This window comes from Sphingobacterium bovisgrunnientis (assembly GCF_009829085.1).
GTDB classification, from domain to species: domain Bacteria; phylum Bacteroidota; class Bacteroidia; order Sphingobacteriales; family Sphingobacteriaceae; genus Sphingobacterium; species Sphingobacterium bovisgrunnientis.
Genome location: NZ_WUQY01000001.1, coordinates 288357 through 344492 on the forward strand (window position 1 = coordinate 288357; position 56136 = coordinate 344492).

Sequence of the window (56136 nt, forward strand, 5' to 3'; positions counted from 1 at the left end):
TAGTACATTTGTAGTTCCAAAATCAGTATTGGATAAGTCGGAAGAGATGTCCATTATCAATGATTATTTGAAGAAATATATAGAAAATTAGTGTTCTACGTGATAACATGAAGAGAGAATCGAAGAATAGTAAACTGACAGCAGAGGATATAAAACGTTATACCCGCAGGTTCTGGGTAATATTGTTAGGGCTAATTGGATTTGGTGCGTTGTTTTTATTTCTAGTACGTATCGGCCTGTTTGGAAAGTTACCAAGCTTTGATGAATTAGAGAATCCTCAAAGTAATCTGGCTTCCGAAATTTTGACTGATGATAATCGTGTATTAGGGACATATTATAGACAAAATCGTTCCAATGTTGAGTTTAGTGATCTATCTCCATATTTAGTTCAAGCCTTGATTTCCACAGAAGATAAGCGTTTTTATGGACATTCTGGTATTGACTATTCGCGTACAATAACGACTGTTTTCCACACTTTAATGGGAAACAAACAAGGGGGAAGTACGATTACACAACAGTTAGCATTAAATCTTTTTGCGGAGAAAAGAGAACGTAATACGATTAAGCGTATTATGCAAAAATTGCAAGAATGGATTACGGCGGTGCGTTTGGAGCGAAATTATACCAAAGAAGAGATCATAATGATGTACTTCAATACCGTAGATTTTGGCTATAAAAATACATATGGTATAAAGTCCGCATCACGTACTTTTTTCAATAAGACTCCGGATAAACTGTCCATTGAAGAGGCTGCGGTATTGGTCGGAATGTTAAAAGGACCTTCGATGTATTCTCCCGTTCGTAATGTCGAACGTTCCCAAGAACGTCGCAATTTGGTGATGGCAAATATGCGCAACGAGGGTTTTATTACTTCAGAAGAATTAGAAGCGGCTAAAGTAAAACCATTGAAACTAGATTTGAATGTTTCAAGTTATGGTGAAGGTCTTGCTCCTTACTTCAGAGCGGTTCTAAAAGATGAAATTAAGAAAGAATTTCAACACCTTGGCATTACAAAGGAAGATGGAACGCCATATGATTTGGATAAAGATGGATTGAAAATTTATACGCCAATAAATTATGAAATGCAAGAATATGCAGAAGCTGCACAGAAGGAGTGGATGCAAAAATTGCAAAACGAATTTAATAAGCAATGGCGAAATCGAAGTGCGTTCACAGGAGAAAGAGCAAAGCTTCTAGAAACTGGTATGCGTCGTTCGGATCGTTATATCCAAATGAAGAATGATGGGGCTACGGATGCAGAAATCAAAAAAGCATTCAATACCAAAGCGCAGATGACCATTTTCACTTGGCGTGGAAACGTGGATACGCTGATGACGCCTATGGATTCTATCAAATACAATAAGCTGATACTACGTAATTCTATGATGTCGATGGAGCCAAAAACAGGGCATATCAAAGCTTGGGTTGGTGGTATTAACTTTGAACATTACAAATACGATCAGGTAAAAATGGGTATCCGTCAAGTAGGTTCTACAGCCAAACCTTTTACATATGCTGTAGCCATTGACAATGATTATTCGCCTTGTCAACCTATCCCGAATTACCAACAAACGTATGGTGATTGGACTCCGAGAGGTACAGTGCAGGGAGGTAATCCCATTACGTTAAAAAATGCGTTGAAGTATTCGCAAAACTATGCTTCTGCTTATTTAATAAACCTTGTAGGTGCTTCTAATGTGGCTGATTTGACGCGCAAAATGGGAATTACGTCTAATGTTCCTAACTATCCATCTATTGCATTAGGAGCGTACGAAGCTTCCGTGTACGATATGGTGGGTGCATATTCTGCTTTTGTGAATCATGGAACTTGGATTAAACCGATGATGATCTTGCGTGTGGAGACTAAAGATGGAACTGTTTTATATGAGAATAGACCTGACATCAAAAAAGTGTTGAATAGCGAATCTGCTTACATTATGGTAGACATGCTAAAAGGTGTTGTTGATGGTGGTACTGGTAGTCGTCTTCGTCGTGCTGAATATGGAGGTTTGACGTACCCGATGGGTGGTAAAACAGGTACAACCAATGACAATTCGGATGCTTGGTTTATTGGTGTGACACCAGAATTGGTTACGGGCGTATGGACAGGAGCCGAAGACCGCAGTATTAGTTTTAGTAATATGCAGTACGGACAAGGTGCTGCTGCTGCACTTCCTGTATTTGGATTATATATGAAACGCGTTTACGCCAATTCAAAATTAAATTATTCAAAAGGTGATTTTCCTGAGCCTCCAGGAGGAATGACGCGTACAATTGATTGTTCTAAATATGGTGGTGTATATCATGGCGGAGAGCCACAAGAGCCCGAATTGCAGGATGACCGTTTAGGTTTTTAAAATATTTACAATTAATAATACGCCAGATAATGAATTTTCGTAATTTGTTGTCTGGCATTTTTGTTTCGCATTGATGAGTTCGTTTGATTACAAAGAAGAGTTAAAAAAGATTCCGCATAAGCCTGGGGTTTATCAATATTTTGATAAAGAGGATGTCTTGATTTATGTGGGGAAGGCGAAGGATTTAAGAAATCGTGTAAGCTCTTACTTTGTAAATGATAGACAATTCAATTCGAAAACCCGTGTGTTGGTCCGAAAAATCCAACGTATCGCCTTCACGATAGTTGATACCGAAATCGATGCTTGGTTGTTGGAAAATAACCTTATCAAAAAGCATAAACCTCGCTATAATGTGATGCTCAAGGATGATAAAACTTATCCTTGGATTGTTATCAAAAATGAATATTTCCCGCGCGTCTTTTGGACGCGTAAATATATCAAAGACGGCTCTATTTACTTCGGGCCTTATGCATCGGTTGGGATGATGCATATCGTCTTGGACACGATTCGAGAATTATTTCCTCTACGTACTTGCAACCTAAATCTTGCTCCGCAACAGATTACCAAAGGTAAATACAAAGTCTGTCTGGAGTATCAAATAGGGAATTGCAAAGGTCCATGTGAAGGTTTACAAACTTTGGAGGATTACGATCAAAATCTTTCGGATATCAAAGATATTTTGAATGGTAAAATTGCTGTCGTAAAAAATCGGATTAAGGAGAATTTGAATGATGCTGCTTCTGCGTTGAATTTCGAATTGGCACATCACCTCAAAAACAAATTGGATAAACTCGATAATTACCAATCAAAATCTACAGTTGTAAGTTCGTCAATTACGAATGTGGATGTGTTCAGTATTGCTTCAGATGACAGTTTGGCTTTCGTGAATTTCTTGAAAGTGGTGAATGGCGTTGTCATTCAGACACAGACTTTGGAAATGAAAAAGCGATTGGATGAAACAGATGCCGAATTGTTGCAAATTGCAATTCCAGAAATTCGAAATCGTTATAAATCGGTTTCTCGTGAAATTATAGTGCCTTTTGATTTGGAAATCGAAGGGATTCCAGATTTCGTGAAATTCACCGTCCCTAAACTTGGCGACAAGCGCAAATTGCTGGATTTATCGTTGAAAAATGTAGCATACTTCAAGAAAGAAAGAATGTTGCAATACGAAAAACTGAATCCAGAAGTACGAACAGATCGTTTGTTGTTACAGATGCAAAAGGATTTACGTTTGAATGTATTGCCTCGCCATATTGAATGTTTTGATAACTCCAATATTCAAGGTAATTATCCTGTATCGGCAATCGTTGTTTTCAAGGATGCCAAGCCATCAAAGAAGGATTACCGACATTTCAATGTGAAAACAGTAGAAGGGCCAAATGACTTTGCAACGATGGAAGAAGCTGTGCATCGTCGCTACAGAAGGATGTTGGATGAAGGTCATGAGTTGCCACAATTAATCGTAATTGATGGAGGTAAAGGTCAATTGGGCGCAGCCTTAAAGAGTTTGCGTCTATTGGGTATAGATAAAAAAGTAACCGTCATAGGTATCGCTAAACGTTTGGAAGAATTGTTCTATCCTGGTGATCAATATCCATTGTATTTAGACAAAAAATCCGAAACGTTGAAAATCATTCAACATCTGCGGGATGAAGCACATCGTTTTGGTATTACATTTCACCGCAATCAACGCAGTCGCAAAACTTTTGTATCCGAATTAGAAAATATTCCAGGAATCGGAAAAACTACTGTAGAGAAACTTTTAAAAGAGTTTAAATCCGTAAAACGTATCAAAGAGCAATCGGAAGAAGAATTAAAAAAAGTGCTTAATCTAAAACAGATTAAAGCACTTCGAGAGTATTTTCAATAATAATTCAGCTATAAGACGCTCAATTATTTTATAATTATTAATCTTCGTATCCGAATCTTTTCAGAATATTTTTCTTTGCTCTCCAATCTGGAACTACTTTAACAAAAAGCTCTAAAAATACCTTTCCGCCGATGAATTCTTCAATATCTTGGCGCGCATATGTGCCCACTTTTTTGATCATTGAGCCCCCAGTACCTACGATAATGTTTTTTTGTGAATCGCGCTCCACATATATTTCGGCAGATATTCTGGTAATATTATTTTCTTCTTTGTACGAAGTGACAGCCACTTCCGTACTGTAAGGGATTTCTTTTGAATACAATTTAAAGATCTTCTCGCGAATCATTTCAGAAGCAAAGAAACGCATAGATTTGTCCGTCAATTCATCTTTTTCGTAATATGGCGGATGTACTGGAAGCCTATCTTTGATATAGGTAAGGATAGGAGGTACATTATAGCCTAATAAAGCCGACATCGCAAAAATAGCTTCGGGATTAAGTTTCTCCTTCCAATATTCAATTTTTGCACGAACTTCTTCTTCTGTTGATTTATCTATTTTATTAATTAATACTGCGATCGAAGACGAAGTGTTTTTCAATTTTGTGATAACATCTTCCTCGTCGTGCTTCTCATTGATATCAGTCACAAATAAAATAATGTCTGCATCTATTAGCGATCCTTCTACAAAACTCATCATAGATTCTTGCAAAGAATACTTAGGTACGATGATACCAGGCGTGTCGGAAAAGATGATTTGATGATCTTCATCGTTGACAATTCCCATAATACGGTGGCGAGTTGTTTGAGCTTTAGGAGTAATGATAGACATTTTTTCACCTACTAAAGCATTCATTAGCGTAGACTTACCTGCATTTGGCTTACCTATGATACTTACGAATCCAGCTTTGTGCGACATTATTTAAATATTTATTTGTTTTACAAAGAAACAAATAATATCTTTGTACTCCAATTAAGGGAGTAAATAATCTTTGATTTTGACATTAAGAACAAAGATTTTGACATATAAAAATATAATGCGGGATGGAGCAGTGGTAGCTCGTCGGGCTCATAACCCGAAGGTCATCAGTTCGAGTCTGGTTCCCGCTACTAATATTAAAAGTCTAACGCGAGGTTAGGTTTACAAAACATAATGCGGGATGGAGCAGTGGTAGCTCGTCGGGCTCATAACCCGAAGGTCATCAGTTCGAGTCTGGTTCCCGCTACTAAAATTAAAGCCTAACGCGAGGTTAGGTTTACAAAACATAATGCGGGGTGGAGCAGTGGTAGCTCGTCGGGCTCATAACCCGAAGGTCATCAGTTCGAGTCTGGTCCCCGCTACTAATATTAAAAGTCTAACGAGAGGTTAGATTTTCACAACATAATGCGGGATGGAGCAGTGGTAGCTCGTCGGGCTCATAACCCGAAGGTCATCAGTTCGAGTCTGGTTCCCGCTACTAAAAATTAAAGCCTTACACTTCGGTGTGAGGCTTTTTTTTGGTGCGCCCGGCATGGGCGATAACTCTAGGGTGCAAGTCCCGAACACGCCATTACAGTTGGAAGTGTTAGCCGAAGGCAAGGGTGTCCACCGTGAGGTGGAATCTGAAGGAAGCCTCAGGCAAATTCGGATCATGTACAAAACCTGTGGAGTAGAAGAAAAATAATCGGATATTTGCATTATTATATTATTCAGATGCACGATTCATTTAAAGCTTTAATGCCTCTCATTATTCCAGAAGGGGTTTCCGATTATTTTGAAATGACCCATTATTCAAAAGGCGAATGTCGCTTGGATATATTTTTGGAGGAGATGAATGTTATTCCTGATGAATTCAAAACCAATAGCTTATTATCCAAAGGTTTTTTTGATCCCGTTACTTTACAAGATTTTCCTATTCGTGGTCAGCAAGTTTATTTACATGTTAAACGTCGAAGATGGCTCAATCAAGATACTGGTAAGGTAGTTTATAGGGATTGGAATTTAGTAGCAAAAGGAACGCGTGTCACATCAGATTTCGCGGCTTTTTTAAAAGGTATCAGCGGATAATCAAGCGCATAGCATCGAAACTATTAGCTCATTTTATGGTATATCCGCCAATAAATTAAGGCGATATTACCGTAATAAACTCAGTGGTTTTCAACAGTGGGCCCATCGCGAAAATGCACAGGAAGGACTAATATTTCCAAAGAATATAGGTAGTAGTCTTTCCATTGATGAAACCAGTCTTTCTCATGGTGAACTTTATACGGTGGTAACTAATAAAGAAGCTCACGGAAAGAAAGGGACTATAGTTGCAATTCTCAAAGGAACTAAATCCGATAGTATTATCCCTGTGCTTCAACAAATTCCACTCCGATTACGCAACAAAGTACGGGAAATAACACTTGACTTAGCTGGTAATATGGGGATTATAGCTAAGAAGTGTTTTGCTAATGCAGTGCAGGTTATTGATCGCTTTCATGTGCAGCAATTGGCAACTGAGGCACTTCAAGAAATCCGGATAAAACACCGTTGGGAAGCTATTGATGAAGAAAATATTGCCATTGAAGACGCTAAAAAGAGGAAAGAAACTTACTGTCCAGAAATCCTATCAAATGGCGATACTATAAAGCAAATGCTAGCTAGAAGTCGCTATTTACTCTATAAAAGTGAACATAAATGGACAGTAGAACAAAAGGAAAGAGCTAGTTTACTATTTGAACGCTATACTGAAATTCAAAAGGCTTACAAATTATGCCAAGAACTATCTTGGATATACAACACAACTGTAGATAAAATATATGCTTTTACACGACTAGCTAAATGGGCTGAGAAGGTAGAGCAAGCTGGGTTCATGTCTTTCAATACCGTGTCAAGAACTATAAATACGCATCACAAAAAGATTCTAAACTACTTTGATAACAGAAGTACCAATGCTTCAGCAGAATCTTTTAATGCAAAAATAAAAGCATTCAGAAGTCAGTTTAGAGGGGTTCGTGATATCAATTTTTTCTTATTCAGATTGACTAAGTTATTTGCTTAGTCCACAGGTTTTGTACATGATCCGTTTTAATTTAATTTTAAATTATTATTTGTAGAGAGTTGGCTATAAGTTAATGCAAGGACAAAAAAAGCCTCACTAGTTAGTGAAGCTTTTCGTGATCCCGCTGGGATTGGCTCAGCCCCACCTTGCCCGCACGCATACTTTGAGCCTTCTTTGAATCGAACCCCTCTTTTCGCCCTTTCAGGGTACAAAAAAAAGCCCAATCTTTCGATTGAGCTTGTTTTGTGATCCCGCTGGGATTCGAACCCAGGACCCATACATTAAAAGTGTATTGCTCTACCAGCTGAGCTACGGAATCTTACTCTTTTTCTTGAAGTTTCCTTCGTTGTTTGGAGTGATGCAAAGGTAGGTTTTTTAGTTGTAATTGCAAATTATAGCCAAATAAAAATTTGACTTTTGTTGTAAATGGCTCTTTTTGTGTTGATTATTTTTGAAAATAGTATTTCTAATTCTCAACCGTAAGCAAAAACACATGACCAACTTTCAATTTTAAGCTAATTACTGTAATATTTATAACCTAAAAGAGCAGATTTGATTCCAAATCTGCTCTTTTAGGAACTTTAAAACAAGCTAAACTAGGGTAATTCAGCGAAATTAACTGACGGTGCTACTTGTTGATTTTCGAATTTGAAAATCGTAGCAGGTTGCTCAACCTCGTCAAAAAAACCACCCATTTTTAGGAAGTAGCCATTCGATGTTTTACCTCCAGTTGCATCAACACGATTACCCTGTTTGTAGGTGGCATCTACTGTTAATCTTGCTTGTTCCATTTTGTGCCACTCGCCATTATAGACCCATTGATTTTTGAATTCAACTTGACGCGTCAAATATCCTTGGTTAGGGTTGAAGTTTTCTAAGAAGCTATGAAAACCTTTTAAATAGGTATTTGTTTTAGGACGTTTGAAACTTGCAATTAAATCCCATTTGTTTATTTCTGGTACAAAAAACCAAGCTGTATAATCTGTATTTCCTTTTCCGTCAGGTTCTCCTTTTAATAAGAATTTGTAGGTCACACCAGATTTCCAATTATAACGTCTAAAACTTTGACCACCTGAGCCTTCGTTTCCAAATTCGCCGGTGTTGACATTTTGACCTTTTTTCAAGAGTTTGATCTTTTGATTTTCAGGAATGGCATTAGGATCATCTGTGTGAAAAGGACTCCAAACTGAAAATAAAATTCGACGTTCCGTTTCAGAGTTCACTTGAATACCGAAATAGCCTTCACTAAATCCATTTGCCATAAAATAAGTCCCAATTACGTCTTGACCTTCTGGAACCAAAATTTCATTGTAGTAATAGGTTGTGTTTTCAACCTGTGGACCGTACCCCAAGTGGCACGATGGACCTCTGCGTGTCCAATAGAAGTTATCAGCATCACGGCAGTAAATAACACCATTTGTGGTAGCAGCTCCTTCTAAAAGCACAGCTTCAATATCAACATTGCCTGTCGAGGAAATAAAATCAACACTTTTGTAACCGCTTTGCGCAATATTAAACGATCCTAAATCAATAGTTTGATAATCTTTTGATACAATTTTTATTTTTCTTTTCTCCTTTCCAACTGCAATTTCTATAGTGGAAGGGGCTTCATCAAGCGATTTTGCGGTTAATTTCACCACTAAATTTCCAGTATTTGCTAATTTGAAATATGTACTTACTTTCTTTGAGTTTGGAGAAAGTTGTACACTATTTTTCTGCACAGCTGATTTACCATTATTGTAGCCAATTTCAAATGAGTTGCCTGCAACAGGAATTAAAAATGTTGTTTTTTCGGGTTGTTGAGCTTTGCTACTTGCTAGGAATAATACAATTAAGCAAACCGTATTGAATAATCTAATCATAAAAGTTATAGTTATGAAGTGAATTTATTCATTTTTTATAAGAAAATACCGGCTGTACAGATACGAAAGGTGAGAAGTGGCTAAGAATCGTATAATCAAACGGTTGTCTTAAATTGTAAAATTTTAGTGCATGTCAAATAAAGAATTTTAATTTTTTAATTTCCTCAAGTCATTAACTTTTCCTTGTGAATTTTTGATTGCTAATTGCTCAATTTTCGCTTGTAATGAATTTGTACTAGACCTGTATCGTACGACTTGGAACTAATGAATTCTAAATTTTGTTCAGGTCTATTATTTTGAAATAATCGTATGCCATCTCCAAGTAAAACTGGCACGATTGAAATCGTCATTTCATCAATCAAATCTTCCTTTAGCAAGGAATTGATTATTTCAGCACCGCCATCACAATACATATTTTTGCCGGGTTGAGATTTTAATCTGACTATGAGATTTTTTAAATCTTCACTATAGAAAAATGTTCGGCCAACATTGGTCAGCGGAGTCCTGCTAATCACATATACATCACGATCACCATTATCATAATGCGTTGTGCCTATATTATTCTTTACCCAATCGTAGGTTTTACGTCCAATAATTAACGTGTCTATGGTGGCGATGAAGTCATTGTAACCATAATCTTCGCCATTTTTTTCTACTAATTTTAGAAAACTTAGGTCATCGTTAGGTTTTGCAATATAGCCGTCTAGGCTACAGGCAATAAATAAGCAAAGTTTACGCATGGATTGATATTTTTGATAAATTTTGGTGTTAGAAATATGTTTTTCTTAATAGTGTTAAACAAGAATTGTTTCTATCAATACCGCATTTTTTGATTGGTCATAATAGGTACAAGTCATTTCGAACAGATCTACAATCCATTTCTCAATACCTGTTTCGGCGCAATGCGTGCAAAAGGTATAATAATCTGTTTGCCCTTTTTGATGAATTTTTAGGTAATTTTTAAATTGCTCCAAGTCTACCTGAGTAGAGATTTCTAGGTTTTCGTATTTTGATGTGGACTGAGTCTGAAAGCCATTGTTCCCAATATACACCGTATGACTATCACGAACCCAAGTTTCAAAAGCTAATACGCCTAATTCCTTAATTGCTTGAATATATTTGGGAAAGTCAGCACCTGATTTTACTTTTTCGTGCGCATCTTCAATTTGTTGGACGGAAAACATAAAGCTAATTGATTAATGTTTTCAAATATACTAACTGAACATGACAACTGATTGTCAGCAGTATTCAAATTTTTTTTAATATCATAAGGTATATTGATTCGTACTTTCATATTATTCGTGTGGATGAGTCTGTCAATGAATCTGAACTTATTCCAAGTAGCTCTTTTCTCTGGAAACAACAATTATTTATTGATTAAAGTAAAGAGCTCAATAATTGATTGAGCTCTTGCTTGAAACCGGTGGCTTTCATGGAAAGCCTATGTATGTGTGATTATTTTAAGTGGTAATAGAATTGATGGTAAGTTCAACCTTTTTTTCCAATTCATCCAAATCAAATGGCTTGGATAAATAAGTCTCTGCTCCAGCGCGATTTGCCAGTGTTTCTACATCGTTATTTGCTGAACAATAAATTACTGGAATGTCTTTATAATCTGGATGATTTTTTAGAAGCTTAGTGGCTTCTACGCCACCTATTTCAGGTATCCAATTGTCCATGATGACTAAATTTGGTTTCACTTTAGCCACTTTCTCAATAATATCATGCGACGTAGAAGATATTTCTACGTGATATCCTGCGCTTTCGAGCACTATTGAAAATATTTCTAAAATAGCTTTATCGTCATCAAATACGAGTATCGTCTTATTTTTCATAGGTATGCTGATCCTTTATTTTTTCAAATGATTAATATATGTTGCCATATGCTCGGGTAGGAGTTGGCTAATTTCTGGTATCTTCTCTAGAGCTTGCTGCGGCATATAACTTACTTCTGCTGTTTTCGGATCTTGAATGGCTACCTTTCCGTGGTGATAAAGTATAGTTTTTAACCCTTCTACGCCGTCTTGGCTGCCTCCCGAAAGTAAAATAGCAGCAGCAGTATCGTGGAATATACGTGCGGCAGATTCGAATGTGACGTCTATGGATGGTCGCGAATAATTTACTTTTTCGGAAGCATCCAAAGCAATATACTGCTCGTTCTCAAATAGTAAATGATAATCTGCTGGCACCAGGTAAATAGTGCCATTTTCTAGCTTAGTTTTGTCTTCCACTTCCTGCACCTTCATCGCAGTGGAGGTTTCAAAAAGCTGATGCAAAGTACTTTTTGGATATGCTTTGCGGTGCAAAATAATAATAATAGGAAAGCCAATCTCGACATGAATGTCGGGCAATAATTGCAATAGTACGGGTATACTACCTGCTGATCCACCTATTAATAATACTTTTGTTTGCATGCAATTGTTAACTTATTTTTTGCCAAATCTTTTGACCTTTAAATTGTTTGTACCGTTTTTCTAGTAAGGAAAAACGTATAGTCTCTTTATCACCTAAAGCTAAATAACCCAATGGTTGCAAGCTATTGTCAAACAATTCAAACACTTTGTTTTGAAGATCTTTGTCAAAATATATCAATACATTTCGACACATAATCAGTTGAAATTCGTTGAAAGAACTGTCTGATACAAGATTGTGTGTCGAAAATAATATTCTACTTTTCAAATCTTCTTGTAATTTTACCACGTCATACATTGCCGTGTAATAGCTGGAAAAATCTACTGTTCCGCCAGAATGAATGTAATTTTCAGAATATTGTTTCATCACACTCAACTGAAATATTCCTTTCGAAGCCTTCTCAATCACCGTTGGATTAATATCAGTTGCGTAAATTAATGCTTTGTGATAAAGGTTGATTTCCTTTAGTAGAATAGCGATAGAATATGCTTCTTCACCAGTGGAACAGCCTGCCACCCAAATGCGAATAAACGGATACGTTCCCAATTTTGGAAGAATATCGTTGCGAAGTTTTTTGTAAAACAAAGGATCACGAAACATTTCTGTCACATTAACAGTAATCTCTTCTACGAAGCGCTGCAAATAGGACTTATCACTGATTACTTTGTATCGTAATTCTGCAAAACTTGCAAACTTGTCTACCAAACAAATTCTATTCAAGCGTCTTTTTAGTGATGCTTTACTGTATTGCGAAAAATCATAACCGTATAATACCGATACATCGTCCAAAAGCAATTCCATTTCATCATCTCGGATAATATCTAGCTCCATTTTTACATATATTTTCTAAGGATATTCATCAAAATATCCACGTCAATGGGTTTTGCAATATAATCTGTAGCACCCGCTTCAATACAGCGTTCGCGATCACCACTCATAGCCTGTGCAGTAACTGCAATGATGGGTACCTTTGGATATTTCTCTGACGAGTGAATGATTTTTAATGCTTGGTAACCATCCATCTCAGGCATCATCATATCCATCAATACAATACCAATATTTGGTTTAGTAGTCAAAAATTCCAAACCTTCTTTGGCATCCGATGAAGATATAAATTTGTAGCCTTTAGCCTTCAATGTTAACTGCAAGGCGAAAGTATTGCGGTTGTCATCATCAATGATAAGGACCACATCTCTGTTCTCGGTTTTCATCTTCTTTTAGATTTATATCTCATATAACCAAACACGCAACAAGGATAATAGTTGATCTTTATCCACTGGTTTTGAAATGTAATCTGAAGCACCAGCCTGTATACATTTCTCCCGATCACCTGTCATCGCTTTAGCCGTTACAGAAATAATCGGTAAGTTTTTATAAGCGTTCATTTCTCTAATTTTTTGAATGGTCTCGTAGCCATCCATTTCAGGCATCATCATATCCATGAGTACAATAGATACATCGGGATTGCTTTTGAGCTTTTCAAGAGCTTCCTTACCATCCATAGCCGAGACAACATTGACATTGTATTTTTCTAATATTTTGGTCAAAGAGAAAATATTACGCACGTCATCATCGGCAATCAAAATTGTCTTGTTGTGCAAAACTTCATTTAATGCGCCTAACTTGTTGGTTTTATTCTTCGAATCTCCGTTTTGTTCTTCGACTAAGTGCAAAAACAGTCCGACTTCATCTAAAATTCGTTGGAACGAATGCGCTGTCTTGATAACCACAGAATCGGCATAATTTTTTATTTTTAATTCCTCAGCATGCGATAGATTCTTACCCGTAAAAATAATTATTGGTAAATTTTCTAAACCTTGATTTCTTTTGATGGCTTCCAATGTAGCATAACCTGTTTTGTCTGGTAGGCCCATATCCAAAATAACACAGTTGACTTTTGAATTTAATAAAGTCTGCACGCTGTCTTCGACATTGGTTTTTATCTCAGATGTGATATCAAAATTGTTTAAGAAATAGGAGAGTGCTTCAGCGTGTTTTGGATTTTCTTCGACAATCAACACTTTTTGCGAATGACGATTTAAAGCTTCCTCTATTTTTTGGAAAATTTGTCCCATTTGTTCTAGTGCCACAGGTTTATTGATAAAATCAATAGCACCTTTCATCAAGCTTTCTTTTTTCATTTGTAAAGAAGACATGATGTGCACTGGGATATGACGTGTTTTGCTGTTGTTTTTCAACTCATCCATTACTTCCCAACCATTCTTAACTGGTAGCTGGATATCCAGTAAAATGGCTAATGGTTGATACTTTTCGGCTACTTCCAATACTTGGTCGCCACGCACAAGGACAATACCTTTATATTTTTGCTGATGCGTATATTTTAATAGCGCTTTCGCGAAATTCGTATCATCTTCCACAATCAAAATGATTTTGTCACCGACCTTTAAATTATTGCGGTCATCATCTATTTCCTCTGGAATATCTATTAATGTATAAGGGATTTTTTCTTCTTTTAAATCTACTGTAAGTTCTGATTCTTGCTGATAAGAAGTATTATTTATTGGCTCAGAAATTAATTTCTGATCAATTATGGAATCCTTATTCATAGGAATCTGAATAGTAAACGTACTTCCTTCATCCAATCGACTTTGTAATCCAATATTACCACCAAGTAATTTTACAATTTCTCTGCTGATTGATAAACCTAAACCAGTTCCGCCAAATTTACGACGTGTAGAACCGTCGGCCTGCTGGAAAGCTTCGAAAATAACTTTTTGTTTGTCTGCGTCAATTCCAATTCCAGTGTCTGAAACGGAAAAATGGATAAAATTATGGCGCAAAGGGTCTGGTGTAATACGTAAGCGAACTTCACCCTGTTGTGTAAATTTAATGGCATTAGCAATCAAATTGCGTAATACTTGTTCCAAGCGAAGTTTGTCCGTCTCCATGTAATCTGACAACAAGGAATCGATCTCCGTGTAGAATTCCAATCCTCTATCCAAAGCAACAGGACGGAACATATTTTGTAAATCTTGACACAACGAAGAAAGTGAAACAGATTCGTATTCTAACTTCATTTTCCCTGCTTCAATTTTAGATAAATCTAAAATTTCGTCAATCAAACTCAATAAACTTGTACCAGAACTTTGAATTACTTTTGCTGATTCTATTTGATCTTCATTGAGATTTTCATCCGCATTTTCAACCATTAAACGCGACAAAAGTAAAATTGAATTTAACGGCGTACGCAACTCATGAGACATGTTTGCTAGGAATTCGGATTTATACTTTGTACTCAATGCAAGTTCTTCGGCTTTTTTCTGAATTTCTGTATTGCGAATAGCAATAAGCTGATTTTTTTCTTCCAAAAGTTTGGCGCGTTCTTCCAGTTCTTGGTTGGATTGCATCAATTCTTCCTGCTGCACCTTCAGCTCTTCTTCAGAAGCTTGTAGCCTTTGTGTGTATTCTTCTAAGTCATTATTAAGACCCTCTAGTTCACTGTGTTGCATTTGTAGTTCTTCGGATTGCGCTTGTGTCTCTTCGAGCAACATTTGAATCCGCTGTCTACTTTTGGCAGCTAATATTTCTAATGTGATTAGTTTGCAGGCATCTTGGAAAAATTCAAGATCAACTTCCTCAAATTCAGTATCGGATGCCAATTCAACTACACCAAAACATTCGCCTTTCGCAGTGAGAGGTAGCCACAGAATATTTGCTAACTTAATTTGACCATTAGCAAAACTTACTACATAATCTTCCTTAGCAATATTCTCTAGTAATTTTATTTTTTTATCCAAAAATACTTGTCCTACCATTCCTTCACCAGGTTGGTAATCTTTAAGCATAGTCGATTCTAAACCATATGCGCTCTTTAAAGCCAGTTTTTTATTTTCTAAGATATAAAACGCACCATTCATACATTCACCGTAGTGTATTAGGTGTGCTAATGCGTCGGTTGCTATTTCGATTTCAGGTTTATTGCCTGTTAGAATTTCATTTATTTTAACTAATCCAGTTTGTTTCCATTCATTTTGACTGATTTCATCAAAAGATTTTTGAAGTGCTTCAGTCATTTCATTTAATGCAGCCGCTATGCCACCCAAATGATCTTTTTCGTCCTCATTAGCACGAACTGAATAATCACCTTCGGCTATTTTGCGAGCAATACGCTGAACTGTAGCCAACCTTTTGGCTAGTTGAATATCTTTATCCTGAAGTTCTTTTTGTAGTTTTTCTCTTGCTGTAAATTCATTGCGAATTTGTTTGTAGAAGAAGAAGGTAATAATAAGTGAAACAAAGCAAGCAAGTAAGATAAACATTGACGTATAATTAGACGTAACGTTCATTGCTCTACTTCTTACTTCTAACAATTGACTTTCTGTTTCAATCAGATCTTCAACCAGGATACGACAGCTGTCCATGTAGACTTTTCCCTGCTCCAATAGACTTAAGTCAATTTCTTTACCTGCTTTCTTGGCATCCACAATCTCACCTAATATACTTAATCGAGCATGTACAAGACTTGAAATACTATCGATACGTGTTGATTGTGATGAGGTAACTTCGAGTTGATTTCGAATTTGTTCAATTGATTTGGGAAGCGACTCCATGCCTTTGTAGAATGGAGCAAGGAATGCTTCGTTATTCGTCAAAATATAGCCACGCTGTCCAGTTTCAGCATTCAATAAATCAACTAAAATACGATCAGCACTCAATAAAGTATTTTGGGTATGTAATACTTTTTCGCGTTGATTTATCTGATTGCGTACACTCAAAAATGACGCAATCGAAGTGATAAGTAGTATAATAAATGAAAACCCAAAGCCTATTTGAAGCTTTTTAATGAGTTGTTTAGGCATAATTTAGTTGGTTATAAGGTAAAGAGAAATAGATTGTTGTTCCTTCGCCGATTTTACTTTCCACGCCATAACTTCCTTGATGTTGGTTGATTATTTCGGCACAGATATAAAGACCAATACCTAATCCTTGAAATTTCAAGGAAGATTCTTCTACGCGGTAGAATTTAGAGAAAATGTATTTCTGCTTTTCTACAGGTATGCCTATTCCAAAATCTTGTACAGCAATGCAAGCTTTGTTGTCTTCAACCCAAGTTTTTACCAATACTTTTTCTGTATCAGGGGAATATTTTAGAGCATTCGTTAAGAAATTTACCAATACTTGTTCGATGCGTAGTGCATCCGCTGCAATAGGTTTATCGAAAATTTCACCAGTTCTTTCAACAACAATAGATGAGGAATGTGTCTCGCGGATGGTATCCATGGCATCGTTGATAGTTTTTTCCAGATCAATCTCCTTTTTGTCAATTTTCATCTGTCCATTTTCTATTTTAGAGATATCCAATAAATCAGCGATAAGGCACTCTAATTTTGAGACTTCGTCTTTGGCGCGTCCAATATAAGTTTTCACTACATCCGAATCTTGTTTATTTAGTACGCGTTCGAGAAGCTGGACGTATGCTTTTATTCCAGTGAGAGGCGTTTTTAATTCATGGCTCGCAATACTAAGAAATTCATCCTTCTTACTTTCAATTAGTTTTTGATCATTGATATCCGTTAAAGTTCCAATCCAGTTGCAAACTTTGCCATTCTCTTTGATAGGAATGATACGTAATAAATGATACCTAAATAATCCGGTTCGCAATTCTTTGATACGAACTTCCTTTTCAATAGAAGTCTCCAATTCTTTGCAATTAGCAAGAAAATAAGCTAGTTGATCTGTCTCATTGGGATGGGTTTCGGGCAGGGTAAAGGCAGAATCAGAATAATTGAACCAGCTGTGGTTTACATAACTAATGTCTCCATTATGGTCTACAGTAAAAGCTATTTGCGGCAAACTTTCCATAATGGAATGTAAATGCTCTACTTGCTTTCTTAGTTCTTCTTGAGCTTTTTTACGCGTTTCTATTTCAGATTGCAGTTTGGATTGTGCTTCATTAAGCGATACCGTTTGCTCGTACAATCTAGAAAACGTTCTAACTTTAAGTAAGAGAATTTCGGGATCTACTGGTTTAGTAATGTAATCTATTCCTCCTGAATCGTAGCCTCTAGTAATAAACTGTTTATCAGTGTTATTTGCTGATAGAAAAATTACAGGTATATCCTTCGTGCGACTGTATCCAGCTAAGGTTTCGGCAACCTCAAAACCATCCATTCCAGGCATCTGCACATCCAATATGATAAGTGCATAATTTCGCTTGAGTACCTTTTTTAACGCTTCTTCACCAGAAAGCGCAGTATCTACAACAAAGTTCTTGGACTCCAAGAGGGTCTTCAATGAAAATATGTTTTCTTTTTTATCATCGACAATCAAGATCATAAGTAGACTTTATAAATAAATTTTTCGTAGATATACGGTTAAAGTTTGGTCGTAACCTGTCCACACTTAGCAAAAATCAATCCAATTACCTTTAACTCGCTTATGAATACGAATAAATTCAGAGGATATTGCGGTAAATACCTATAATTAGGTATTACTGTGGGCTTAAAAAAAACAATTAAGTTTAATTGTGTCCAATAGTTCTTTTATTATGGTTTTTAAGCTTGTAATTTAGAGTAAAGATCTAATGGTATTTTTCTTAATTTAATTTCTAAATATCTATAAAATTTTAAATAGATGTCAAAAAGGGTTAAAATTGGTACTTTGGAATAATAAATTATAAAAAAAAGCCCAATCTTTGGATTGAGCTTCGTGTTTTGTGATCCCGCTGGGATTCGAACCCAGGACCCATACATTAAAAGTGTATTGCTCTACCAGCTGAGCTACGGAATCCTATTTCGTAATGAAATACCCTTCGTTGTTTGAAGTGATGCAAAGGTAGAAAAAACTATTGCACATGCAAAATTTTACTTCAAAATATTTTAATAAATTTAATAACTCTTTGTTTTACAGATTGAAAAAATATGTTCTTAATTAAAGGTCTAAAGCTGTTTTAAATGATTCTGTCTCTTTGCACGAATCATTCTGTCTGCCCCGTTAATATCTTTAAATATTTCCACTGTTTCAAATCCTTTTTTGTGCAGTAAGTCCGCAGTCTCTTGACTTAAATATTGATTAATCTCAAAATATAAGGTTCCGTCAGGTTGCAAATGATACAGTGCAAAATCAGCGATATAGTCGTAAAAAATTAGGGGAGCCGATTCTTCTACAAATAGCGCGGAGTGTGGCTCGTGATTTAATACATTTGCGTGCATATGCTGTTTCTCAAGTGGCGTAATATATGGTGGATTGCTTACGATAATATCAAAACCTTGTGTCTCAGCGAACATGAATTCCCATTCTAAAATATCAGCCAAAATAAATTGAACGTTCTGATGGAGACGTGAGTTGTTTCGTTTTGCTACTTCAATGGCCTCCGCGGAAATGTCGACAGCCCATACATTACTTTTGTTGAGATGTTTTTGTAGGGTGATGGGAATACATCCTGTTCCAGTCCCGATATCAATAACTTTTAATTTCGCTTGTTTAATATGATCTTGTAGTATTAGATGAACCAACTCTTCGGTTTCAGGCCTTGGAATCAATGTGCTTTCATTTACTTCAAATTTTAAACCATAAAAATCGGCTTTACCCAGTATATGTTGCAATGGTTTTCCATTCATGAGATCTTGAAGGATAGAATATATCTGTGCAGTGTAATTATCAGCAGGATTTGATTTTTCTATTAAATATTTCCCCGAACTCACAGCAGCAATGTCTTCTATCACCATTAAAAATAATGTTTTGATTTCGTCCGCATCGTAAACCGGTGCAAGCTTTTGCTGAAAAAGAATCTCAAAATCTTTCCAAGTAGTTCCCATTTCACAAAATTACAATATTATGCAGGGCTTTTCTTTTAAAATATGGCAAAATGCTAAGTTTGTATTATGCAAAAAGAGGAAAAGTATATCAAACGATGTTTGGAATTGGCAGTTTTGGGTGCGGGGACTGTAAGTCCAAATCCTATGGTTGGGGCGGTGATTGTGTGTGATAATAAAATCATAGGAGAGGGATATACTTCACCTTATGGTGGTGCGCATGCAGAAGTCAACGCTGTTCAAAATGCGATTATCTGTTTGGGTGAATCAGAAGCGAAACAACTTTTTAAAAAATCTACTATCTATGTTTCCTTAGAACCTTGTGCGCACCATGGTAAAACGCCTCCTTGTGCAGATATGTTGGTTTCGTATCAGTTTCAAAAAGTTGTGGTTGGTTGTCTTGATCCATTTGCAAAGGTTAATGGTCTTGGTATTCAGAAATTAACTAACGCAGGAATTGAGGTTGTTGTGGGCGTCTTGGAAAAAGAATGTAAATTTATAAACCGTCGATTTTTTACGCGTATAAGTCAATATAGGCCATACGTGATTTTGAAATGGGCAGAAACGCAAAATGGTTTCTTTGCTCCACCTGATACAACACAAAAATGGATTTCGAATGCTGCGTGTAAACAGTTGGTTCACAAATGGCGTTCGGAAGAAGATGCTATTTTAGTAGGTACGCGAACGGCTTTAGTTGATAATCCCGAATTAACCAATAGATTGTGGTCAGGAAAATCGCCAAAACGTGTCCTAATTGATAAATCCTTAGCTGTTCCAACTGATTCAAATTTATTTTTATCCACAGAATCAGACTTAATAATTTTCAATTCCATCAAAACCGATTGGAATGGTCATCTAAAATATATTGAGCTCGAAAATTTTGATTTATACCTTCCGCAAAATATCTTATACCAACTTTATCTTATGGATGTGCAATCCATTATTATAGAAGGAGGGGCGAAGACTATTCAACAATTTGTAGACGCTGGACTGTGGGATGAAGCACGTGTATTTGTTGGTAATTCATCGTGGGAGAATGGCGTGCAATCTCCTGTTTTAAGATCTACAGCAACAGAAAAACAATTGGTTGGTGATAATGAATTAAATATTTATTATAAAAATTAATTTTATTTCGTTAATTTTCAGAATGAAGTGGCCTGAGAAATTGCTTCATTTTATATGGCGCTATAAATTAATTAACCAATCCAACCTTCGTACTACACAGGGTGAAGCTCTGCGTGTGCTTGATTTTGGACAATATAATACAAATGCAGGAGCTGATTTTGAATTTGCCAAAATTGAAATCAATGGTCGAATTTGGGTGGGAAATGTGGAGTTGCATGTTAGCTCATTGGATTGGAAATTTCATCAACATCATTTAGATCCCCGTTACAACTCTTACACGTTGTATGGGAAAATTATGAACAGAGTGGAGCGATTCGATTAGATAACACTAATATCCCCACTTTAGTGCTTAAAAATTATGTAGACAATGCTTTGTTAGAAAAATACCATCAATTGATGAGTAATGAACAGTGGATATCATGTGAAAATCAATTGCATAAAGTTCCGGAATTAACGATTTCAAATTGGTTGGACAGATTGATAATTGAACGCCTAGAATCTAAAATGGAAATAGTGACTTCGTGGGCTCAACTAACAGGATATGATTGGGAGAAAGTGCAATTGATAGCCATATCTAAAGCATTTGGGATGAAGGTAAATTCAGATGCGTTTGAGAAATTAATGCTCCAATTGAATACTAATCTGTTGTACAAATACGCTAATGATCCATTCAAACTAGAAGCTCTATTGTTTGGATTGTCAGGATTTTTGTCTAGCAAAAATTTAGATGATGCATATGCTAAAGATCTTTGGGAGGAATTTGGATATTTAAAGCATATGCATGGTTTAGGTAGCCAATCACTCGTCGAGTGGAAATTTTTGCGAATGCGTCCTTATAATTTTCCTACATATCGTATGGCGCAATTATGCGGCTTGCTAAATAAACGGATTCAATGGTTTGAATTTATAAAAACAAGCGCATTGCAGGAGGTTATTGAAGATTTGGAAGCTATTTGTACATCTGGATATTGGCGAGATCATTTTCATTTCCATAAAATATCAAAACCACATGATACTCGATTAACTTCTGATTTTATACAGCATATAGTCTTAAATGCTTTTATACCCATATTATTTACGTACGGAAAATATATTGGCCGAGAAGATTTACAACAAAAGGCCTTGGAATGGTTACATAATTTGAAAGTTGAGAAAAATAATATTGTTGCTGGGTTCAAGGAAAGAGCAATAGAAGCTAAAACTGCAGGCGAGTCCCAAGCATTACTGCAGCTATTCCGCCATTATTGTGCAGGAAAGAAATGTCTCGATTGCGCAATAGGTTACTGTGTGCTTAGTCGTTAAGTTGTTTTAAGTATTTCTGCTATTTCATGAAATCCTTTTTTTGCAGCGTAATGAGCTGCAGTATCTCCTGTGTCACTTACTACACTGATATCAGCCCCTTGTTCTAATAGAATAATAATCAAATCAATATTTCCATGTTGCGCAGCATAATGTAATGGAGTAAGTCCTCCATATTGTCGAACATTCACCTCAGCTCCAGCTTCAATTAGAAGCTTGCCTATGTCGCTATTATTATTGCTCAATGCAGCATGTAAAGGGTATACTTGATATCCATTTTGAGAGGGAATATTTGGATCAGCTTTATGGGTAAGTAAAAATCGCACAATATCCTCTTTGTTGAAATGTGTAGCAATTCCTAATGCAGTGAATCCATGAGTGGACAATTCTTCAACAATATCCTGTTTATGTTCAACCATCATTTGTATATGTTGAAGCAAACCTGTCGCACAGGCCTCATGTATCGTAATACTTGTGGTGTATTTGAGTATAACTTGAATTATTTGAGGCTTATTGTAATAGCACGCAAGTAACAATGGAGAAATATCATGACTTGTTCTCTCTTTTAGAATATAAGGTTGGACACTTAAAAGATGTTCTAAATCCAAATGATTGCCAGTCTCTATGTATTGTTCAAGAATTGATAAGCTCATTATTACATGTTTAATAGTTCTAAGTAAATAAAAATTATCAAAAAAATTGAAATTGTGGATAATTTTCAGAATGTTTATTAATAAAATATTCATTAACTAAATCTCTAAGAAAATTTTTTTAATAAAAAGTTATTTATAGTTGTGCGGTCGGTTGTTTAAGTGGATGACTTTTGTAGATTTATAACTACAAATTTATATCAATCCTTTATTAATTAATAATTTTCCCTTGTAGTTAACAAAGCTCTTGCTACTTTTGTTATGCCCTCCCCAAGGGCATGTTTTTCATAGGTAGATGTAGGGGTCGAATATTTCTTATTCGACCCTTTTTTATTTAGCTTTGTTTTTATGAGTAAAAGGAAGATAGTAGTTGCTATAACTGGCGCGTCAGGATCCATATATGCAAAAGTGTTATTGGAAAAATTAGCATTAATTAAAACAGATCAACTAGCAGATGTAGGGGTAGTGATGTCTGATAATGCAAAATATGTGTGGAGGTATGAGCTTGGTGATGAATCTTACAATAATTTTGATTTTTCATTTTATTCCAAAAATGATTTTATGGCGCCTTTTGCTTCGGGATCAGCGCAATACGATAGTATGATTGTCTGCCCATGTTCAATGGGAACATTAGCTCGTATTGCAACTGGAACTTCATCAGACTTAACTACGCGTGCAGCAGATGTAATATTGAAAGAACGCCGTAAATTAGTATTGGTTACGCGCGAAACTCCACTTAACTTAATCCATATAAACAATATGGCTGCAGTGACACAGGCGGGAGGGATTATTTGTCCAGCATCTCCCTCATTTTACAGCTTACCGCAGTCTATGGAGGATGTAGCGGCGACCGTTGTTGATCGTGTATTATCACTGATAGATCTAAAAATTGATACCTATCGTTGGGGCGATAAATAACGTATGCCATTGAAAATCCTTCTTTATGTAAAAGCATTTTTGCGTACATTTGTCTTTTAATGAAAAAACACAAAAATATAGTCTATTTATGCGTCAACTTATATGCGATTTATATGGACATACTATGTAATATTTTGTGTATTCTACAACATTTAGAATTTCAAATCCCTTTTTTTTCCAAGAATTAATCCAATGAGTACATTCCTAATTACTTCTGCCAATTTGATTTCGCCAGGTCATACTTTAGACGGTCAAAAAGTCGATATTTTAATTAAAGATGGAGTAATTGCAGATATAGCAAGTAAAATAACGGCAGAAAAAAATGTTCAAACCATCGATGTTGATGGATCTACAGTGAGTGCGGGTTTCTTTGATTTGAATGTAAATATTGGTGAACCGGGCTACGAAACTAAAGAGGATGTAGCAACAGGAACTGCAGCTGCGGCAGCGGGTGGTTTTACGGGTATAGCTGTTCATCCGAATACAAATCCTTCCATTCAGAGTAGAGCTGAAGTTTCTCTTTTGGTGAATGCTGCGAAAGGAAATCTGGTAGATGTGCATCCAATTGGTGCGATTTCCAAAAAGCGCGAAGGCAATGAATTGGCTGAGTTGTATGATATGAAAATCAACGGTGCGTTGGCTTTTTGTGATGGAAATAGAAGTGTTCAACAAGCTGGTTTGATGGGAAGAGCCTTATTATATTCAAAAGGATTTGAGGGGTTGATTATTTCATTTGCACAGGATGAATCCATTGCTGGAGGAAATCAAATGAATGAAGGGATAATGAGTACATATTTGGGTATGAAAGGTATTCCAAATTTGGCTGAATCGTTAATGGTATCGCGTGATTTGTACTTAGCAGAATACAATGAAGCGCCTATCCACTTTACGACGATTTCTACAGCAGAATCTGTAGAATTAATCAAAAAAGCAAAAGCTAAAGGATTAAAAGTTACTTGTGATGTTGCTGCGCATAATTTAGTCTTTACTGATGATGATGTGGTAGGATTTGATTCCAATTATAAGGTAAGTCCTCCTTTACGTACCAAAAAGGATGTCAAAGCGTTATTGAAGGGATTGAAAGAGGGGGTAATTGATGCGGTAGTTTCTCAACATACGCCACAAGAAATAGAATTTAAAGACGTAGAATTTCAAATTGCAAAAAATGGTATCACAGGTTTACAAACGGTGTTGCCATTATTAATCAAAGCTGGCTTGTCTGATGAGCAAATTGTTGATAAATTAGTAATCGGTTCACGTAAAGTCGTAAGTTTGGATATACCTGTACTTGAAAAAGGTGCCGAAGCTAATTTAGTGGTATTCAATCGTAATGAAAAATGGACTTTTGATGAAAAATCAAACAAGTCTAAAGGTAAAAATAATCCATTATTCGGTTCCGAATTAGTGGGTAAAGTAAAATTGGTTGTAAATAATAACCAATTGATTATAAATAATTAATACTATGGATAATAAAGTAAAAAATGCGTTAGAAGCTGGTGTAGCGACTTATGCATCACTAGAAAATGTTGAAAGTGCTGAATTTCTTTCTGCATTAAAAACGACATTCGCGCTAGAAGCTCCTTTTATGACGAAAGTGGGAGCTATGGATACCGTATTTGATAATCACCAGTCATTTGAGGAATTAAGAGAATTATCTTTTGATTTGTTAATGATCAATTTCTTTGCAGAAGACGTACAGAAATTAGAAGAAGATTATTTGGATTCGGAAGAGTGGGAGCAAATAGAAGAGGATACTTTGGATCGTGGTACAGAATTGTTGAATGTTTTCTTGTATTTGAAAGAATGCGCGGATGATGAGATAGAAGTTGATTTGGATGATTATTTGAAAGAATTCTTATTGGTAGAAGAAGATGAATTCCAAGATGAGCACCGTATTTATGAAAAAGTAATTGCTAATCAAATATTGGTAGAATCGGATTATTCGGAAATTGCCAAAGTCGCGAAAACAGTTGGTCCCATGGAAGAATTGTATGAGCTATTTAATCCTGTTGTTTCTTTCTTCTACGAGCAAAATCCATCAGCTCAACAAATTGAAGAGTTTACTTCTCATGCTGAAAATAAAGCTTACGAAACAGCTCTTTATCAGGTAATCGTTAATTTCAACAAATAAAAAATGGTTGAAGGAAAGTTTTCTGAAGCGGGCTTCAATGCCTCGTACAACAAAAAGGAAAGTATTAAGTATGGAATTATCCTCGGGATAATTTCATTTCTTTTAGGAATCATCGTGTTATTTGTAAGCCGCAATATGCAATCGTTTTGGATGTTGACTTCTATGTCATTCATTATCAATACGATTTTTTATATGATCGTGGCATTAGCATTTTCTTACACATTGCGCAAAAAGAATGGTGGATTTTGGAATTTTTCTATTGGATTGAAATCCATATTCTTAATGCTATTAGTATCTACGGTACTAGCAACTGTATCTACTATGGTATACGTACATGTCATAAATCCTGGATTGCAAGAGGAAGTATTGCGCAATACTATCAATATCACGATAGAACAGCTTGAGACGAGCGGTGCACCAGATGATGTAATCGATTCGCGTGTTGCAGCATTAGAAGAACAAATGAATACGCTGGGGCAGATTACCATCAAAAATATTTTTAGAAGTTTGATGATTTCAATTCTGATGCAGTTTGTTTTTTCATTAATACTTTCGGCCATTACGCGTAACGAAAAACTTTCGCAAGGTCAACCCGCAAATTTTAACTAAATCATAGCCAAATAGGTACGATATAAAATGGATATATCTGTAGTAATACCATTGTACAACGAAGAAGAATCACTGCCTGAATTAACAGACTGGATTCGTCGCGTCATGCTTACGCATAATTTTTCTTACGAAATTATTCTAGTAGATGATGGAAGTAAAGACTCTTCTTGGAAGGTAATTATGGATTTGAAGAAAACCCATGAGCAAATTTCAGGAATCAAGTTCAGAAGAAATTACGGTAAATCTGCTGCGTTAAATGTGGGTTTTGCGGCTACGCAAGGTGATGTTATTATCACTATGGATGCGGATCTGCAAGATAGTCCAGACGAAATTCCAGAATTGTACGATAGAATTATGAATCAAGGAGCGGATTTGGTTTCGGGTTGGAAACAAAAGCGCTATGATCCTTTGACGAAAACTATTCCTACCAAATTGTTTAATTCTGTAACGCGTAGTGTATCGGGAATTGATAATTTGCACGATTTTAATTGTGGGTTGAAAGCCTACAAAAAGGATGTAGTGAAGAGTATAGAAGTTTATGGCGAAATGCATCGTTATATTCCTGTGATTGCAAAATGGGCTGGTTTTACAAATATCCAAGAGCAAGTAGTACAACATTATCCACGTAAATATGGTACGACCAAATTTGGTCCAGGGCGTTTCGTAAAAGGATTTTTGGACTTGATGTCTATATTTTTTGTCGGAAAATTTGGTAAGCGTCCAATGCACTTTTTCGGACCAGTAGGAGTGGTGAGCTTTTTAATTGGCTTCTTTATCACAATATACTTGATTTGCGAAAAATTGATGAGTATTGCCAATGGTACAGATTATCGTAATGTGACGGATCAACCACTGTTTTTCTTGTCATTATTAGCAATTATGATCGGTACTCAACTCTTTCTGACAGGCTTTATCGCTGAATTGCTGTCACGTAATAGTTCTGAAAGAAATAAATACCATATTGAACGCGTCATCTAAAAATATGTTTTTTTCCATAGTCATCCCATTATACAATAGACCCGACGAAATCAAAGAGTTGTTGGCCTCGCTGTCGCAACAAACTTATACATCGTTTGAAGTTATTATTGTGGAGGATGGCTCTAGCAAACCTGCAAAGCATATCGTTCAATCTTTTTCAAGTAGGTTGGATATACATTATTTTGAAAAGAAAAATGAGGGACAGGGATTTGCGCGTAATTATGGTTTTGAACGAGCCAAAGGTGATTATTTTATTGTCTTTGATTCGGATATAATAGTTCCTTCTGGTTATTTAGAAGTAGTGAAAAGGTCGATTGAGGAAAATAAATGGGATGCTTTTGGTGGACCCGATGCAGCTCATGAATCGTTCACAACAATTCAGAAAGCAATTAGCTATTCCATGACAAGTCCTTTCACCACAGGCGGCATTCGTGGCAACAAAAAGCATGTTGGACAGTTTCATCCACGCAGCTTCAATATGGGGCTTTCTAGAGCGTTGTGGTCGAATATTGGAGGATATAATTTGTCTCGTCGTTCAGAAGATATCGAGTTTAGTATTCGAATGATCAATTCTGGCTATAAAGTGGGATTAATACCGGAAGCATTTGTATATCATAAAAGACGAACAAGCTTTCCGCAGTTTTTCAAACAGACAAATGCATTTGGGAAAGGACGTATTGACATTTCAATACTTTATCCATCAGAGCTAAAATTAGTCCACGCTTTACCCGCAGCTTTTACGTTAGGCGTGATCGTTTTGCTGGTGCTAAATATTATTAATTATACGATTTTTACCGCATTCATACCGTTACAAATTTTGGTTTACCTCGGTAATGCTTTTGTTGTTCTTTATACTTGCTTATTGTTTTTACATGCGCTCATCACAACAAAAAGTGTTGTTGTTGCTTTCAATGGCGTTATTGCAGCCTTCACGCAGCTATTTGCGTATGGAACAGGGTTTATGACAAATTTTATAGATCGTATTTGGCTACACAAAAATACGTCAAAGTAATCATCTACAAAGTAAATTAATCGTGGTATCTATTACGCAATATAATTTAGACAAAATAGAAAATCTATTATTAGATTTGGGCTACAAGGTTCGTTATGAAAAGGGAAATTTCAAGACGGGAGCTTGTGTCATTCAGAATACAAAAATGATTATTGTGAACAAATTCTCCAATTTAGAGATAAAAATCAATTCGTTGATTCTTCTGTTGCGTGAATTTGAAGTGACTAAAGAAGATTTAGACGAAAAACAATGGACATTTTATAAGACATTAATTAAAAAAGAAGAGGCTTAGTTTGAAGATTCGATTTTTGGGAACAGGAACTTCGCAAGGTGTGCCCGTCATAGCTTGTGATTGTGAAGTCTGCACTTCTTCAGATGTGCATGATAATCGCTTACGTTCTTCTGTTCTGATCGAATTGGATAATGGTCGTAATATTGTAATCGATACAGGTCCTGACTTTCGGTATCAGATGTTGCGAGAAGGTGTTAAGAATCTTGATGCCATATTGATGACGCATTCCCATAAAGATCATATAGCGGGACTAGACGATGTACGTGCATTCAATTATCAACAGCAACAAGCCATTTCGATATATTCTAATTCAGCGACTTTAGAAGCGTTACAACGTGAGTTTTATTACGCTTTTTCTGCAATCAAATATCCAGGCGTACCGCAATTGGAGTTAAAAGAAATTCAACCACTCGATAGTTTTGAAATCTTAGGAACTGAAATTTTACCTTTCGAAGTCTTACATTACAAAATGCCTGTTTTAGGATTCCGAATAGGAAATTTCGCGTACATTACAGATGCGAAAACAATAACTCCAGAATCTCGATTGATTTTACAAGGAGTGGAGGTTTTGGTTGTTAATGCGCTTCAAGAGGAACCACATATTTCGCATTTTACATTAAATGAAGCACTAGATTTTATAGCAGATATAAATCCTACAACAGCTTATCTTACGCACATCAGTCATAGATTCGGCACACACGAATACATACAATCCATTTTACCCCAAAATGTTTTTCCCGCATACGATAGACTGCGTGTAGAAATAAAATAATTTATCGTTAATCAAACCTTTCTTATTTCTAGTTGTTATTACCTAAAACAAATTAATTAACACACTAGGTTCAATTATAAAATTAAGGAATATGGGAAATCTACTTTATTTGATCGCAGTTATATTGGTAATTATATGGGCGATTAGTTTTTTAGGCGGTTATGCAACAGGTGGTATTATTCACATCTTGTTGGTAATTGCAATCATTGTCGTTTTATTACGTGTAATACGAGGTAACGCTTAGCAATAAGACATTAATTCGTATTAAGATAGAGTTTGGCTATTTCAAAGTCTTCTGCAAAAGTTAGTTTAATATTTTTATAGCTGCTTTCAATGAGGTGAATGGAATAGCCAATTTTTTCAACTACTGAAGCATCATCAGTGAACGTCGGTAATTCAGCTTGCTGATAAGCTTCTTGGATTACTTGTGCAGGAAATGTTTGTGGGGTTTGTATTTGCCACACCGTATCACGATCTACAGCATCATTATCACTTATACTTCCAATTCTAATTGAATTAGTACTTTTCTGTGCTAATACATTTGATTTTCCTTCAAATGCTAACACAAAAGACTTTTCGATTAAAAGCGAATCCACTAATGGACGGGCAGCATCATGAACTGCTACAGTATTATCCTCATCATAGAAAAAATCAGGAAATCGTGTTTCTAAATAGTTCAATGCATTGCGCACACTTTGAAATCTTGTTTTGCCACCTAATATTAATTCGTGAGGCAGGGTGAAATTGTATTGCTCACACAATTCATTCCAGTAATCGACCATTTCTGCGTTTATAGCCACGATGATTTTATCGACATAGGGCTCGAAAGCTGAAATTGTATGCATCAATACAGGCTTCTCATTTAAAAGCATAAATTGTTTTGGTAGATTCTTATTCAACCTTGAGCCTGATCCTCCTGCAGCAATAACAACAACTCGATTCAACATAGATAGTTACTGATTTATAATTAAAAAAGCGTGACTGAAAACAATCACGCTCAAAAATATTGAAATATTATTAAATTCTTAAATAATCAACATCGCATCACCATAGCTGTAGAATTTGTACTTTTCTTTTACAGCTACCTCATATGCATTCATGACATTTTCATATCCAGCGAATGCTGCAATCATTACTAATAATGTCGATTCAGGTGTATGGAAATTCGTAATCATCGAATTTGCAATACTGAAATCATAAGGAGGGTAAATAAATTTACTCGTCCAGTCAGCAGCTGGTTTCAAACGACGATCTGCAGATACAGCAGACTCGATTGCACGCATAGAAGTAGTTCCTACCGCACACACACGTCTTTTACCATCAATTGCTTTATTTACTATTTTTGCCGCCTCATCAGTGATTATGAATTGCTCAGAATCCATCTTATGCTTGGTCAAGTCTTCAACTTCAACTGTACGGAATGTTCCTAAACCGACGTGAAGCGTGATTTCAGCAAAATCAATACCTTTCAGTTCCAAACGTTTCATCAATTCACGAGAAAAGTGCAAACCTGCAGTAGGAGCAGCAACAGCACCTTCGTTTTTAGCATATATAGTTTGATAACGGAATTTATCTTCAGGAGTCGCTTTACGTGTAATATATTTAGGAAGTGGAGTTTCGCCCAAAATTTCAATATTACGACGGAATTCTTCGTCTGTACCGTCGAATAAGAAACGAATAGTACGTCCTCTCGAAGTTGTATTGTCTACAACCTCAGCTACTAACAAATCATCATCACCAAAATACAATTTATTTCCAACACGGATTTTACGAGCAGGATCTACCAAAACATCCCAAAGACGCAATTCTTTATTCAATTCACGTAACAAGAAAACTTCGATAGTAGCACCAGTCTTTTCCTTGTTGCCGTACATACGCGCAGGGAAAACCTTAGTGTTATTCAAAATCATTACATCCTTATCATCAAAATAATCTAGAACGTCTTTGAAAATTTTATGCTCAATTTTACCAGTGTCCTTGTGAAGTACCATTAAACGTGCTTCATCACGGTGTTCTGAAGGTTCGTTAGCTAATAGAGATTCAGGTAAGTTGAATTTAAATTGTGATAATTTCATTTGTATCAGTTTTATGTTTATTCGCCAGCTTACAGGGCTAGCTAAAAGCATACAAAGGTACGTAATTAGAACTATAAAATGCTAATAAGACATAAATATATGATGGTATTATGAGATTTAAACAATCTCCCATCTTTGGGTGTTTTATAACATAGAATAAAAAAAATGAAATTAATTAAAAGATTATGAAAAATAATTGTAATTTAAAATCCAGTAAACAATCAGACTAAACTAATTACATATTTAATTATGACGGACACAAAGAAAGAAGGAATCGCTTCCGATCTTATTACTGAGGAGACCTTAGAAAATATTCAGCACGTAAATAACCCAGTGTTGGATTTACCTACCATTGAAAAAACATATCTACAAGAAGTTAAAAGCGTTACTAAAGAGGGAAATAACTACATTTTCTCTGATGGGAAAGCGCGTATTGAAGTTAAAATAATATCGGATGATATCATCAGGGTACGTTTGGCACCTATAGGCGTTTTCTTAGATGATTTCTCATATGCGGTTGTAGAACAAGAACATGAACCTCATGTACATGAGGTTTCGGAAGACGATAAAAATTATCATGTTAGCACAAATAATGTTACATGCACTATAAGTAAGAAAGATTTTTTAGTTTCTTTTTCGGATGCTAAAGGAAAATTAATGAATGCCGATTATTCTCCTATGCACTGGGAAGAGAATATGGATTTTGGTGGTTATTATGTATACGCTACCAAAAAAGCATTTGATGACGAAGTGTTTTATGGTTGCGGCGATAAGGCTTCTCATTTGAATCTTCGTGGAAGAAGAATTGTAAATTGGAATTCGGACACTTATTCGTATGCTTTTAATCAAGAACCACTGTACAAAACTATACCTTTTTACTTGGGTGTAACAGGCGGTGACGCATATGGTATTTTCTTCGACAATACATTTAAAACATATTTTGACTTCGCGGCAGAACATAAAGACCAAACAAGTTTTTGGTCTGAAGGTGGTGAGTTGCAATATTATTATATTCATGGACCACAATTGATTGATGTCGTAAAGCGTTACCACGATTTGACTGGTACGCATTTCTTGCCACCACTTTGGGCTATTGGATATCATCAATGTCGTTGGAGTTATTACCCAGAAGCGAATGTTCGCCATGTAACCGAGCAATTCCGCAAAAGAGAGATTCCATGTGATGCCATTTATTTGGATATTGACTATATGGATGGGTATCGTTGCTTTACTTGGAACAAAAAATATTTCCCAGATCCACGCAAGATGATTTCTGATCTTTCTGCGAATGGTTTTAAGACGGTAGTAATGATTGATCCAGGTATCAAAGTAGATGAAAATTATTGGGTCTTCAAAGAAGGGCAAGACAATAAATATTTCTGCCGTCGTGGGGATGATTACTTTATGGAAGGTTTCGTGTGGCCAGGTCGTTGTCAATTTCCGGATTATACAAATCCTAAAGTAAGAGAATGGTGGGGCGGATTATATAAAGGTCTAGTTGAGGATGGTGTAGCTGGTTTTTGGAATGACATGAATGAGCCTGCAATATTTGGTAAAGGCACTTTCCCAGATGATGTAAGGCACTATTATGAAGGATATCGAGGTTCTCACCGCAAAGCCCATAATATTTATGGTATGCAGATGGTGCGTGCTACGTACGATGGTTTGAAAAAGTTATATAAGAACAAAAGACCATTTACAATTACACGTGCTGCCTATTCTGGTACGCAACGTTATTCATCAGTATGGACAGGTGATAATATTGCGACATGGGAACACTTGAGAATTGGTACATTACAATTGCAACGTCTATCGATGTCTGGTTTATCTTTCTGCGGTACTGATATTGGAGGTTTCACGGGTAATCCTGATGGCGAATTATACACGCGTTGGATGCAGTTTGGTGTATTTTCACCATTTATGCGTGTACACTCTGCTGGTGATACTGTAGATAGAGAGCCTTGGAGTTTTGGTCCAGAGTGGGAAGCTATTTGTAAGAAATTTATTGAATTACGTTATAAATTATTACCTTATATCTATTCTATATTTTGGCAACAACACAAATATGGTTTACCAATTTTGAGACCAGTAGCCATGTTAGAACAAGATGTTTACAAGAACTTATTGCGTGAGGAAGAATTTGCATTCGGCGATAAAATTTTGGTTTCACCTGTATTAAACCCAGGTCAAAAATCTAAAGTTGTTTATTTACCAAAAGGCAATTGGTATTACTATTTTAATCATTCTATTCACGCTGGAGGTACGGAGGTAGAAGTAGCTACGCCTCTTGATGAAATGCCAATATTTATCAAAGCAGGAACTGTAATGGCTGAATATCCTGTAATGCAATATACGGGCGAGAAAAAAATCGAGTCATTGAAGTTGTTAATGTTTTACGATCAAGGAGAGAATCACAGTTATGGATATACCGATCATGGTGATACCTTCGCTTACGAACAAGAAATTTATTTGGAGAAGCATTTTATTCAAACAAGTACGAGTAATAGTGTGAAGCTTTTACAGCAACGCGAAGGATTATTTACAGAAAAGTACGATGATTATAAAATTTATCCGGTAGGACTACCATTTGAACCTAAAAAAGTAATAGTTGACGGTATTTCTTTAGACTTCCAAACAGACGAAAATGGTGAAAAATACATTCTTGTGGATAATGATTTCAAAAAATTAACAATTGAATAATATACAATTATGAGTAGAGCAGTTGAAGTTTTTTCTTTGTTCACAGATTTTGATATCAGTCTGTTTAGAAGTGGCAAACACTTTCGTCTTTATGAAAAATTCGGTTCTCAGACTGTATTTTTAGATGGAAGACAAGGAGTGTACTTTGCGGTTTGGGCACCCAATGCCAAAAAGATATCCGTGATTGGAAACTTCAATGGTTGGAATCCATATAGTCATGAATTGTATGTGCGATGGGACGAAAGTGGTATTTGGGAAGGCGTTATTTTTAATGTTGGCATCGGTGAAGTGTATAAATATCGCATTGAGACCTATACTGGAGAGATTTTAGAAAAAGCTGATCCATTTGCATTGTCCATGGAAATTCCACCAAAAACAGCTTCTGTTATTACAACAACTTGGCATCAGTGGCAAGATGATAAATGGATGAGAGATCGTCACGATCGTAATCGTCTTGATCGACCGATGTCAGTATACGAATTGCATATAGGGTCTTGGATACGAGACCCTAATGATCCCGACCGTTTGCTTACTTATCGGGAGATAGCCGAAAAGCTAGTTCCTTACGTAAAGTCCTTGGGTTTTACCCATGTTGAATTTATGCCAATTATGGAGCATCCATATTATCCTTCATGGGGTTATCAAATCACAGGCTATTTTGCAGCTTCGTCAAGATATGGAACACCACAGGAATTGATGTTCTTAATTGAGCAGTTGCACAAAAATGAAATTGGGGTGATTTTAGACTGGGTTCCATCACATTTTCCTGGCGATGCGCATGGACTTTACCGATTTGATGGTTCCGCATTGTATGAGCATGAAGATATGCGTAAGGGATTTCATCCAGATTGGAAATCCTATATATTTAATTATGGTCGCAATGAAGTACGTTCATTTTTAATTAGTAATGCATTATTTTGGCTCGATAGATACCATATTGACGGTTTACGTGTCGATGCTGTAGCTTCTATGCTTTATCTTGATTATTCGAGAAATGAGGGAGAATGGATTCCGAATGAATTCGGTGGAAGAGAAAATTTGGAAGCCGTACATTTCTTAAAAGAATTTAATGAAGCTGTGTATGCAAATTACCCTGATGTACAGACTATAGCTGAAGAATCAACATCGTGGCCAGGCGTGAGTAAACCAACTTATGATGGTGGGTTAGGATTTGGAATGAAATGGATGATGGGATGGATGCACGACACCTTAGGTTATTTTAAAGAAGATCCAATAAATAGAAAATACAATCACAGTCAATTGACATTTGCTTCTGTATATGCTTACCATGAACACTTTATGCTTCCTTTGTCGCATGACGAGGTGGTCTATGGTAAAGGGTCTATGGTGAAAAAAATGGCAGGAGACGAATGGCAAAAGTTTGCAAATTTGCGCGCATTATATCTATTTATGTATACTTTCTCGGGTACAAAATTGGTGTTTATGGGTGGCGAATTTGGACAAACTTCTGAGTGGAATGTAAACCAATCTTTGGATTGGCATTTGATGGCTTTTCCACCTCATAAAGGCTTGTTCGAATTCTTCAAAAAGCTAAATACGACGTATAAAAATGAACCAGCGCTTTACGAAAAGGCTTTTAGCCCAGAAGGTTTTGAATGGCTAGAATTGAATGATGCGGACAATAGTATTTTAGCATATATCAGAAAAGGTCATGATCAACACAATGATTTGGTTGTGGTGTTAAATCTTACACCGGTTGTCCGTGAAAGCTATCGAGTAGGCGTTCCTACTGCTGGTAATTGGGAGATAATCTTCAATTCTGACGACCTAGATTATTTTGGATCGGGTGTAAGCATTGGAAATATAAAGTCAGAACCAATACATTGGATGTATAGAGACAATTCAATCAACTTAAAGTTACCTCCATTAGGAGGTGTTATATTAAAGATGACAACTTAAATATTTAACAACCTAAACTAATATAAAATATGAAAGTTATTCATTTAAGTGTAGAGTGTTATCCTGTCGCTAAAGTAGGAGGTTTAGCAGATGTGGTGGGCGCTCTGCCTAAATACCAGCGCAAGCTTGGTGTTGATGCTAGTGTAGTAATGCCGTGGTTTGACAAACCATATGTGCATTCTCATAAATTTGAGGTGGTAGCTGAAGGCGGGTTTTACCAAGGTTCACAATATCTAAATTACACGGTATTTTCACACGAAGAGTCTAATCTAGGGTTTCCATTATATTTAATTAAAGTTCCTGGCTTTTTGGATCGTCCTGAGGTTTATGGATATGGGGATGATAGTGAACAATGGCTTGCATTTCAACATGCATTTTTGCACTGGATATTAAATAATAATATACGTCCAGATGTGATTAATTGCCATGATCACCATGTTGGATTAATACCTTTTTTACTTAAAAACACAAACGATTTTAGAGAGTTAGCTGGTATAAAGACATTATTTACAATTCATAATGGTCAGTACCAAGGTTGGATGAATTGGAATAAAGGAATTTTGTTGCCAAGTTTTGATACCTGGAAGTGGGGCTTACTGGATTGGGGCGGTTCCATTAATCCACTCTCATCAGCAATACGTTGTTGTGATGCGTATTCTACTGTTTCAGATGGTTATTTGGGTGAACTTGTTCACGAAGCAAAAGGTTTAGAAAGCTTATTTGTAGATCAGGCGTATAAAGCTCATGGAATTGTAAATGGGATAGATTTAGATCTTTGGAATCCTGCTAAAGATCCATTAATTCTGAGCAACTATACATCGCGAACAGTGAAAAGTGGGAAAAGAAAAAATAAGGAGGCATTTTGTGAGAAAGTTGGATTGCCCTCGGATGGTCTGCTTTTGACTTATATTGGCCGTTTTGCTTATGAAAAGGGTGCAGATATTTTAGCATCAGTTTTACATAATTATTATTCGCAAAATGAAAATAATTTAACTATATTTATTTTAGGCTCTGGCGATGAGGGTATACAGAAAGATATCGAAATAGCATTTGAAAAATATGCGCCTAAGATTGCTGTATTTTTTGGGTATAATGAAGCATTAGCGCATGAAGCATATGCTGCATCTGATGTTATACTTATGCCATCGCGCGTAGAACCATGCGGCCTTAACCAACTATACGCACTAAAATATGGTACTATACCACTTGTTCGTGGCGTCGGTGGACTGAAAGATACAGTCATTGATGTTAGCCAAGAAGATGGATACGGTTTCGTATTTAACGATTTTTCAGTGCAAAGTATCGATAGCACGATTAAGCGTGCCTTGGCATATTCTGCTAAAGAAAAAGATTGGTCGGTTATCACGCGAAAAGCAATGGCTTTAGATTTTTCATGGGACAAATCAGCACAAAAATACATAGAATTATATAACCAGTTACTCAAATAATTATGTCACACAAAGTTGTATCCATAGTACTAGGAGGAGGTCGAGGAACTCGCCTTTATCCATTGACCGATCAGCGTTCAAAGCCAGCAGTACCAATTGCAGGTAAGTATCGTTTGGTCGATATTCCAATATCAAACTGTCTAAATTCAGGTTATAACAAAATTTTTGTTTTAACGCAGTATAACTCAGCGTCACTGAATAAACACATTAAAAATACATACAATTTTAGTGTGTTCAGTAAAGGCTTCATCGATATCTTGGCTGCTGAGCAAACCAATGAAGGAGATAGATGGTTTGAAGGTACAGCAGATGCAGTACGTCGTACCCAAAAGAATCTTGTGAATGTTGATTACGACTATGTGTTGATTCTTTCTGGTGATCAATTGTATCAGATGGATTATGCAGCGATGGTGGATTTCCATGTTAAAAATGGTGGTGAAATTACTATCGGAACAATTCCAGTGGAGGGTAAAGAGGCTACAGGTTTTGGTATCTTAAAATCAAATGAGAATGGGGATGTGACATCTTTCATTGAAAAACCTTCGGCTGATTTATTGCCAGACTGGACTTCTGAAGTGCCAGAAAATCTTGCTAGACAGGGGAGAAATTTTCTTGCCTCTATGGGTATCTACGTTTTTTCAAAAGGTGTTTTATCTCGCTTATTGGCAGAGAATCCAGGTATGGATTTTGGAAAAGAGATTATTCCTGAGGCTATCGGTAAAAGTAAGGTGTTGAGTTATCCATTTGATAGCTATTGGACAGATATCGGTACTATAGCTTCTTTCTTCGAAGCAAATATCAGTTTGACCGATAATATTCCATTATTCAATCTTTTCGGAGAGCCTGTTTTTACGCGTCCACGTATGTTGCCACCTTCTAAAGTTTCCGGATCAACATTGAATAATGCATTACTTGCTGACGGCTGTATCATCTTGAGTGATAAAGTTGAGCAATCCGTAATTGGGGTTCGATCTCGTATTGGAAGAGGAACGGTAATAAAGCGTACGTATATGATGGGTTCGGATTATTATGAAGATCTAAGTACTGTTGTAGAAAAGACGAATTCGCAACAGCCACCTCCAATCGGCGTAGGAGAACGTTGTTATATCGAAAATGCGATTTTGGATAAAAATTGTAGAATCGGAAATGATGTGCGTATAGTTGGAGGAGTGCACCTTGGAGATGAAGATTCTGAACATTATACCATATGCGATGGAATAGTCGTTGTAAAGAAAAACGCTGTAATCCCGAACGGTACAGTTATTGGTCGCTAAAAAATATAAGGCTTCAATTTTAAATTGAAGCCTTATATTTTTTATATCATACGCAAACAATTACGCTAATTTACCTAAAGCTTCTTTCATTCTTCTTAAAGCTTCCTTTAAATTTTCATCTGAAGCTGCGTAAGACAAACGAATGTAATTATTGTTACCAAATGAATCACCACCTACAGTAGCAATATGTCCGAAATTCAATAGGTATAATGCTAAATCTGAAGAATCTTTTATTAAATTTCCTTCTGGATCTTTTTTACCAAAGAAAGAGCTAATTTCTGGGAAGAAATAGAACGCACCTTCTGGTAAGTTTGTTTTTACACCTGGAATATCATTTAATAATTCATAAACCAATTGACGGCGACGCGTGAAAGCTTCTTTCATTTCGTATACCGAATCCAAACCTTGCTCGTAAGCAACTATACCAGCACGCTGTGCGATAGAGCATGTACCAGAAGTAGTTTGTCCTTGAAGCTTATCGTTAGCTGCAGCGATTTCTTTGTTTGCAGCAATATAACCTAATCTCCAGCCTGTCATCGCAAATGCTTTTGAGAAACCGTTAATAATAATAACACGATCTTTTACGCTTTTGAATTGAGCGATAGATTCGTGCTTATCTACGAAATTGATGTGCTCATAGATTTCGTCAGAGATAATGAAAATATTAGGGTGCTTTTCGAAAACTTTTACTAAAGCAGCCAATTCTTCTTTACTGTAAACCGATCCTGTCGGATTACAAGGTGAAGAGAACATAAAGACTTTTGACTTTGGCGTAATAGCCGCTTCTAATTGCTCTGGCGTAATTTTGAAGTTGCTTTCAATATCTGTATCTATAAATACCGATTTACCTTCAGCTAAATTTACCATTTCAGAGTATGAAACCCAATATGGCGTTGGGATGATCACCTCATCACCTGGATTTACCAACGTAAGGATTACATTTGATAAAGACTGTTTAGCACCAGTAGAAACCACGATTTGTGAAATATCGTAATCAAGGCCGTTTTCATTTTTCAATTTGTTCACGACAGCTTGACGTAAGTCAGGGTAGCCTGGTACTGGAGAATAACGTGTAAAATTATCGTCTAACGCTTTTTTAGCCGCTTCTTTTACGTGATCAGGTGTATTAAAATCCGGTTCCCCAACACTTAGGCTTATTACATTAATGCCTTTTGCTGCTAATTCACGACCCAATTTGGTCATTTTCAATGTTGCCGATTCTGAAAGGCTATTGATTCTATCTGATAAATATGATGCTGTACTCATGGTGATACAAATATAATTATATAAAAACATTTTGAAGTTAATTTTAAGAATATTTTAATAAAATGGATTGAAGAATGTAAAATTTACATTTACATGTGGACTACTTCTATGATTGTGAATTTTGCACTTTTATTTTAAGCAAAATATTGAATGTTAATATATTTATTATCGCTATGATTTCTTATCTTTAGTCAAGTACATGTGATGCTACATTATATATTTGGGAATAGCCTTATTCTACATATCAATTAACTAATTAATACAAGATTATGAAAACTGTAAAACATATTCTTCAATCAAAGTCAGCAGCCATTTTTGCTGTGTCTCGTGATACTTCTGTATTGGAAGCTCTGCAAATTATGATGGAAAAAAATATCAGTGCTTTATTAATTATTGAAGATGAAAAGCTTTTGGGAATTTTCACGGAGAGAGATTATGCACGTAAAGTGATATTGCATGGTAAGTCTTCAAAAGATACGACAATTCAGGAGATTATGACTTCTTCTCCATGTACAATTAGTCTTAGTGATTCGATAGAAAGTTGTATGGTTTTGATGACGGAAAATCATTTCAGGCATTTGCCAGTTGTAGAAGATGAAAAAGTAATCGGTATGTTGTCTATTGGTGATTTGGTGAAATTTATTATTGAAGATCAAAAACAAACTATAGATCATTTGCAAAGCTATATTCATAGTTAGAAACGTTTTCTTTTTTGGAATATAATACACTTTTATAATTTTTCTTGCAAGGTAATATGCACTATATTTGGTTTGTATGAAAATAGACCTCTTTATAGTATATCTTGTATTTAGCATCATAATTGCATATTTTTTTCCATATTTAGCCATATACCAAGATGGGTTTGTCTTGGATACAATTACTTCTATCGGAGTATCCTTAATTTTCTTTTTTTACGGATTGAAGTTAAGTTTTGTTCAGATAAAATCGGGCTTGAAAAATTGGAGGCTTCATGTTGCGGTTCAGTTAGCGACTTTCATAATCTTTCCTTTAATTGTTTTATTTTTTAGACCTTTTATTGGAGAGTTTATTTCTGAAAATACTTGGATCGGATTTTTCTTTTTGGCGGCTTTGCCTTCAACCGTATCTTCTTCTGTTGTAATGGTTTCTGTAGCTAAAGGCAATATACCGGCGGCGATTTTCAATGCGAGTATTTCTGGACTTATTGGGGTGGTTATTACTCCGTTGTGGATGAGTTTATTTTTGGATTTTACAACAGAAAATGTATTGTTGGATGTATATGGAGGATTGATGTTAGAAATAATTCTTCCTGTTATTGTGGGACTTTTTCTTCAGAAATATTGGGGATTTTGGGCATCTAGACACAGTAAGAAGCTGTCCTCTTTTGACAAGACTGTCATTTTGTTGATTGTGTATAGTAGCTTCGCGCATTCGTTTGAAAATGGAATTTTTTCTACGCTTAGCAATCAATATTTACTTCAACTGTTTGTTGCAGTGGTTTTGCTTTTTGTATTGATATATGGTTTGTTGTATTTTCTCTGTAAATATGTATTGAAGTTTAATGAGTCTGATCAAATTACGGCATTATTTTGTGGGTCAAAGAAATCATTGACCCACGGCAGTGTATTTGGTAAGTTCATCTTTATGAATAATCCGTATGCTGGTTTATATTTCTTACCCCTAATGATATATCATGCATTTCAGATTTTTATTATTACATTCATCGCGCAACGTTATCACAAGATGCGCGTAGAATAATTTTACGATTCTTATTCTTCATTTACTAGTTCATCTCGATAACTTGCGATATGTTTATCAATGTCATCTGGCAACTCGGGGTAACTAATGTCTTTATATTTTTTGAGTTCTTCCAATATTGTTTTAGCTACTAAATAGCGTGCTACTTTTTTATCGTCAGCTGGAATTATATGCCAAGGTGCGTACGTCGTAGATGTGTTTTTTATAGCATCTTCATAACAATCCATATACTTATCCCATAATTTTCGCTCCGCAAGATCTCCTGGCGAGAATTTCCAATTGTGATCTTCTTCTTCCAATCGACGAAGCAATCTTTCCTTTTGCTCCTCTTTGCTTAAATTTAAATAGAACTTTAGTATAATAGTTCCATTTTGGCTAATATGCTTTTCAAACGCTTTTATTTGATTAAAACGATCTTTCCAAAATGAGGACTTTAAATCTTTGCTGTCGTTGACTTTTGGTAAATTTTCATTTTGCAAATATTCGGGATGCACGCGAGTAACTAATACATTTTCATAATGTGTGCGGTTGAAAACACCGAATTTGCCACGTTCGGGCAAGGCCACATAATGTCGCCACAAATAATCATGTTGCAATTCTTTGCTGGTCGGTGTTTTGAAACTATGAACGACTACACCTCTTGCATTAAAGTCTTTGAAAACTTCACGTATAAGCGAATCTTTTCCAGAAGTATCCATCCCTTGAAGGCAGATGAGCACACTGTATTTGTTGTGTGCATACATTGTATCTTGGATTTTGGCAATTTCTTTTCGCAACTCTTTGAGTTCTTTTTTCGCCTTATCCGAATCGATATCATCAATTTTGGTTGGATAATTCTTTAGCTTGAAATTTTTATCTGCTTTAAAATTTTTCATTCTTCTCGTGTTGTGTTTATAATTTCTTTAACTGCTATCTTATCAAGTTAGTTATTTCTTTAGACAATTAATATTCCAATATGTTTTGATTATCATCGATATTAATGATAAATAAAAATATCATTGATATTAATGATATTTGTGAATATCACTTTATTTAGTGATATTTATGGTTGTAAAAGAAAATGTTATGGCAAAAATATATGCAATCCTGACAGGAGATGTGGTTGGTTCACGTAAAGCAGACATACAAAAATGGTTGCCTGTTTTAGAAGAGAGTCTGCAACATTATTCAAATAATTTTGATATTTTTAGAGGAGATAGTTTCCAAGTCGCGGTTTCTATAGAGCAGTGTATAGAGGCTATTTTTTTGATAAAGGCAACTATGCGTTCAATAGAACCTTTGGATGTGCGGATAGGTTTGGGGCTAGGAGAGATAAGCTATTGGGATGAACATATCAAAAATTCGGCGGGCGATGCGTTGGTCAGATCGGGTGAAGCATTTGATGATTTGGACAAAAACTTAATTATTGTCAGATCGCCTTGGCGAGAATGGGATGAACCGACAAATATAATGTTGCAATTATCCACCGAACTAGCAAATCGCTGGACGCAAAATATGGCACAAACTGTAGCCGCACAGATTAGAAATCCTGATGCAAACCAAAGTGAGCTTGCTAAAATATTGAAAAGAAAATACCAAAGTCAAATTAGCACGGAATTGGGAAATGCGAATTGGCAAAAAATAAAAGTCACGATTGATTATTGTACCAAAGAATTGATTAAAAGATGTTAGTCGTATTTCTAAAATTACTATTTGCGCACATACTTGGAGATTTTGTATTTCAGACAAAAACTATGGTCAGTAAGCGCAAAGAAAATGTAGCTTATTTATTTTTGCACGTCCTCATCCATGCCATTCTGCTATTGTTGTTATTTTATACCGACCTAAAAAACTACTGGATATCAATCGCATTTATTACGTTTTCGCATTTAGCTATTGACAGTCTGAAAATTGGGTTAGAAAGTAAATTTGCGAATAAATCACTGTTGTTTTTTTGTGTAGATCAATTGTTGCATGTTGCGGTATTAGGAGCTGTGGTATTATATAATTTTGGAATTCCTGCTGCATTGGATTTAGATCTTATTTTTACCACAAACGTTTTGCTCTACGCTATAGCACTATTACTAATTACAGTAGTGAGTCCAATTTTTCTACGCTTATTTTTCTCTAAATGGGACAAAGAGTTTGAATTTCAAACCAAACGCAAAGAAAGTTTGTTGCATGCAGGATTATTAATCGGCATAATGGAACGCCTAATAATCGTATTATTCATACAAGTAGGATTCTTATCAGGAATTGGATTTTTGCTAGCAGCCAAATCAATTTTCAGGTTTGGTGATTTAGCAAACGCAAAAGACACTAAATTTACGGAGTATATCTTGTTGGGGACATTAGCAAGTTTTGTAATTGCTATTGTAATTGGATATGCTCTTCGTTTGGCATTAAAATTCACCTAAATACTATCTATTAAAATGAAAAACATTATTTGTTGTTGTTTGACTATTCTTGTGAGTAATACAATGCTATATGGTCAAAGTCTGAAAACTGAAGTCAAAAAAATCGCTGATCAATATAAAGCGGTCGGGGTCGCTTATGTGGTTGTAAAGGATGGGGAAATAATCGAAAAAAATGCTATTGGCCATAGCTCGGTGGAGAATAATACTCCATTAGATGCGGATAAGAATATCTTTCGTATTGCTTCTATTTCCAAGTCATTCACTGCTACGGCATTGATGCAATTAGTAGAAAAAAAGAAAATTTCTTTGGATGATGATTTTGGTGATTTGGTCGGATTTCCTGTGCGAAATCCAAAATTTCCGGATACCAAAATTACGTTACGTATGGTATTATCACATACGTCAAGCATCAACGATGCAAATGGTTATTTTGAGTTGGATGTGATTAACCCTACTAAAAATCCATATTACCACAAAAGCTATAATTCCTACGCTCCTGGAACTGATTACCAATATTGTAATTTGAACTTCAACATGGCTGGAGCAGTGTTGGAAAGGTTAACGAATGTCCGGTTTGATACCTACATTCGCCAGCAGATATTAGATCCATTGGGGTTATACGGCGGGTATTGCATCGATTCAATGGATAATGCTCGATTTGCTTCTTTATATTCTTACGATAATAAGAATGAAACATTTGTACTACAACCTTTGGCTTACAATCCGCGAAGCGAGGAAGTGCGCAATTACAAAATAGGGGAGAGTACACCTATTTTTTCTCCAACAGGAGGAATGAAAATTTCCGCTGTAGATTTAGCGAAATACATGACTATGCATATGAATTACGGGAAGTTTGGTAAAGTTAAAATCTTAAGTAAAAAATCAGCTAAATTAATGCAAAGCAAAATTTCGGATAAAGAAGGCTATGGTTTAGCATTGCTAGAAACTACAAAATTAATTCCAGGTCAACATTTAGTTGGACACACAGGCTCAGCTTATGGCTTGTATAGTTCGATGTTTTTTAACCCGAAAGAGAAATATGGAATACTAGTTATTACGAATGGGTGTGTGCCGACATATAAAAATGGTAATGTCGCATTAACAGCAGAAATTACTAATCTTCTATATCAAAGGTTAATAAAATAATTAAAAGAAAATAATTTAAATGTAGTGTCCTCAAAATTGGCTTATTTTTTGTAAATATTGAAATGTAAAAAATTATAAAGAGTATAAATTATGGGTAAATTTTTGGGAACTCTGATTATGTTTTTGATGCTATGCACGGCGGATGCACAAATTATAAATCTCCATGACGTGCGTAAAGACTTTAATAAAGGTGTTAAAGATGAAAACCTTTGTAAAAAGCATTTACAAAAGTTAAAAGCCCATTCCAAAACACCTTTAGAAAAAGGCTATGAAGCGGCTTTCCATATGTTCATGGCAAAGCATACCGCTAATCCTTTTAAAAAAATGAGTTATTTTAAAGATGGTAGAAAGCTCCTGGAAAGCCAAATAAAAATCGACCCTAACAATACAGAACTTCGCTTTATTCGTCTATGCATTCAATATCATATACCTGACTTTTTGGGATACAAAGACAATATTGAGGAGGATAAGGATTATTTAGTTTCAAACCTGCATAAATTGAAAGATGAAGCTACTAAGGATATAATTTACAAATACCTAAAAGGTGCCAATATGTATAATTCGGAAGAATTGAGTTTATTAGCGCGTTAATCTAAAGGAAAACATTATATCTATTTTTTTGTTGTAAAGCTATTATACACACTAATATTTCTAATTATGGCGACAACAAAAGATAAAAAAGGTACAACAGCGAAAAACAAATCTGCAGATTCAAAAAAAACTAGTACTAAAAAATCTACAACTAAGAAAAAGGATACAGCTCCTAAAAGCAAATCAGCAGATTCAAGTAAAATTACAGCCAAGAAAGGGGCTGCGAAGGATTTGCAAGACTTATTTGAAGATGGCTTAAAAGACATTTATTGGGCTGAAAAAGCGTTGAAAAAGGAACTTCCTAAAATGGAAAAAAACGCAAGTTCAAAAGAACTTAAAAATGCTATAGCAAGCCATTTGACGGAGACAGAAGAACAAATTAAAAGGTTGGAATCCGTTTTTAAATCTCTCGGCAAAAAGGCCCAAGCAGAAAAGTGTGATGCAATGGCGGGATTGTTGGATGAAGGAAAGGGGATCATCGAAGAAACCGAAATAGGCGCCGTACGTGACGCAGGAATCATCGCTGCTGCGCAAAAAGTAGAACATTATGAAATTGCTACATATGGTACGCTAGCTGCTTTTGCGAAAGTTTTAGGTCATAAAGAGGCTTTAAAATTATTGTTAGAAACGTTGAAAGAAGAAAAGAAATGTGATAAAACACTGACTGGACTGGCGGATACGAATTTGAATTCTAAGGCAGAATAAGTGATTTTAGCTTAACTATTACTAAGTGGAATATTCAGGAGTGAATATTCCATTTTTATTTTAAATAAAAAGTGCGAAGTCGAAGCTTCGCACTTTCAGCTTTATGACCCTCAATTGAGAGCATCTAGCTAACTATTTAAAACATTAAACTAAAAATCTACTTTAATTCTGGCGCGAATTCCTGAATTAGAAACATTCGGATGGTCGCGGTAGTTGAGGCGTTGCACATAATCTACGCGTAAAACTTTGAAAATATTCGCCAGACCCACACTTGCCTCCATGTATGGTTTGGTTCCAAATGTGAAAGAAGATATTTCATCGTCAGAATTGCGTTGCCAAGCAAACAAATCTTTGTTAAAACTTGGGTTATTTTGGTCACGCAAACCGCCGTAAATTCCTTTGAAACTAAATACTTCGCGTAGTTGCAATTTTTTGATGAGTGGTAATTTGTTTAAAATAAAGCCATTCATATAATATTGCACATTTAGTGCGGCGTGATGGTCAGAAATAAATTCCATAAAATTCATCAAATTATACGATTGTAATTGATAGGCGTATGTTTGATTTGCGCGGTGTAATGTCAACAATGGATACGGAATTTTATCACCTAAAACGTAAGTTCCGTCTAAATTCACATCCGCGTAGCCAAATTGTGATAAGTAAACACGCTTGAAGGCTCCAGCTGTCAAATTATGGTAATTGTATTCTCCTCCCAAAAAACCTTTGATGCCCGCTGTATAGTTAAAGGTGAAAATTGGGTACTTATTGTAAATAGGTGTGCGATACAATTTACCTTGGTAAAATTGCTCTTTTGGCGCCCATCTAAATCCAATAGAAGCCTCAGTGGTATTCAATTGATGAATCGTGGTAGGGTCTCCAATTTCTGGAATAATTTGATAACGAATAATTCCTGCTGGATTTTGTTTCCACTTTGTTAAGCCCGCATTGATTGAGAAATTGTTCTGAAATTCTGCTTTGTATTCCAATTTATAGATGTCATTGTATAAATAACTTCTGTTTTCACCACGTTTGAACGAAAGTAACACATTATCCTCTTGTATAAATTCTAGGTTTTGACCAGGAATTTTGGTGTCATGTTGGTAAGAAGCACGAATGTAATGCTGTGGAAATTTATACACAGACTTATTGTTTAGAGAATAAGTTCCACTCAAAAAATACTTCCATTTTTTGTCTTCCAAACCGTAGGCAGCATATGCTTCTGAGAAAAATCGAGTGCTCAACTGTTCTGTAGTGCGCCCACCGATTCGTAGACGTAAGCCTTCAATAGGATTGTAACTGTAAAAAGTATTTACTGGACCTATTTCTACTGGACCTGCTTGTTTGTATCCAGAAAGAACTAAAGCAGCCACGTCCATAAATCTTCTGAAAGAAGGCATTGTTTGCAGTGAATCGATATTCTGGTAAATGGAAATCTCTTGCTTTGACAAAGGCGCTTGACGCAAGCTCGACCAATATTGCCTTTGATTAGGCTTTGTTGGCTTAGTAATGATTTTTTCTATTTCTGCGCCTGCGTATAATGAATCGGGTCTAGATTTTCCATTGACATAGTCCTTATAAAAAACTTCCCGATTTCCTTGAATTCCAGTTCCTTTACCAGTTAATGCAAAATCAATCCCAAGTGCACTTCTGCTTAGGTAATACTTATTGATATTATCCTTCTCAAAAGACAATTCAATATTCAAATCACGGACAAAATTAAGATTGATATCCTCATTAACTTTCATCTTAGCTCCTTGAACCGCATATTGACCATCTTGGGTCACATACAATTTTCCTTGAAAAAGGAAGTCCGTCTTGCTACGCGGAAAGAAACTCAATTCCACGAGATAGGGTGTAGTAGTTTTTATGGTGTCCGTGATATAAAATCGGTAGAATGAAGGGGCACTATTTGCAATTGGACTAAGGAATTGATTCGTCAATAAGGTGATATTATTGTCATAGATATCAACTTTATCATACAGCTTGTTGAAATAGTTAGACAAACCTTCGTTATCTATAAATTTTGGATCAAATTCTGCCTTTTGCTCCGCAATAATATATTGTTTTGTTTTCTTTGGGTCGTTTCTATAATAAACTTTTGAAACTTTCTCTTCCATAAATGCTGGAAGCACATAAGTAGAGGTGGAGTTTGATTGTTTTTGAAATAAAAATTGATAATTTTTGAAGGCTTTTCTACCTACAAATTTTGGGGATAGATTGCTAAGACCAAGTGAAATTTTTTCATATTGTTCGAATTCCACAAAGTCTTGACCTGTTAATCTATTTTGATCACGATTAGCAATCACTTTTCTAATTAACTCAACTGCAGGATTATTTTTATTGGAATATTTAAGTTTTGGACGTTTTATAACCACTTCAGCGATTTGATTTTCGGAAGATAATTCGATATTAAAATTACTCTTACCTGAAGATAAATCTAAATCTTGCGAAGGATACCCTACGTAAGATACTCGCACTTTAACATTACGATTTGGAATTGAAAATTCAAAATTACCCAACTCATCCGTTTTGGTAGCATGCGTACTTCCGACTATAGCAATCGTTGCAAATTCGATAGGTTCTTTGGTATCCTTATCGCTGACATTACCTTTAATAACAAATGATTGTGCTACCGAAATTAGGCTAAATGATATTCCTAAAATTAATAATATAGTTCTTTGTATGTAATAGCTCATGACTTATCTGAATCAAAACTTTTGACTTTTTGTATAATTTGTTCAAAAATTCTGATACAAAGAAAACACTTATTTTGAATATCAAGAAAGCGTTAAATTCAGTTTGACTTTTTGATGATAAAAGTCTAAAAACTATACATTTTGATTACAAATAGAGCATAGAGGTGTATATCATTTAGAAAACGACTCTATTTATTCTATACAAAATGGCTTTTTATTTTATCGTTATTTTCAGCTGTTTGTTTACCCCAATCTGCTATGCATTGCAAAATCGGAATTAATGTTTTGCCAAATTCGGTCAATTCATATTCTACTTTCAGTGGCGGTTTTGAGGTGTAAACCGTTCGCTTTATTAAACCATCTTCTTCCATTTCCTTGAGCTGCAGACTTAATGTTCGTTCTGTGATAACACGACATTCTTTTCGGAGCTCACTATACCTTTTTTTTTCGAATAAATGGATGAGTATTACTGCTTTCCACTTGCCACCTATGTATTTCATTGTCAAGCTTGTATGGCATGGGTAGATCTTGTTGTCTATACTATACATCTGTAACTATCATTTTGTTCCGTTATTGCAAATATATCAAACTATTTTTAGTATTGCAACTATAAAAAGTATAGTTTAATTTAATGTTTATAATTATGAATTTTTTAGATATCGCAAAAAGAAGGTATACCACAAAGAGGTACACAAATAACGAAAAAATAGAAGAGGATAAAATCAATACATTGAAGCATATATTGCGCTTTAGTCCTTCATCAATAAATAGTCAACCTTGGAAATTTATTTTTGTTTCCGATGATGAGACTAAAAAGAAATTGGCAGACGCTTCCTTTTGGAATGCAGAGAAAATTAATGAGGCAAGCCATTTAGTTGTTTTCAGTTGTATTGATGATGTGGAACTGTTTGAGAAACAAATTCAGGAAAGCTTACCTGAAGCATATGTGGCATATTATGATACATTCTTAAAACCAAAGGGGGACACGGAAATAAAGTCGTGGTTACAGCATCAAGTTTATTTGTCGTTAGGATTCTTTTTGGCAGCTTCAGCCAGTTTGGAAATTGACAGCACACCTATGGAAGGGGTTGAATATGATAAGTATAATCAAATATTGGAATTGCAAGGATATAAAACTTTATTTTGTGTGGCTCTTGGCTATCGGAATCCTACAGATTCTAATCAACCTGCGCAGACGCCCAAGTCTAGATCGCCTTTTGACAACGTAATAAAAAGTATATAAAATCCTAATTGGAATTAGGAAGAATAGATAATCTTCCTAATTATTTATATCTCTAAAATTCTTTTTTCACCTAATATATCTGATAAATAAGGCTGCACAGCAATTTTTATTTCGTCGGCTAATACTTGCAATAATTTGTTTTTAATAAAGTGACGGTAAGTCAATAAGCTGATTTCTCTTACTGGAACTGGAGTGGTGAATTTTTTAACTCTTTTTTTGCGTTCTTCTGATAAAGATTGAATGGCTAATTCAGGAAGTATCGTTATACCCTCATTCATGTGGACAATATTGAGTAATGTTTCAATACTTCCAGCCTCAAAATCAAATTGTAAATTTCTACCATATTTCTTTTTCAAAGAACAGAGGTTTGCTACTTGTGCACGTAAACAATGATCTTCTTCTAATAGCCAAAGTCTTTGAAGATTAATATCTTTAGGCGCGATAAATTCCTTATTATTCTCTAAGCTTTTTTCTGTTGTGTAGGCAACTAGTTCTTCGTAAAATACTGGATGTTCTTTTATTTCGGGACGATTCAAAGGAGTTGCTGCAATACCAATATCTAACCGATCGTGATTCAGAGCTTCAATAATTTGGTTGGTATTCCACTCAAATAGTTTGATTTTCAGTTGCGGATATTTAGACATTAAAGAGGGAATAAACAGATGGCTAAGGTATGGCGCAAGTGTAGGTATGATGCCAATACGAACATCACCTGTCATGTCGTTACTCGTATCCTTAGCTGAATTTTCTAAATCTTTAATATGGAATAAAACTGTTTTCGCTTTCTCAATAATGGTAATTCCGACATCTGTAGGCACGACAGGTTGCTTACTACGATCAAAAATTATGATGTCAAGTTCTTCTTCCAATTTTTTAATCATCATACTCAATGTCGCAGGTGTGACGAAGCAGGATTCTGCAGCGCGTTGAAAATGACGATGTTCGTCTACAGCTACTATATATTGCAATTGTTGAATATTCATCATGTTAGATTTTATCTAATCAAAGTTAGATATTTTCAACTTTATTTAACAAAAAACTTGTTATACTTTCGCAACATCAAAATAATTAAACAAACAACTAATATGAAGATGAGGAAGCTTTCGATTTTAGCATTTACGTTGATGTCTCTATCGGTTAGTGCGCAAACATTGACTACTAATACTGGTGCACCGGTAGGAGATAACCAAAATTCAAAAACTATTGGAAACAATGGCCAAGTATTATTAGAAGATATTCATTTAATCGAAAAATTAGCAGCTTTCGATAGAGAGCGTATTCCAGAACGTGTTGTTCATGCCCGTGGTGCTGGTGCTTATGGAGAATTTGTAGCTGCACAAGATTTTTCGGATGTTACTATGGCACATTTCTTAGGTCAAGCTGGACGTAAAACGCCTTTGTTTGCTCGTTTCTCAACTGTAACACACCAACAAGGTTCGCCGGAAACCTACCGGGATCCGCGTGGTTTCGCTGTAAAATTTTATACAGAACAAGGAAATTATGATATAGTTGGTAACAATTTACCTGTATTTTTCATTCGTGATGCGATCAAATTCCCAGATATGGTGCACGCATTCAAACCATCTCCATTGACAAATGGTGCTTCTGATCCAAATCGTGTATTTGATTTCTTTTCTAATATTCCAGAATCTACACACATGTTGACGTGGTTGTTTTCCGATTACGGAATTCCTGCTAACTACCGTGAAATGGTAGGAAATGGAGTTCATGCATACAAGTGGGTAAATGAAAAGGGTGAAGTAACGTATGTAAAATACAATTGGAGACCAAAACAAGGAGAGCGCAACTTAACACAGGAAGAGGCGAATGCTATTCAATCTACACAAATTGAGCATGCTACTTTGGATTTGCATAACGCAATCAAAGATGGAAACTTTCCGCAATGGGATTTGTATGTGCAAATGTTGAAAAAAGAAGACTTTGATAAGTTGGACTTTAATCCAGTTGATGTAACTAAAGTATGGCCAGAGAAAGTTGCTAAATCTGTATTCGTCGGTACAATGACTTTAAATAGAAATGCAGATAACTATTTCCAAGAAGTAGAACAATCGGCATTTTCTCCTGCAACATTGGTTCCTGGTATCGAGCCTTCAGAAGATAAGCTATTACAAGGTCGTTTGTTTTCATACTTTGACACACAACGTCATCGTTTGACAGGTAACTTCCAACAGATTCCTGTGAATGCTTCGAAAAACAAAGTAACTACATATAATTCGGATGGTTATATGGCTATTCGTAAGCAATCAGGTGAAGTGAATTATCAGCCATCTACGAATCTTCCAAAAGTAAAAGAAGATACCAAATTCAAATATTCTAAATCTGTGTTTGCTGCTGGAATAACAACTGCTCAAGCTACAATTGACAAAGAAAACAATTTTGCACAAGCAGGTGATTTGTATCGTTCATTCTCCAAAAAGGATCAAGATAACTTGATTAAAAACTTATCAGGAGCTTTGAATGCTGTGAAAAATAAGGTAATCATACATAAGATGCTTGCGCATTTCTACCAAGCAGATAAAGAGTATGGCACGCGTTTAATCAAAGCTACGAATACATCATTGGGCGACGTACAACAATACATTCAAAAATAATTTTCTATAACAAAAATAGAGCTAGCGTATCCTAGGCGTTAGTTCTATTTCTAAAAATATTGATAGTAATGAAAAATATATTCTTCATCATAGCATTATTGTGCTCTAGTTCTGTTGCGTTCGGACAAGATATCTTTTCTGCAGCAAGAACGAATGATACAACTTATGTAATACAATATGTTCAGAATCAAGGTGTGATAGATACGGCTAATGTGAGAGGGTTCACACCTTTGATTTTGGCTATTTACAACGATAGCTATGCGGTAGCGCAGTTGTTAATTGAGAATGGAGCGAATGTGAATGCACAAGATAAGAGTGGGAATACAGCGTTGATGGGTGCAGTTTTCAAAGCATATCCTCGTATGGTAACGTTGCTTTTAGCTAGTAAAGTTGACGTGAACCAACAAAACTTTCATGGAGCTACAGCTTTAGTATTTGCCGCTACATTTGGTCAAGCTGATATCGCTAAAAATCTTTTAGCAAGTGGTGCTGATAAATCTATTAAAGACAATACGGGTAAAACAGCTTTGGATCATGCGACATTCCAAGAGAATAACGCTATGGAGGAAATATTAAAATAATTCGAATCTATACTATCGAAAAACAGCTTTTAATTGTAGAGCAGGTAAATTGGGGTAAAGTACCATTTGGCGTCAAGCCAGTGGTACTTTTTTATTATATTTAAATTAATAAACTTAATTTTTATGAAGAAGTCGTTGTTATTAATCTTATTCCATATAGGTGTTGTATTCACTGTTTTTTCTCAGTCTATCAGAGATACTGTTTCTATGCATTATGTTCCTTATGGGATTGTTAAATTAGATTCTGTAATAAAAAATGATATCATGTATAGTTATCATTCAGATACTTCCGGAAGATACTATATAAGTACGAGTGATAAAAATTTTACGAATTCAAATATGAATATAGGTAGTGAATTTCATAAAATTAAAAATTTGGGAAGCTTAAAAATTACTTGGGCTGGGGCTATTATTTGGAATTACCTACTGGTTGGAAAGCTTATCTATGTTTGGATAAATCAGAAATTGATTGTTCAAAAGTAGTATTCTTTTTTTCTACAGAGAAAGAAGTGTTTGAGCGTATTATAGCAAGGTAGAATATAAAAAAGCACCATTTTTTATAATAGTGCTTTCTACAAATTACTTTGGTAATTTCGTATTGTTTATAAATTCTTGAAAGATTTTCGTGTTTTGTTTGATTAGCCATTCGTAGATTTTCGCACCATGACTCAATCTTTTAACACCCAATTCATTAAGTCTTTCTATAGATGGAAGGTTATCTGTTAAAAAAACATTGAGTGGTATGGATGTCTGCTTCAAGAAGGTCTCAATATCATCAACTGATTCTATCAGTGGGACAAAGCTTCCATCTGCGCCAGCTTCCGCGTAGCTATTTATACGTTTAATAGATTCTTCAAGTGCTGTAGCGTGTTTTGTTGTGTAGGTGTCAGTACGCGCATTGATAAATATATCTTGTGTTAACGATTTTATAGCCTCGATTTTTTGCTTATGCACCTCTGCATCTCCCAATATACGTTTCCCATCTTTAACTTGCCTATCTTCAAGGTTTATCCCAACAACTCCAATATCCACTAATCTTTTAACATTTTTAGCTACCTCATCCGGATTATTCGAATAGCCCGATTCAAAATCCACAGATACTGGAATATTAACTGCTTTTACTATACGCTCGACTACGAACAAGATCTCATCAACTGTTATTTGTTCTCCATCTTCGTATCCCATAGCATTCGCGATAGCGTGGCTTGAGCTGCCCAATGCTTTAAAACCAGCTTCTTGGGCAATTTTTGCAGACTGTGCATCCCATACATTTCCTAAAATCAGTAACTCAGATTCGTGGTGTAATTTCTTAAAGTTTGTATATGTCATATCTAATTCCGTTTAATAAAGAACATACGACAGTTATAAAATGTTTTTTCTTTTACTTGCGCTGTGTTTTCGCCAAAATTTATATTTTTACCACCTAAACTTAAAAAAACATAAATGGCTTCAGGGATTTTCGCAGTGTTAGATGACATTGCCGCATTAATGGATGACGTAGCAGTTGCAAGTAAGATAGCTACGCGTAAAACAGCAGGGATATTGGGGGATGATCTTGCTGTAAATGCAGAGAAAGCAACTGGATTTCTCTCTTCAAGAGAAATACCTGTTCTTTGGGCAATTACGAAAGGTTCCTTTATTAATAAAGTAATTATTATTCCGGTAGTTTTCTTATTGCAAGTCTTTTTTCCAATAGCTATTAAAGTAATTCTGATTATTGGTGGATTGTATTTGGCATATGAAGGGGTAGAAAAAATTGTGGAATTTATTTTTCATCGTGAAAAAAAGGGAACAGAAGTCATAGATGAAGCAGTACAATCCAATGAAGTCCTGGAGAAGACTAAAGTAAAATCTGCAATTACAACAGACTTTATCCTATCTGTAGAAATTGTGATTATAGCTTTAGCTACAGTTCTGGATCGTCCATTATCTGTTCAGATAATGACTGTATCTGTGGTTGCGTTATTAGCAACAGTGGGCGTATATGGTATTGTTGCACTGATTGTGCGTATGGATGATGCAGGATATAAATTAATTAAGCGTACGCGCAATGAAGGTTTTTTGGCTGCTCTTGGAAGGCTATTGGTGAGATCTCTTCCAGTAGTGATCAAAATTCTTTCTGTTGTTGGGACTATTGCTTTGTTGATGGTTGCGGGGGGCATTTTTGTACATAATATAGATTATTTTCATCATATTTTACCAACTTGGAACAGCACTTTGAAAGAAATGTTGATTGGATTTGGTATGGGCTTAATTGTAGTTGTCATCATTACATTAGTAAAGAAAATGTACTATGCTGTAAAAAAATAAACCAACTAAACTATAAACAATTATGAGAATTAAATTAATAGTAAGTCTATTCGTCTTACTAGCTGGTATTCATTTGGCTTATTCACAGAAACCCTATACTGTGGAACTATCTATTGGGCAAGATGAATACTGGTGGGGTGGCGTAGTAGCACAGGGCGCGAGTATGCCGTACTTAAAACCTGCAAAGGAATATGATTTGGCAAGGGAAAATTCCAACAATCAAGTTGTGCCGTTATTTGTGTCGAGCAAGGGACCTCACCTATACAAACACAAAAGTAGATGGACTTTTAGAACAACTTCTTAGCCGTCAGAACCTAAATGCTGCCTATGTACAAGTGGTCGGTAATCGTG

52 protein-coding genes, 6 tRNA genes and 1 pseudogene (1 of these 59 cut by a window edge) are annotated in these 56136 nt (G+C 35.6%); 37 read left to right on the forward strand and 22 right to left on the reverse strand.

Annotated elements, in window-relative coordinates:
• From GOQ16_RS01100 to uvrC, 3 genes are all read left to right on the forward strand, one after another.
• A protein-coding gene (locus GOQ16_RS01100) for a tetratricopeptide repeat protein (protein ID WP_160067052.1) crosses the window boundary here: on the forward strand, positions 1–91 show its 3' end. Its footprint begins 2051 nt before the window's first position; only the last 91 of its 2142 coding nucleotides appear in the window; its start codon lies beyond the left edge, outside the window; it ends in the stop codon at positions 89–91.
• Between the two features lie 16 nt (positions 92–107).
• A complete protein-coding gene (locus GOQ16_RS01105; protein ID WP_160067054.1) occupies positions 108–2357 on the forward strand; it encodes a penicillin-binding protein 1A in 2250 nt (749 codons plus the stop codon).
• Positions 2358–2430: 73 nt separating this feature from the next.
• The gene (gene uvrC, locus GOQ16_RS01110; RefSeq protein ID WP_160067056.1) at positions 2431–4230 is read left to right on the forward strand and encodes an excinuclease ABC subunit UvrC; all 1800 of its coding nucleotides are present in this window, start codon (positions 2431–2433) and stop codon (positions 4228–4230) included.
• A 37-nt stretch (positions 4231–4267) separates the two neighbouring features.
• On the opposite strand, the gene era is transcribed toward uvrC, so the two are convergent.
• The gene (gene era, locus GOQ16_RS01115) at positions 4268–5146 is read right to left on the reverse strand and encodes a GTPase Era (RefSeq protein WP_160067058.1); all 879 of its coding nucleotides are present in this window, start codon (positions 5144–5146) and stop codon (positions 4268–4270) included.
• A gap of 119 nt (positions 5147–5265) precedes the next feature.
• Here era and GOQ16_RS01120 point away from each other — a divergent pair.
• From GOQ16_RS01120 to GOQ16_RS01145, 6 genes are all read left to right on the forward strand, one after another.
• Positions 5266–5337: transfer RNA gene (locus GOQ16_RS01120), tRNA-Met, on the forward strand.
• Positions 5338–5381: 44 nt separating this feature from the next.
• A tRNA-Met gene (locus GOQ16_RS01125) sits at positions 5382–5453 on the forward strand.
• A 43-nt stretch (positions 5454–5496) separates the two neighbouring features.
• Positions 5497–5568 (forward strand) — tRNA-Met (locus GOQ16_RS01130).
• 44 nt (positions 5569–5612) lie between these two features.
• Positions 5613–5684: transfer RNA gene (locus tag GOQ16_RS01135), tRNA-Met, on the forward strand.
• A 236-nt stretch (positions 5685–5920) separates the two neighbouring features.
• A complete protein-coding gene (locus GOQ16_RS01140; protein ID WP_088162610.1) occupies positions 5921–6274 on the forward strand; it encodes an ISAon1 family transposase N-terminal region protein in 354 nt (117 codons plus the stop codon).
• A gap of 40 nt (positions 6275–6314) precedes the next feature.
• Positions 6315–7250: an ISAon1 family transposase gene (locus GOQ16_RS01145; protein ID WP_204987402.1), complete on the forward strand. Its 936-nt coding sequence runs from the start codon at positions 6315–6317 to the stop codon at positions 7248–7250.
• 246 nt (positions 7251–7496) lie between these two features.
• Here GOQ16_RS01145 and GOQ16_RS01150 read toward each other — a convergent pair.
• The 12 genes from GOQ16_RS01150 to prmC form a co-directional block, all read right to left on the reverse strand.
• Positions 7497–7569, reverse strand: a tRNA-Lys gene (locus GOQ16_RS01150).
• 277 nt (positions 7570–7846) lie between these two features.
• On the reverse strand, positions 7847–9112 hold the full coding sequence (locus GOQ16_RS01155) for a DUF3472 domain-containing protein (protein ID WP_160067060.1): 1266 nt from the start codon (positions 9110–9112) through the stop codon (positions 7847–7849).
• Between the two features lie 200 nt (positions 9113–9312).
• Positions 9313–9852, reverse strand: a complete 540-nt coding sequence (locus GOQ16_RS01160; protein ID WP_160067062.1) for a dihydrofolate reductase family protein — start codon at positions 9850–9852, stop codon at positions 9313–9315.
• 54 nt (positions 9853–9906) lie between these two features.
• The gene (locus tag GOQ16_RS01165; protein WP_160067064.1) at positions 9907–10296 is read right to left on the reverse strand and encodes a DUF1398 domain-containing protein; all 390 of its coding nucleotides are present in this window, start codon (positions 10294–10296) and stop codon (positions 9907–9909) included.
• Positions 10297–10572: 276 nt separating this feature from the next.
• On the reverse strand, positions 10573–10947 hold the full coding sequence (locus tag GOQ16_RS01170; RefSeq protein ID WP_160067066.1) for a response regulator: 375 nt from the start codon (positions 10945–10947) through the stop codon (positions 10573–10575).
• A 15-nt stretch (positions 10948–10962) separates the two neighbouring features.
• Entirely contained in the window at positions 10963–11526 is a 564-nt protein-coding gene (locus tag GOQ16_RS01175) for a chemotaxis protein CheB (RefSeq protein WP_160067068.1), read from the reverse strand.
• Positions 11527–11533: 7 nt separating this feature from the next.
• Entirely contained in the window at positions 11534–12355 is an 822-nt protein-coding gene (locus GOQ16_RS01180; protein ID WP_160067070.1) for a CheR family methyltransferase, read from the reverse strand.
• A gap of 2 nt (positions 12356–12357) precedes the next feature.
• A complete protein-coding gene (locus GOQ16_RS01185; RefSeq protein ID WP_160067072.1) occupies positions 12358–12735 on the reverse strand; it encodes a response regulator in 378 nt (125 codons plus the stop codon).
• A gap of 12 nt (positions 12736–12747) precedes the next feature.
• Positions 12748–16344 carry a response regulator gene (locus tag GOQ16_RS01190; RefSeq protein WP_160067074.1) on the reverse strand — a complete coding sequence of 1199 codons (3597 nt, stop codon included), beginning with the start codon at positions 16342–16344 and terminating at the stop codon, positions 12748–12750.
• Complete coding sequence (locus tag GOQ16_RS01195; protein WP_160067076.1) at positions 16337–17821, reverse strand: ATP-binding response regulator; 1485 nt, start codon at positions 17819–17821, stop codon at positions 16337–16339. The genes GOQ16_RS01190 and GOQ16_RS01195 overlap by 8 nt, the downstream gene beginning before the upstream one ends.
• 380 nt (positions 17822–18201) lie before the next feature.
• Positions 18202–18274 (reverse strand) — tRNA-Lys (locus tag GOQ16_RS01200).
• Positions 18275–18423: 149 nt separating this feature from the next.
• Entirely contained in the window at positions 18424–19302 is an 879-nt protein-coding gene (gene prmC, locus GOQ16_RS01205) for a peptide chain release factor N(5)-glutamine methyltransferase (protein WP_160067078.1), read from the reverse strand.
• A 66-nt stretch (positions 19303–19368) separates the two neighbouring features.
• Here prmC and ribD point away from each other — a divergent pair, with 66 nt between their 5' ends.
• Together ribD and GOQ16_RS01220 are read left to right on the forward strand one after the other, a co-directional pair.
• A complete protein-coding gene (gene ribD / locus GOQ16_RS01210; protein ID WP_160067080.1) occupies positions 19369–20424 on the forward strand; it encodes a bifunctional diaminohydroxyphosphoribosylaminopyrimidine deaminase/5-amino-6-(5-phosphoribosylamino)uracil reductase RibD in 1056 nt (351 codons plus the stop codon).
• Between the two features lie 22 nt (positions 20425–20446).
• A pseudogene (locus GOQ16_RS01220) lies at positions 20447–21726 on the forward strand (DUF2851 family protein).
• Here GOQ16_RS01220 and GOQ16_RS01225 read toward each other — a convergent pair.
• A complete protein-coding gene (locus tag GOQ16_RS01225) occupies positions 21723–22376 on the reverse strand; it encodes an ankyrin repeat domain-containing protein (RefSeq protein WP_160067086.1) in 654 nt (217 codons plus the stop codon). The pseudogene GOQ16_RS01220 and the gene GOQ16_RS01225 overlap by 4 nt on opposite strands.
• A 345-nt stretch (positions 22377–22721) precedes the next feature.
• Between GOQ16_RS01225 and GOQ16_RS01230 the strand changes: the two genes are divergently transcribed.
• The 9 genes from GOQ16_RS01230 (at position 22722) to GOQ16_RS01270 (ending at position 29329) form a co-directional block, all read left to right on the forward strand.
• Positions 22722–23291 carry a UbiX family flavin prenyltransferase gene (locus GOQ16_RS01230; RefSeq protein ID WP_160067088.1) on the forward strand — a complete coding sequence of 190 codons (570 nt, stop codon included), beginning with the start codon at positions 22722–22724 and terminating at the stop codon, positions 23289–23291.
• 192 nt (positions 23292–23483) lie between these two features.
• Entirely contained in the window at positions 23484–24749 is a 1266-nt protein-coding gene (locus GOQ16_RS01235) for a dihydroorotase (RefSeq protein ID WP_160067090.1), read from the forward strand.
• A 4-nt stretch (positions 24750–24753) separates the two neighbouring features.
• The gene (locus GOQ16_RS01240; protein ID WP_160067092.1) at positions 24754–25422 is read left to right on the forward strand and encodes a hypothetical protein; all 669 of its coding nucleotides are present in this window, start codon (positions 24754–24756) and stop codon (positions 25420–25422) included.
• 3 nt (positions 25423–25425) lie between these two features.
• A complete protein-coding gene (locus tag GOQ16_RS01245) occupies positions 25426–26031 on the forward strand; it encodes a DUF4199 domain-containing protein (RefSeq protein ID WP_160067094.1) in 606 nt (201 codons plus the stop codon).
• 27 nt (positions 26032–26058) lie between these two features.
• The gene (locus GOQ16_RS01250) at positions 26059–27009 is read left to right on the forward strand and encodes a glycosyltransferase family 2 protein (protein ID WP_149913547.1); all 951 of its coding nucleotides are present in this window, start codon (positions 26059–26061) and stop codon (positions 27007–27009) included.
• A gap of 4 nt (positions 27010–27013) precedes the next feature.
• Positions 27014–28021, forward strand: coding sequence for a glycosyltransferase (locus tag GOQ16_RS01255; RefSeq protein ID WP_160067096.1), 1008 nt, complete (start codon positions 27014–27016; stop codon positions 28019–28021).
• A gap of 22 nt (positions 28022–28043) precedes the next feature.
• Positions 28044–28313, forward strand: coding sequence for a hypothetical protein (locus tag GOQ16_RS01260; RefSeq protein WP_160067098.1), 270 nt, complete (start codon positions 28044–28046; stop codon positions 28311–28313).
• Between the two features lies 1 nt (position 28314).
• Positions 28315–29085, forward strand: a complete 771-nt coding sequence (locus GOQ16_RS01265; RefSeq protein WP_160067100.1) for an MBL fold metallo-hydrolase — start codon at positions 28315–28317, stop codon at positions 29083–29085.
• Between the two features lie 91 nt (positions 29086–29176).
• On the forward strand, positions 29177–29329 hold the full coding sequence (locus GOQ16_RS01270; RefSeq protein ID WP_149913551.1) for a lmo0937 family membrane protein: 153 nt from the start codon (positions 29177–29179) through the stop codon (positions 29327–29329).
• 10 nt (positions 29330–29339) lie between these two features.
• On the opposite strand, the gene GOQ16_RS01275 is transcribed toward GOQ16_RS01270, so the two are convergent.
• Positions 29340–30032, reverse strand: a complete 693-nt coding sequence (locus GOQ16_RS01275; protein WP_160067102.1) for an IspD/TarI family cytidylyltransferase — start codon at positions 30030–30032, stop codon at positions 29340–29342.
• Positions 30033–30110: 78 nt separating this feature from the next.
• Positions 30111–31160, reverse strand: a complete 1050-nt coding sequence (gene queA, locus GOQ16_RS01280; protein WP_160067104.1) for a tRNA preQ1(34) S-adenosylmethionine ribosyltransferase-isomerase QueA — start codon at positions 31158–31160, stop codon at positions 30111–30113.
• Positions 31161–31409: 249 nt separating this feature from the next.
• Between queA and GOQ16_RS01285 the strand changes: the two genes are divergently transcribed.
• Genes GOQ16_RS01285 through GOQ16_RS01300 form a run of 4 tightly spaced genes read left to right on the forward strand, consistent with a single transcriptional unit; the run spans position 31410 to position 38502 of the window.
• Positions 31410–33860: a glycoside hydrolase family 31 protein gene (locus GOQ16_RS01285; protein WP_160067106.1), complete on the forward strand. Its 2451-nt coding sequence runs from the start codon at positions 31410–31412 to the stop codon at positions 33858–33860.
• 9 nt (positions 33861–33869) lie between these two features.
• The gene (gene glgB, locus GOQ16_RS01290) at positions 33870–35780 is read left to right on the forward strand and encodes a 1,4-alpha-glucan branching protein GlgB (RefSeq protein ID WP_160067108.1); all 1911 of its coding nucleotides are present in this window, start codon (positions 33870–33872) and stop codon (positions 35778–35780) included.
• Between the two features lie 29 nt (positions 35781–35809).
• Positions 35810–37228: a glycogen synthase gene (locus GOQ16_RS01295; protein WP_160067110.1), complete on the forward strand. Its 1419-nt coding sequence runs from the start codon at positions 35810–35812 to the stop codon at positions 37226–37228.
• A 2-nt stretch (positions 37229–37230) separates the two neighbouring features.
• Positions 37231–38502, forward strand: a complete 1272-nt coding sequence (locus GOQ16_RS01300) for a glucose-1-phosphate adenylyltransferase (RefSeq protein WP_149913557.1) — start codon at positions 37231–37233, stop codon at positions 38500–38502.
• A 60-nt stretch (positions 38503–38562) separates the two neighbouring features.
• On the opposite strand, the gene GOQ16_RS01305 is transcribed toward GOQ16_RS01300, so the two are convergent.
• A complete protein-coding gene (locus tag GOQ16_RS01305) occupies positions 38563–39768 on the reverse strand; it encodes a pyridoxal phosphate-dependent aminotransferase (RefSeq protein WP_240140941.1) in 1206 nt (401 codons plus the stop codon).
• Between the two features lie 269 nt (positions 39769–40037).
• Between GOQ16_RS01305 and GOQ16_RS01310 the strand changes: the two genes are divergently transcribed.
• Complete coding sequence (locus GOQ16_RS01310; protein ID WP_160067112.1) at positions 40038–40466, forward strand: CBS domain-containing protein; 429 nt, start codon at positions 40038–40040, stop codon at positions 40464–40466.
• A gap of 76 nt (positions 40467–40542) precedes the next feature.
• Positions 40543–41505 (forward strand): bile acid:sodium symporter family protein, encoded by a 963-nt coding sequence (locus tag GOQ16_RS01315; RefSeq protein ID WP_160067114.1) that lies wholly within the window; start codon positions 40543–40545, stop codon positions 41503–41505.
• 11 nt (positions 41506–41516) lie between these two features.
• Here the strand turns inward: GOQ16_RS01315 and GOQ16_RS01320 are convergent, their stop codons facing one another.
• Positions 41517–42380: a PPK2 family polyphosphate kinase gene (locus GOQ16_RS01320; protein WP_160067116.1), complete on the reverse strand. Its 864-nt coding sequence runs from the start codon at positions 42378–42380 to the stop codon at positions 41517–41519.
• A 190-nt stretch (positions 42381–42570) separates the two neighbouring features.
• On the opposite strand from GOQ16_RS01320, the gene GOQ16_RS01325 reads away from it, so the two are divergent.
• From GOQ16_RS01325 to GOQ16_RS01345, 5 genes are all read left to right on the forward strand, one after another.
• Positions 42571–43176, forward strand: coding sequence for a hypothetical protein (locus tag GOQ16_RS01325; protein WP_160067118.1), 606 nt, complete (start codon positions 42571–42573; stop codon positions 43174–43176).
• Complete coding sequence (locus GOQ16_RS01330) at positions 43170–43901, forward strand: DUF3307 domain-containing protein (RefSeq protein ID WP_160067120.1); 732 nt, start codon at positions 43170–43172, stop codon at positions 43899–43901. Before GOQ16_RS01325 ends, GOQ16_RS01330 begins: the two co-directional genes overlap by 7 nt.
• Before the next feature lie 15 nt (positions 43902–43916).
• Entirely contained in the window at positions 43917–45047 is a 1131-nt protein-coding gene (locus GOQ16_RS01335) for a serine hydrolase domain-containing protein (protein ID WP_160067122.1), read from the forward strand.
• 90 nt (positions 45048–45137) lie between these two features.
• On the forward strand, positions 45138–45638 hold the full coding sequence (locus GOQ16_RS01340; RefSeq protein WP_240140942.1) for a hypothetical protein: 501 nt from the start codon (positions 45138–45140) through the stop codon (positions 45636–45638).
• A gap of 66 nt (positions 45639–45704) precedes the next feature.
• Positions 45705–46343 carry a YciE/YciF ferroxidase family protein gene (locus GOQ16_RS01345; RefSeq protein WP_160067124.1) on the forward strand — a complete coding sequence of 213 codons (639 nt, stop codon included), beginning with the start codon at positions 45705–45707 and terminating at the stop codon, positions 46341–46343.
• Between the two features lie 149 nt (positions 46344–46492).
• Here GOQ16_RS01345 and GOQ16_RS01350 read toward each other — a convergent pair whose 3' ends face one another.
• Both GOQ16_RS01350 and GOQ16_RS01355 read right to left on the reverse strand, forming a co-directional pair.
• Positions 46493–49039, reverse strand: a complete 2547-nt coding sequence (locus GOQ16_RS01350) for a DUF5686 and carboxypeptidase-like regulatory domain-containing protein (protein WP_160067126.1) — start codon at positions 49037–49039, stop codon at positions 46493–46495.
• A 197-nt stretch (positions 49040–49236) separates the two neighbouring features.
• Positions 49237–49539: a winged helix-turn-helix transcriptional regulator gene (locus GOQ16_RS01355; protein WP_204987399.1), complete on the reverse strand. Its 303-nt coding sequence runs from the start codon at positions 49537–49539 to the stop codon at positions 49237–49239.
• A 143-nt stretch (positions 49540–49682) separates the two neighbouring features.
• On the opposite strand from GOQ16_RS01355, the gene GOQ16_RS01360 reads away from it, so the two are divergent.
• Positions 49683–50282, forward strand: a complete 600-nt coding sequence (locus GOQ16_RS01360; RefSeq protein ID WP_160067130.1) for a nitroreductase family protein — start codon at positions 49683–49685, stop codon at positions 50280–50282.
• A gap of 44 nt (positions 50283–50326) precedes the next feature.
• Here GOQ16_RS01360 and GOQ16_RS01365 read toward each other — a convergent pair whose 3' ends face one another.
• Positions 50327–51268 (reverse strand): LysR substrate-binding domain-containing protein, encoded by a 942-nt coding sequence (locus GOQ16_RS01365; protein ID WP_204987400.1) that lies wholly within the window; start codon positions 51266–51268, stop codon positions 50327–50329.
• Between the two features lie 99 nt (positions 51269–51367).
• On the opposite strand from GOQ16_RS01365, the gene GOQ16_RS01370 reads away from it, so the two are divergent.
• The 3 genes from GOQ16_RS01370 to GOQ16_RS01380 all read left to right on the forward strand — a co-directional run bounded on the left by GOQ16_RS01370 (position 51368) and on the right by GOQ16_RS01380 (position 53958).
• Positions 51368–52894: a catalase gene (locus GOQ16_RS01370; protein WP_317163795.1), complete on the forward strand. Its 1527-nt coding sequence runs from the start codon at positions 51368–51370 to the stop codon at positions 52892–52894.
• A gap of 68 nt (positions 52895–52962) precedes the next feature.
• Positions 52963–53475, forward strand: a complete 513-nt coding sequence (locus GOQ16_RS01375; protein WP_160067132.1) for an ankyrin repeat domain-containing protein — start codon at positions 52963–52965, stop codon at positions 53473–53475.
• A 123-nt stretch (positions 53476–53598) separates the two neighbouring features.
• A complete protein-coding gene (locus tag GOQ16_RS01380; protein ID WP_160067134.1) occupies positions 53599–53958 on the forward strand; it encodes a hypothetical protein in 360 nt (119 codons plus the stop codon).
• A gap of 96 nt (positions 53959–54054) precedes the next feature.
• Here the strand turns inward: GOQ16_RS01380 and GOQ16_RS01385 are convergent, their stop codons facing one another.
• Positions 54055–54804: an isocitrate lyase/PEP mutase family protein gene (locus GOQ16_RS01385; protein WP_160067136.1), complete on the reverse strand. Its 750-nt coding sequence runs from the start codon at positions 54802–54804 to the stop codon at positions 54055–54057.
• A 114-nt stretch (positions 54805–54918) separates the two neighbouring features.
• Between GOQ16_RS01385 and GOQ16_RS01390 the strand changes: the two genes are divergently transcribed.
• Together GOQ16_RS01390 and GOQ16_RS01395 are read left to right on the forward strand one after the other, a co-directional pair.
• Positions 54919–55785, forward strand: a complete 867-nt coding sequence (locus GOQ16_RS01390; RefSeq protein ID WP_160067138.1) for a DUF808 domain-containing protein — start codon at positions 54919–54921, stop codon at positions 55783–55785.
• 22 nt (positions 55786–55807) lie between these two features.
• The gene (locus GOQ16_RS01395) at positions 55808–56089 is read left to right on the forward strand and encodes a hypothetical protein (RefSeq protein ID WP_160067140.1); all 282 of its coding nucleotides are present in this window, start codon (positions 55808–55810) and stop codon (positions 56087–56089) included.
• Positions 56090–56136: the final 47 nt, after the last annotated feature.

Bases quoted from the DNA above. Each gene is read 5' to 3' on its own strand.
- GOQ16_RS01365 (WP_204987400.1), bottom strand. From the start codon at position 51,268: ATGATGAATATTCAACAATTGCAATATATAGTAGCTGTAGACGAACAT.
- GOQ16_RS01340 (WP_240140942.1), top strand. From the start codon at position 45,138: ATGGGTAAATTTTTGGGAACTCTGATTATGTTTTTGATGCTATGCACG.
- ribD (WP_160067080.1), top strand. From the start codon at position 19,369: ATGCAAAAAGAGGAAAAGTATATCAAACGATGTTTGGAATTGGCAGTT.
- era (WP_160067058.1), bottom strand. From the start codon at position 5,146: ATGTCGCACAAAGCTGGATTCGTAAGTATCATAGGTAAGCCAAATGCA.
- GOQ16_RS01390 (WP_160067138.1), top strand. From the start codon at position 54,919: ATGGCTTCAGGGATTTTCGCAGTGTTAGATGACATTGCCGCATTAATG.
- GOQ16_RS01185 (WP_160067072.1), bottom strand. From the start codon at position 12,735: ATGAAAACCGAGAACAGAGATGTGGTCCTTATCATTGATGATGACAAC.
- GOQ16_RS01385 (WP_160067136.1), bottom strand. From the start codon at position 54,804: ATGACATATACAAACTTTAAGAAATTACACCACGAATCTGAGTTACTG.
- GOQ16_RS01195 (WP_160067076.1), bottom strand. From the start codon at position 17,821: ATGATCTTGATTGTCGATGATAAAAAAGAAAACATATTTTCATTGAAG.
- queA (WP_160067104.1), bottom strand. From the start codon at position 31,160: ATGAAATTATCACAATTTAAATTCAACTTACCTGAATCTCTATTAGCT.
- prmC (WP_160067078.1), bottom strand. From the start codon at position 19,302: ATGGGAACTACTTGGAAAGATTTTGAGATTCTTTTTCAGCAAAAGCTT.
- GOQ16_RS01270 (WP_149913551.1), top strand. From the start codon at position 29,177: ATGGGAAATCTACTTTATTTGATCGCAGTTATATTGGTAATTATATGG.
- GOQ16_RS01155 (WP_160067060.1), bottom strand. From the start codon at position 9,112: ATGATTAGATTATTCAATACGGTTTGCTTAATTGTATTATTCCTAGCA.
- GOQ16_RS01395 (WP_160067140.1), top strand. From the start codon at position 55,808: ATGAGAATTAAATTAATAGTAAGTCTATTCGTCTTACTAGCTGGTATT.
- GOQ16_RS01345 (WP_160067124.1), top strand. From the start codon at position 45,705: ATGGCGACAACAAAAGATAAAAAAGGTACAACAGCGAAAAACAAATCT.
- GOQ16_RS01275 (WP_160067102.1), bottom strand. From the start codon at position 30,032: ATGTTGAATCGAGTTGTTGTTATTGCTGCAGGAGGATCAGGCTCAAGG.
- GOQ16_RS01255 (WP_160067096.1), top strand. From the start codon at position 27,014: ATGTTTTTTTCCATAGTCATCCCATTATACAATAGACCCGACGAAATC.
- GOQ16_RS01355 (WP_204987399.1), bottom strand. From the start codon at position 49,539: ATGAAATACATAGGTGGCAAGTGGAAAGCAGTAATACTCATCCATTTA.
- GOQ16_RS01350 (WP_160067126.1), bottom strand. From the start codon at position 49,039: ATGAGCTATTACATACAAAGAACTATATTATTAATTTTAGGAATATCA.
- GOQ16_RS01310 (WP_160067112.1), top strand. From the start codon at position 40,038: ATGAAAACTGTAAAACATATTCTTCAATCAAAGTCAGCAGCCATTTTT.
- GOQ16_RS01230 (WP_160067088.1), top strand. From the start codon at position 22,722: ATGAGTAAAAGGAAGATAGTAGTTGCTATAACTGGCGCGTCAGGATCC.
- GOQ16_RS01330 (WP_160067120.1), top strand. From the start codon at position 43,170: ATGTTAGTCGTATTTCTAAAATTACTATTTGCGCACATACTTGGAGAT.
- GOQ16_RS01375 (WP_160067132.1), top strand. From the start codon at position 52,963: ATGAAAAATATATTCTTCATCATAGCATTATTGTGCTCTAGTTCTGTT.
- GOQ16_RS01235 (WP_160067090.1), top strand. From the start codon at position 23,484: ATGAGTACATTCCTAATTACTTCTGCCAATTTGATTTCGCCAGGTCAT.
- GOQ16_RS01180 (WP_160067070.1), bottom strand. From the start codon at position 12,355: ATGGAGCTAGATATTATCCGAGATGATGAAATGGAATTGCTTTTGGAC.
- GOQ16_RS01250 (WP_149913547.1), top strand. From the start codon at position 26,059: ATGGATATATCTGTAGTAATACCATTGTACAACGAAGAAGAATCACTG.
- GOQ16_RS01315 (WP_160067114.1), top strand. From the start codon at position 40,543: ATGAAAATAGACCTCTTTATAGTATATCTTGTATTTAGCATCATAATT.
- GOQ16_RS01225 (WP_160067086.1), bottom strand. From the start codon at position 22,376: ATGAGCTTATCAATTCTTGAACAATACATAGAGACTGGCAATCATTTG.
- GOQ16_RS01240 (WP_160067092.1), top strand. From the start codon at position 24,754: ATGGATAATAAAGTAAAAAATGCGTTAGAAGCTGGTGTAGCGACTTAT.
- GOQ16_RS01105 (WP_160067054.1), top strand. From the start codon at position 108: ATGAAGAGAGAATCGAAGAATAGTAAACTGACAGCAGAGGATATAAAA.
- GOQ16_RS01295 (WP_160067110.1), top strand. From the start codon at position 35,810: ATGAAAGTTATTCATTTAAGTGTAGAGTGTTATCCTGTCGCTAAAGTA.
- GOQ16_RS01160 (WP_160067062.1), bottom strand. From the start codon at position 9,852: ATGCGTAAACTTTGCTTATTTATTGCCTGTAGCCTAGACGGCTATATT.
- glgB (WP_160067108.1), top strand. From the start codon at position 33,870: ATGAGTAGAGCAGTTGAAGTTTTTTCTTTGTTCACAGATTTTGATATC.
- GOQ16_RS01285 (WP_160067106.1), top strand. From the start codon at position 31,410: ATGACGGACACAAAGAAAGAAGGAATCGCTTCCGATCTTATTACTGAG.
- GOQ16_RS01335 (WP_160067122.1), top strand. From the start codon at position 43,917: ATGAAAAACATTATTTGTTGTTGTTTGACTATTCTTGTGAGTAATACA.
- GOQ16_RS01140 (WP_088162610.1), top strand. From the start codon at position 5,921: ATGCACGATTCATTTAAAGCTTTAATGCCTCTCATTATTCCAGAAGGG.
- GOQ16_RS01170 (WP_160067066.1), bottom strand. From the start codon at position 10,947: ATGAAAAATAAGACGATACTCGTATTTGATGACGATAAAGCTATTTTA.
- GOQ16_RS01175 (WP_160067068.1), bottom strand. From the start codon at position 11,526: ATGCAAACAAAAGTATTATTAATAGGTGGATCAGCAGGTAGTATACCC.
- GOQ16_RS01325 (WP_160067118.1), top strand. From the start codon at position 42,571: ATGGCAAAAATATATGCAATCCTGACAGGAGATGTGGTTGGTTCACGT.
- GOQ16_RS01380 (WP_160067134.1), top strand. From the start codon at position 53,599: ATGAAGAAGTCGTTGTTATTAATCTTATTCCATATAGGTGTTGTATTC.
- GOQ16_RS01320 (WP_160067116.1), bottom strand. From the start codon at position 42,380: ATGAAAAATTTTAAAGCAGATAAAAATTTCAAGCTAAAGAATTATCCA.
- GOQ16_RS01245 (WP_160067094.1), top strand. From the start codon at position 25,426: ATGGTTGAAGGAAAGTTTTCTGAAGCGGGCTTCAATGCCTCGTACAAC.
- GOQ16_RS01360 (WP_160067130.1), top strand. From the start codon at position 49,683: ATGAATTTTTTAGATATCGCAAAAAGAAGGTATACCACAAAGAGGTAC.
- GOQ16_RS01165 (WP_160067064.1), bottom strand. From the start codon at position 10,296: ATGTTTTCCGTCCAACAAATTGAAGATGCGCACGAAAAAGTAAAATCA.
- GOQ16_RS01370 (WP_317163795.1), top strand. From the start codon at position 51,368: ATGAAGATGAGGAAGCTTTCGATTTTAGCATTTACGTTGATGTCTCTA.
- uvrC (WP_160067056.1), top strand. From the start codon at position 2,431: ATGAGTTCGTTTGATTACAAAGAAGAGTTAAAAAAGATTCCGCATAAG.
- GOQ16_RS01300 (WP_149913557.1), top strand. From the start codon at position 37,231: ATGTCACACAAAGTTGTATCCATAGTACTAGGAGGAGGTCGAGGAACT.
- GOQ16_RS01190 (WP_160067074.1), bottom strand. From the start codon at position 16,344: ATGCCTAAACAACTCATTAAAAAGCTTCAAATAGGCTTTGGGTTTTCA.
- GOQ16_RS01305 (WP_240140941.1), bottom strand. From the start codon at position 39,768: ATGAGTACAGCATCATATTTATCAGATAGAATCAATAGCCTTTCAGAA.